Source organism: Novosphingobium resinovorum, from assembly GCF_027922145.1.
GTDB classification, from domain to species: domain Bacteria; phylum Pseudomonadota; class Alphaproteobacteria; order Sphingomonadales; family Sphingomonadaceae; genus Novosphingobium; species Novosphingobium resinovorum.
The window spans coordinates 1-57,671 of record NZ_BSFC01000015.1; the positions used below are offsets into that span (position 1 = coordinate 1).

47 protein-coding genes and 1 pseudogene (1 of these 48 running past the window's edge) are annotated in these 57,671 nt (G+C 64.6%); 30 read left to right on the forward strand and 18 right to left on the reverse strand.

Going from position 1 to position 57,671, the window contains the following annotated elements:
• The 13 genes from PKE80_RS09190 to PKE80_RS09250 form a co-directional block, all read left to right on the forward strand.
• Positions 1–896, forward strand: an 896-nt coding sequence (locus PKE80_RS09190) for an LLM class flavin-dependent oxidoreductase (RefSeq protein WP_271182232.1), incomplete at its 5' end; no start/stop codon positions are given.
• Positions 896–1,846, forward strand: a complete 951-nt coding sequence (locus tag PKE80_RS09195) for an MBL fold metallo-hydrolase (protein WP_271182233.1) — start codon at positions 896–898, stop codon at positions 1,844–1,846. The genes PKE80_RS09190 and PKE80_RS09195, both read left to right, overlap by 1 nt.
• A 61-nt stretch (positions 1,847–1,907) precedes the next feature.
• Complete coding sequence (locus tag PKE80_RS09200; protein WP_271182234.1) at positions 1,908–2,285, forward strand: c-type cytochrome; 378 nt, start codon at positions 1,908–1,910, stop codon at positions 2,283–2,285.
• Positions 2,282–3,184, forward strand: coding sequence for a 3-keto-disaccharide hydrolase (locus tag PKE80_RS09205; protein WP_271182235.1), 903 nt, complete (start codon positions 2,282–2,284; stop codon positions 3,182–3,184). Before PKE80_RS09200 ends, PKE80_RS09205 begins: the two co-directional genes overlap by 4 nt.
• Position 3,185: 1 nt before the next feature.
• A complete protein-coding gene (locus PKE80_RS09210) occupies positions 3,186–3,776 on the forward strand; it encodes a gluconate 2-dehydrogenase subunit 3 family protein (RefSeq protein WP_008828082.1) in 591 nt (196 codons plus the stop codon).
• A complete protein-coding gene (locus tag PKE80_RS09215) occupies positions 3,773–5,497 on the forward strand; it encodes an FAD-dependent oxidoreductase (RefSeq protein WP_271182236.1) in 1,725 nt (574 codons plus the stop codon). The genes PKE80_RS09210 and PKE80_RS09215 overlap by 4 nt, the downstream gene beginning before the upstream one ends.
• 763 nt (positions 5,498–6,260) lie before the next feature.
• Positions 6,261–6,710 (forward strand): transposase, encoded by a 450-nt coding sequence (locus tag PKE80_RS09220; protein ID WP_271182237.1) that lies wholly within the window; start codon positions 6,261–6,263, stop codon positions 6,708–6,710.
• Complete coding sequence (locus PKE80_RS09225; RefSeq protein ID WP_271182238.1) at positions 6,697–6,885, forward strand: hypothetical protein; 189 nt, start codon at positions 6,697–6,699, stop codon at positions 6,883–6,885. Before PKE80_RS09220 ends, PKE80_RS09225 begins: the two co-directional genes overlap by 14 nt.
• A 409-nt stretch (positions 6,886–7,294) precedes the next feature.
• Positions 7,295–10,066 (forward strand): TonB-dependent receptor plug domain-containing protein, encoded by a 2,772-nt coding sequence (locus PKE80_RS09230; RefSeq protein WP_271182239.1) that lies wholly within the window; start codon positions 7,295–7,297, stop codon positions 10,064–10,066.
• 8 nt (positions 10,067–10,074) lie between these two features.
• Positions 10,075–11,475: an alpha/beta hydrolase family protein gene (locus tag PKE80_RS09235; RefSeq protein WP_271182240.1), complete on the forward strand. Its 1,401-nt coding sequence runs from the start codon at positions 10,075–10,077 to the stop codon at positions 11,473–11,475.
• 46 nt (positions 11,476–11,521) lie between these two features.
• Complete coding sequence (locus PKE80_RS09240) at positions 11,522–13,765, forward strand: carboxylesterase family protein (RefSeq protein ID WP_271182241.1); 2,244 nt, start codon at positions 11,522–11,524, stop codon at positions 13,763–13,765.
• Between the two features lie 103 nt (positions 13,766–13,868).
• A complete protein-coding gene (locus PKE80_RS09245) occupies positions 13,869–15,551 on the forward strand; it encodes a thiamine pyrophosphate-binding protein (RefSeq protein ID WP_271182242.1) in 1,683 nt (560 codons plus the stop codon).
• A 2-nt stretch (positions 15,552–15,553) separates the two neighbouring features.
• Positions 15,554–16,858 (forward strand): MFS transporter, encoded by a 1,305-nt coding sequence (locus PKE80_RS09250; protein ID WP_271182243.1) that lies wholly within the window; start codon positions 15,554–15,556, stop codon positions 16,856–16,858.
• A gap of 258 nt (positions 16,859–17,116) precedes the next feature.
• Here PKE80_RS09250 and PKE80_RS09255 read toward each other — a convergent pair whose 3' ends face one another.
• Positions 17,117–17,308 (reverse strand): hypothetical protein, encoded by a 192-nt coding sequence (locus tag PKE80_RS09255; RefSeq protein WP_271182244.1) that lies wholly within the window; start codon positions 17,306–17,308, stop codon positions 17,117–17,119.
• Between the two features lie 304 nt (positions 17,309–17,612).
• On the opposite strand from PKE80_RS09255, the gene PKE80_RS09260 reads away from it, so the two are divergent.
• From PKE80_RS09260 to PKE80_RS09270, 3 genes are all read left to right on the forward strand, one after another.
• The gene (locus PKE80_RS09260) at positions 17,613–19,718 is read left to right on the forward strand and encodes a TonB-dependent siderophore receptor (protein ID WP_271182245.1); all 2,106 of its coding nucleotides are present in this window, start codon (positions 17,613–17,615) and stop codon (positions 19,716–19,718) included.
• Positions 19,719–20,116: 398 nt separating this feature from the next.
• Complete coding sequence (gene budC, locus PKE80_RS09265; protein ID WP_271182246.1) at positions 20,117–20,929, forward strand: meso-2,3-butanediol dehydrogenase; 813 nt, start codon at positions 20,117–20,119, stop codon at positions 20,927–20,929.
• A 78-nt stretch (positions 20,930–21,007) separates the two neighbouring features.
• Positions 21,008–23,335: a TonB-dependent receptor gene (locus PKE80_RS09270; protein WP_271182247.1), complete on the forward strand. Its 2,328-nt coding sequence runs from the start codon at positions 21,008–21,010 to the stop codon at positions 23,333–23,335.
• A gap of 53 nt (positions 23,336–23,388) precedes the next feature.
• Here the strand turns inward: PKE80_RS09270 and PKE80_RS09275 are convergent, their stop codons facing one another.
• Positions 23,389–24,183: a helix-turn-helix transcriptional regulator gene (locus PKE80_RS09275; RefSeq protein ID WP_271182248.1), complete on the reverse strand. Its 795-nt coding sequence runs from the start codon at positions 24,181–24,183 to the stop codon at positions 23,389–23,391.
• 170 nt (positions 24,184–24,353) lie between these two features.
• On the opposite strand from PKE80_RS09275, the gene PKE80_RS09280 reads away from it, so the two are divergent.
• From PKE80_RS09280 to PKE80_RS09295, 4 genes are read left to right on the forward strand one after another with little or no spacing between them, the layout of a single operon-like run.
• Positions 24,354–26,063, forward strand: coding sequence for a thiamine pyrophosphate-binding protein (locus tag PKE80_RS09280; protein ID WP_271182249.1), 1,710 nt, complete (start codon positions 24,354–24,356; stop codon positions 26,061–26,063).
• A gap of 5 nt (positions 26,064–26,068) precedes the next feature.
• Complete coding sequence (locus PKE80_RS09285; protein ID WP_271182290.1) at positions 26,069–27,112, forward strand: zinc-binding dehydrogenase; 1,044 nt, start codon at positions 26,069–26,071, stop codon at positions 27,110–27,112.
• Positions 27,113–27,132: 20 nt separating this feature from the next.
• The gene (locus tag PKE80_RS09290) at positions 27,133–28,563 is read left to right on the forward strand and encodes an aldehyde dehydrogenase family protein (RefSeq protein WP_271182250.1); all 1,431 of its coding nucleotides are present in this window, start codon (positions 27,133–27,135) and stop codon (positions 28,561–28,563) included.
• On the forward strand, positions 28,556–30,031 hold the full coding sequence (locus tag PKE80_RS09295; RefSeq protein WP_271182251.1) for a class I adenylate-forming enzyme family protein: 1,476 nt from the start codon (positions 28,556–28,558) through the stop codon (positions 30,029–30,031). The genes PKE80_RS09290 and PKE80_RS09295 overlap by 8 nt, the downstream gene beginning before the upstream one ends.
• 262 nt (positions 30,032–30,293) lie before the next feature.
• Here the strand turns inward: PKE80_RS09295 and PKE80_RS09300 are convergent, their stop codons facing one another.
• Positions 30,294–30,929, reverse strand: coding sequence for a TetR/AcrR family transcriptional regulator (locus PKE80_RS09300; RefSeq protein ID WP_271182252.1), 636 nt, complete (start codon positions 30,927–30,929; stop codon positions 30,294–30,296).
• Between the two features lie 92 nt (positions 30,930–31,021).
• Here PKE80_RS09300 and PKE80_RS09305 point away from each other — a divergent pair, with 92 nt between their 5' ends.
• Positions 31,022–31,687: an O-methyltransferase gene (locus PKE80_RS09305; protein WP_271182253.1), complete on the forward strand. Its 666-nt coding sequence runs from the start codon at positions 31,022–31,024 to the stop codon at positions 31,685–31,687.
• 262 nt (positions 31,688–31,949) lie between these two features.
• Here PKE80_RS09305 and PKE80_RS09310 read toward each other — a convergent pair whose 3' ends face one another.
• From PKE80_RS09310 to PKE80_RS09345, 8 genes are all read right to left on the reverse strand, one after another.
• Positions 31,950–32,840 carry a type 2 periplasmic-binding domain-containing protein gene (locus PKE80_RS09310; RefSeq protein ID WP_271182254.1) on the reverse strand — a complete coding sequence of 297 codons (891 nt, stop codon included), beginning with the start codon at positions 32,838–32,840 and terminating at the stop codon, positions 31,950–31,952.
• A gap of 22 nt (positions 32,841–32,862) precedes the next feature.
• Positions 32,863–34,428, reverse strand: a complete 1,566-nt coding sequence (locus PKE80_RS09315) for an acetolactate synthase large subunit (protein WP_271182255.1) — start codon at positions 34,426–34,428, stop codon at positions 32,863–32,865.
• Between the two features lie 2 nt (positions 34,429–34,430).
• Positions 34,431–35,288, reverse strand: a complete 858-nt coding sequence (locus PKE80_RS09320; protein WP_271182256.1) for an HpcH/HpaI aldolase family protein — start codon at positions 35,286–35,288, stop codon at positions 34,431–34,433.
• 60 nt (positions 35,289–35,348) lie between these two features.
• A complete protein-coding gene (locus PKE80_RS09325) occupies positions 35,349–36,347 on the reverse strand; it encodes a DODA-type extradiol aromatic ring-opening family dioxygenase (protein ID WP_271182257.1) in 999 nt (332 codons plus the stop codon).
• A 109-nt stretch (positions 36,348–36,456) separates the two neighbouring features.
• Complete coding sequence (locus PKE80_RS09330) at positions 36,457–37,707, reverse strand: MFS transporter (RefSeq protein WP_271182258.1); 1,251 nt, start codon at positions 37,705–37,707, stop codon at positions 36,457–36,459.
• A 95-nt stretch (positions 37,708–37,802) separates the two neighbouring features.
• Positions 37,803–38,657, reverse strand: coding sequence for an amidohydrolase family protein (locus tag PKE80_RS09335; protein WP_271182259.1), 855 nt, complete (start codon positions 38,655–38,657; stop codon positions 37,803–37,805).
• A gap of 247 nt (positions 38,658–38,904) precedes the next feature.
• Entirely contained in the window at positions 38,905–39,930 is a 1,026-nt protein-coding gene (locus PKE80_RS09340) for an amidohydrolase family protein (RefSeq protein ID WP_271182260.1), read from the reverse strand.
• Between the two features lie 34 nt (positions 39,931–39,964).
• On the reverse strand, positions 39,965–40,954 hold the full coding sequence (locus PKE80_RS09345) for a PhnD/SsuA/transferrin family substrate-binding protein (protein WP_271182261.1): 990 nt from the start codon (positions 40,952–40,954) through the stop codon (positions 39,965–39,967).
• A gap of 455 nt (positions 40,955–41,409) precedes the next feature.
• Here PKE80_RS09345 and PKE80_RS09350 point away from each other — a divergent pair, with 455 nt between their 5' ends.
• Positions 41,410–42,642: a LysR family transcriptional regulator gene (locus PKE80_RS09350; protein WP_271182262.1), complete on the forward strand. Its 1,233-nt coding sequence runs from the start codon at positions 41,410–41,412 to the stop codon at positions 42,640–42,642.
• Positions 42,643–42,680: 38 nt separating this feature from the next.
• On the opposite strand, the pseudogene PKE80_RS25385 reads toward PKE80_RS09350, so the two are convergent.
• Positions 42,681–43,064: pseudogene (locus tag PKE80_RS25385) on the reverse strand (aldehyde dehydrogenase (NADP(+))); the annotation flags it as partial.
• A 388-nt stretch (positions 43,065–43,452) separates the two neighbouring features.
• On the opposite strand from PKE80_RS25385, the gene PKE80_RS09360 reads away from it, so the two are divergent.
• Positions 43,453–44,145 carry a dienelactone hydrolase family protein gene (locus PKE80_RS09360; protein ID WP_271182263.1) on the forward strand — a complete coding sequence of 231 codons (693 nt, stop codon included), beginning with the start codon at positions 43,453–43,455 and terminating at the stop codon, positions 44,143–44,145.
• 38 nt (positions 44,146–44,183) lie between these two features.
• Positions 44,184–44,366 (forward strand): hypothetical protein, encoded by a 183-nt coding sequence (locus PKE80_RS25315; protein ID WP_373877739.1) that lies wholly within the window; start codon positions 44,184–44,186, stop codon positions 44,364–44,366.
• Positions 44,367–44,431: 65 nt separating this feature from the next.
• On the opposite strand, the gene PKE80_RS09365 is transcribed toward PKE80_RS25315, so the two are convergent.
• A complete protein-coding gene (locus tag PKE80_RS09365; RefSeq protein WP_271182264.1) occupies positions 44,432–46,303 on the reverse strand; it encodes a beta-propeller domain-containing protein in 1,872 nt (623 codons plus the stop codon).
• 303 nt (positions 46,304–46,606) lie between these two features.
• Between PKE80_RS09365 and PKE80_RS09370 the strand changes: the two genes are divergently transcribed.
• Complete coding sequence (locus PKE80_RS09370; RefSeq protein WP_271182265.1) at positions 46,607–48,883, forward strand: TonB-dependent receptor; 2,277 nt, start codon at positions 46,607–46,609, stop codon at positions 48,881–48,883.
• A gap of 141 nt (positions 48,884–49,024) precedes the next feature.
• Here PKE80_RS09370 and PKE80_RS09375 read toward each other — a convergent pair whose 3' ends face one another.
• The 4 genes from PKE80_RS09375 to PKE80_RS09390 form a co-directional block, all read right to left on the reverse strand.
• Positions 49,025–49,393 carry a glutathione S-transferase N-terminal domain-containing protein gene (locus PKE80_RS09375; protein ID WP_271182266.1) on the reverse strand — a complete coding sequence of 123 codons (369 nt, stop codon included), beginning with the start codon at positions 49,391–49,393 and terminating at the stop codon, positions 49,025–49,027.
• Positions 49,394–49,410: 17 nt separating this feature from the next.
• Complete coding sequence (locus tag PKE80_RS09380; protein ID WP_271182267.1) at positions 49,411–50,532, reverse strand: lactonase family protein; 1,122 nt, start codon at positions 50,530–50,532, stop codon at positions 49,411–49,413.
• Between the two features lie 148 nt (positions 50,533–50,680).
• Positions 50,681–52,312, reverse strand: coding sequence for a tannase/feruloyl esterase family alpha/beta hydrolase (locus tag PKE80_RS09385; protein WP_271182268.1), 1,632 nt, complete (start codon positions 52,310–52,312; stop codon positions 50,681–50,683).
• Positions 52,309–52,809, reverse strand: coding sequence for a lactonase family protein (locus PKE80_RS09390; protein WP_271182269.1), 501 nt, complete (start codon positions 52,807–52,809; stop codon positions 52,309–52,311). Before PKE80_RS09390 ends, PKE80_RS09385 begins: the two co-directional genes overlap by 4 nt.
• Here PKE80_RS09390 and PKE80_RS09395 point away from each other — a divergent pair.
• The gene (locus PKE80_RS09395) at positions 52,724–53,911 is read left to right on the forward strand and encodes an FAD-dependent monooxygenase (protein WP_271182270.1); all 1,188 of its coding nucleotides are present in this window, start codon (positions 52,724–52,726) and stop codon (positions 53,909–53,911) included. The two genes, PKE80_RS09390 and PKE80_RS09395, sit on opposite strands and share 86 nt — an antisense overlap.
• Here PKE80_RS09395 and PKE80_RS09400 read toward each other — a convergent pair.
• A complete protein-coding gene (locus PKE80_RS09400) occupies positions 53,890–54,789 on the reverse strand; it encodes an SDR family oxidoreductase (protein ID WP_271182271.1) in 900 nt (299 codons plus the stop codon). The genes PKE80_RS09395 and PKE80_RS09400 overlap by 22 nt on opposite strands.
• A gap of 102 nt (positions 54,790–54,891) precedes the next feature.
• Here PKE80_RS09400 and PKE80_RS09405 point away from each other — a divergent pair, with 102 nt between their 5' ends.
• The 4 genes from PKE80_RS09405 to PKE80_RS09420 form a co-directional block, all read left to right on the forward strand.
• Positions 54,892–55,734: a helix-turn-helix transcriptional regulator gene (locus tag PKE80_RS09405; RefSeq protein ID WP_271182272.1), complete on the forward strand. Its 843-nt coding sequence runs from the start codon at positions 54,892–54,894 to the stop codon at positions 55,732–55,734.
• A gap of 210 nt (positions 55,735–55,944) precedes the next feature.
• The gene (locus PKE80_RS09410) at positions 55,945–56,982 is read left to right on the forward strand and encodes an extracellular catalytic domain type 1 short-chain-length polyhydroxyalkanoate depolymerase (RefSeq protein WP_271182273.1); all 1,038 of its coding nucleotides are present in this window, start codon (positions 55,945–55,947) and stop codon (positions 56,980–56,982) included.
• Positions 56,979–57,425 (forward strand): barstar family protein, encoded by a 447-nt coding sequence (locus PKE80_RS09415; RefSeq protein WP_271182274.1) that lies wholly within the window; start codon positions 56,979–56,981, stop codon positions 57,423–57,425. Before PKE80_RS09410 ends, PKE80_RS09415 begins: the two co-directional genes overlap by 4 nt.
• Before the next feature lie 119 nt (positions 57,426–57,544).
• A protein-coding gene (locus PKE80_RS09420) for a CYTH and CHAD domain-containing protein (protein ID WP_271182275.1) crosses the window boundary here: on the forward strand, positions 57,545–57,671 show its beginning. The gene runs 1,304 nt beyond the window's last position; 127 of the gene's 1,431 nt are visible here — the first part of the coding sequence; it begins with the start codon at positions 57,545–57,547; the stop codon falls past the right edge of the window.

Genomic DNA, 57,671 nt, shown 5'->3' on the forward strand with positions numbered 1-57,671 from the left:
GCAGCGGACCTATCCCGCCGCTACCGTGGCCGACTATTCCACCGCCGTTCTCACGCATCGCGCTGTTCAGCACCGTGCACGTGCCGCTCGTCCACCCGCTGTTCGCGGCCAAGGCGCTGGCCACGATCGACCACGTCTCGCACGGGCGCGCCGGTCTCAACATCGTGTGCGGCTGGAATCCGAGCGAGTTCGGCATGTTTGGCATGACGCTGGACGACGAAGGCTATGCCCGCGCCGCCGAATGGCTGGATGTGATCGAGAAGCTCTACGCCGCCGATGGTCCCATCGACTTCGAAGGCCGCTTCTACAAGCTGAAGCAGGCGATCACTCGCCCCGTCGCCCTGCAAAGGCCGCGCCCGGTGACGATGAACGCCGCCTTCAGCCCGCCGGGCCGCGACTTCGCCGCCAATGCCTGCGACCAGCTGTTCACGACCTTCACCACGATCGAGGAAGGCAAGCGCCACATCGCCGACATCGCCACGCGCGCCGCCGCTGCCGGGCGCGAGGTCGGCGTGAGCACCGTTTGCCACGTGGTGTGCCGCCCCACCGACGCTGAGGCCGAGGCCTATTACGAAGACTATGCCCTCACCAACGCCGACCACGATGGGGTCGAGCAGCATATGAGTTCAAAGCAGAAATTCTCCGGCTCGCACGATGACGAAAGCTATCGCCTCTACCGCCAGCGTTTCGCCGGCGGGGCCGGCAGTTTCCCGCTGGTAGGCTCGCCCGAGACGATCGCACGGCAGATGGCCGAGATATCGCAGGCCGGCTTCTCCGCCATCGCGCTGTCGTTCGTGAACTACCGCGAGGAGTTGCCTTACTTCTGCGAGAACGTCCTGCCGCTGCTGGTCGAGATGGGTTTGCGCGAAGATGTCATGGCCGTGGAAGCGGCCTGATGCGCAAGCAAGCCTTGATCGGTGGCGTGGCCCTGGTCGCCGCGATGATGGCAACGGCAATTGGCGCCGCGCCGGCACCGGCCTCGGCTCCTGACCCGAAGATGCGCAGCGCCGAAGCGGTGGCGGGCAAAGACCTCCGCGCACTTTACGATGTGCTCTGCCCCGTCGATGTCGTGCACCCGCCGGCGGAGAACGTGGCCGATCGGGCGAGCTGGTATTCGCCCCCGGCAAAGGCGTTCGACGATCTCTATTACGTCGGTCAGCAGGGCGTTTCCGCATGGGCGCTCAAGACCGACGAGGGCCTCATCCTGATCGACGCTCTGTTCGATTACTCGGTCGGTCCCGAGATCGTCGACGGGCTCAAGGCGCTCGGCCTCGATCCGGCGACGATCCGCTATGTCGTCGTCACTCATGGCCATGGTGATCACTACGGCGGCGCGCGCTACCTGCAGGACACTTACGACGCGCGGGTTGTGGCGAGCCGCAAGGACTGGGACGTGATCGCGCAGACCACCCGCTGGACCGATCCCAAACCTCGCCGCGACATCGTTGTCGATGGGGCGATGGACCTGGCCCTGGGCAGGACGGTAATCAGTCTGATCGAAACGCCCGGCCACACGCCCGGCACGCTGTCGCTGCTGTTCCCCGTCCACGACGGGGCTGAGCGCCATGTCGCCGCGCTGTGGGGCGGCACCGCGTTCAATACCCGGACGCGCGAGCAGTACGCGGGCATGGCCGCCTCGGCCGAGCGGTTCGCGGGGCTTGCGCGCCAGCGGGGTGCGGACGTCTGGCTGTCCAACCATCCGGTGTTCGACGATACGTTCGCGAAGATCGCCGCGGAGCGGAAAGGGGCAACCTCTCCCTTCGTGACGGGCCAGGCGACGGTGCAACGGGCCTTGAAAGTGGCCGCGCAGTGCAGCCGGGTCGCCCTTGCACGCGACTACCCATAGACCTCGAACCGGGTGGGCCATGACCTGCCGGACGGGCCGCAAGAACAGAAACGGAGCTTCCATGACTTATACGAGAACTCTCATTCGCGCGGCCGTCGTAGCCGCAGGCGCCACCTTGCTGCCGAGCGCAGCATCGGCGCAAAGCGCCCCGCCGCCGCAGTTCGCCATGTGCAAGGTCTGCCACAAGACCACCGACAAGGCTCCTTCCGCCATCGGCCCGACCCTTTGGCGCGTTGGCGGCCGCAAGGCCGGGACGCTGCCGGGCTATGCCTACTCGCCGGCGATGAAGCAGTCGGACCTGGTGTGGGATCGCAAGACGCTGATGGCCTTCCTCGCCAAGCCGCGCACCGTCGTGCCGGGGACCAAGATGGCCTATGCCGGGACCTCCGACCCCAAGGCGGCCGCCGCGCTTGCGGACTACCTGCTGGGGCTCAAGTGACCGTGCGCCGGATCGCCACCCTGCTGGTCGGCCATGCTACCCTAGCAGCCATGCCGGCGCTCGCCGCTCCCGATAAGGACGGGGTCGAGATGCGCGAGATATCGCCGGGTCTCACCTTGCCGTTCCGCGCGCTCGCGCCCGGATTGCCGCCGGTGCCGGACTACGGCAAAGCCAAGGCACCGCCGCTGCCGGTCGCCATTCCCGAGGGCTTCACGCCAATTTTCAACGGTCGTGACCTCGCCGGATGGCACGTCAGCAAGACATCCCGCCACGGCACCGCACCCGTCTTCGAGGTGCGTCAGGGCATCCTCATGGGCATGCAGAGCGCCCCGGGCCAGGGCGGCCAGTTGGTCACCGATCGCAAGTACCGCAATTTCGAACTCTCTTTCGACTTCAAGCCGGACTGGAGTGCTGACAGCGGCGTATTCTTCCGCACCACCGAAGAAGGCGCTGGCTATCAAGTCACGCTCGACTACGTTTCGAGCGACCGCGCCTACACGGCCGGGCCGGGGTTGAACCTGGGCAGTTTCATCGGTGAAGGCGGCGTCCAGGTGGGTGAGGTCCCGGCGACCTCGCCCAAGCTCGATCCCGCGCAGGCGGCGGCGAAACCGCAACCCGACTATGCGCATCCGCCGATCGAGCCGGTTCCCGACTTCTGGAAGCGGGAGCAATGGAACCACGTCCGGATCCGCGTGGCCGGAGATGTCCCCCATGTAACGGTGTGGATCAACGGCACGCAAGTGAGCGACACCACCGACACCGCCAACCATGCGGTCGGGGGAATGGTGGCGGGACCGATCGCGCTGCAGGTCCATGGCGGCTGGCAGCGCTGGCGGCCGGGCGACGTGCTGCGCTGGCGCAACATCGCGATCCGCGAACTGCCCAAGGACGCGAAGTAACATGGACCGTCGGCTGTTCCTCGTCTCGGGCCTGTTCGCCGCCTCGCTTTCGCTGAGCGGTGCGCGGGCGGCATGGGCTGCACCCGCGCCTGCGGCAAGCGCCCTGACGGCGCCGCAGATGCGATTCCTGTCCGCCTTTTGCGACACCATCATCCCGGCCACGGATACCCCCGGGGCCCTGGCCGCCGGCGTGCCCGCCTTCATTGACCGTATTGCCGTGCGCGCCAGCGACGAAGCGCAGATCGCCGCCTTGCGCACCTCTATCGACGGGCTGGAGCGGGTGCTCGACACGGCTGCGGGTCGGCCCTTCGCGGCGGCCCCCGCGCCCGTGCGGCACACCGTCCTTGCACAAGTTGACGCCGCCTCGATGCTGGGCCGCAAGGATTGCCGCGTGCCCGCCACCAGCGCGGACGATGCCGATGGAGCAACCTACCGGCTGCTCAAGGCTATCACGGTCTGGGGCTTCTATACATCCGAAGCCGGTGGCTCGCAGGACCTGCGCTTCGAACTGGTGCCCGGCGGCTATGCGCCCGATATCGAGCTTGCCGCCGACTGGCGAAACTACTGCAACGAAACGGTGCTTGGCCAATGAGTATCTCGAAGGACTTCGATGCGATCGTGATCGGCTCGGGCATCACCGGTGGCTGGGCGGCCAAGGAACTGACCCAGCGCGGCCTCAAGGTCGCGATGATCGAGCGCGGCCGCGTGGTCGAGCACGGCACCGATTACGCAACCGAAACGCTGGCGCCCTGGGAGTTCGACTACCGCGCCCAGCGCGATCCCGCCGCCACTCATGAGGGCCTCGCCGGCTATGGCATGAGCAACGCCAACCTCAACGGTGCGTCCTCGCTCTACCCGCTGACCCAGGCGCCGGGCTTCTTCGTGGCACCGGAGGATCATCCCTACCAGACGCCGCAGGACGCACCGTTCAACTGGACCCGCGCCTATGTGATGGGTGGCCGCTCGCTGGTTTGGGGCCGCAAGTGCTTCCGCATGAGCGACCTCGACTTCACCGCCAACAAGCTGGACGGCCATGGCACCGACTGGCCGATCCGCTACGCCGACCTTGCACCGTGGTACGACCATGTCGAAAGCTTCATCGGCGTCTCGGGCAGCACCGAGGGGATCGCCCATCTGCCCGACGGCCAGTTCCAGCCGCCGATGGCGCTCAACCACGTCGAGCAGAAATTCAAGGAATGGATGGAGGCGCACTATCCCGGTCGCAAGTTCATTCCCAGCCGCCTCGCCAACATGACCGAGGCAAAGCCGGACGAAGGCCGCTCGAACTGCCAGTACCGTAACCTGTGCGCGCGTGGCTGTTCCTTCGGGGCCTATTTCAGCACGCAGAGTTCCACGCTCCCCGCCGCGCAGGCGACCGGGCTGCTGACGGTGCTGACCGACAGCCGCGTCGTGTCGATCGAACACGATCCCGCAACCCGGCGCGCCAGCGGCGTGCGCATGCGCAATACCACTACCGGCGCGACCACGACGGTGACCGGGCGCACGATCTTCCTGTGCGCATCGAGCTTCAACAGCACCGCGCTGCTGTTGCAATCCACCAGCGAGGCGTTCCCCACCGGCCTTGGCAATACCAGCGACGTGCTGGGCCGCTACATCATGGACCATGCCTCGGGCGTGCAGGTCGTCGCGCATGTGCCGGGCTATCAGGACCGCAACTACACGGGCTTCCGGCCGACCAACCATTTCATCCCGCGTTTCCGCAACGTCGGGGGCGACACCTCGCCCGCGTTCCTGCGCGGCTACGGCATCCAGCTCGACGCCGCGCGTGCCAACTGGGAAGCGGGGGCTTTCGGCGCGGGCATCGGTGACGACCTCAAGCGCAAGGCCCGCCAGCGCGGCGACTGGCGCCTGCGCTTCAACCTGTTCGCCGAGACTTTGCCCGATGCCGAAAACCGCCTGACGCTGGACCCCGCGGCTCGCGACAAGGACGGTATCGCGCAAATCCGCGTCGCCCTGCGCTTCGGCGCCAACGAGCGCAAGTTGCTGGACGACGCCATCGCGCAAAGCGTCGAGATGGCCGAGGGCTTCGGCGCCACGGTCGTCTCCCGTCCCGGCGAGGGTTATGCGATCAAGGGCGCCATCCACGAGATGGGCGGTGTGCGCATGGGCCGCGATCCGGCCACCTCGATGCTCAACGGCTTCAACCAGATGCATGCGGTCGAAAATGTATTCGTGACCGATGGATCGGCGATGGCGTCAAGCGCCTGGCAGAACCCTTCACTCACCTACATGGCGATGACCGCGCGGGCTGCCGCATATGCGGTCGACGAGATCAAGCAAGGGAAAATCTAGCTATTGTTTCAATGCATTAGGGTGATATTTTTGCTGTATATCTTACTTCTACGCCCCCCAAAAGCATACGTTTGGGTTGCCCACCAGCCCTTGCCTAACTTGAATCAGCAAACTCATCACTGACGCGATGCCTTATCAGGTACCGATCTTAGTCTGTTCATTCCTCACTCTAAGTTGCTCGCGAAGGTCAGGATTGTCCGAAACCGACCCAGGCTGTGCGGAAACGTCTTCGCTGTCGTGGTCGATGGATGTCGTCCCAGGCCGAGTTTACGCGACGTTGTCTTAGCTGGCGATTGGTCTCAGCAAATTGCGGGTCTCATGACGTTGAGAGCGCGAGTGAGGTTGTAGGCGAGGACGTGGAGGGCCATTCGCGACTTGAGGATGCCAAAGAGATGCCCGACAGTCTGGCACCGGATGCGCATAGCGTCCGGATTAGCATCGAGCCGGTGCTGCATCTGTGCATGACCATAAGGGCGAAGATGGTCCATACAGGACCGCCTTTTCCGGTATTCGATTTAGAATTAAGGCTTGATACCGATCCATAGATACCTCTGCGCGGGAACGATTAGGCAGAATGATGGCTATGTTTGAACAGAGCTCAGTATCGGAGCGGATCTGAGCGGGTACCGAAGTCCTGAAGACTATGTGCGGCAAGCGGCATGAATCCGGGGTGATACTGGTGAAACACTCTAGGCTCAGGGCCTATTAAATTGGTTGCGAGGATGGGATAGGTTGGTTCAATGGTTGCGTGAGAGACGTCGCCATGAGTGATCTGCTCTGGCTGTCGGAGGCGCAGAAGCGCCGGATCGAGCCGTATTTCCCGCTGTCGCACAGCGTGCCACGGGTCGATGATCGTCGGATCATCAGTGGTATTATCTTCGTGATCAGGAATAGCCCGGGATGGCGCGATGTGCCCGCTGATTATGGACCTCCCAAGACGATCTATAACCGCTTCATCCGGTGGAGCAGGCTTAGCGTATTCAACAAGATCTTCGCGGCTCTTTCGGCCAAAGCCGGCAAGCCCGACCAGTTGGTGATCGACGCGACCCATCTCAAGGCGCATCGTGCGGCAGCCAGCGTGCTCAAAAAGGGGCTGTTCCCGACGTATCGGAGGCACCAAAGGCAGTCTGAACTCGGAGCTCCATGCCGTCTGCGACGGTCAGGGAAGACCGCTGGTCATGCTGCTGAGCGAAGGATAGATGAGCGACTATGAAGGCGCTGCCCTGATGCTCGACGCCTTGCCCAAAGCCGATGCACTGCTCGGCAATCGAGGCTACGATGCCGACTGGTTTCGCAAGGCGCTCGCGGAGCGCGGCATCACCGCCTGCATCCCGTCAAAGAGAAACCGGAAACCGACTCTTCAGACCCTGTCGTTCACAGACGGGTAGAGGAATGGTTAGTAAGTCGCACATCGTCTAGCAGGTGTTCGATCGCAGTGCGCTGCGCATCGGTGCCACCAATCCTGACGTCCCCATTGCAATGAGGTAAGTCATCGTGTCTCGCACGATAACCTTACCAAGCGCCCGCCGCCGTATCTGCAAGATATAGCGCGTCCAAGAGACAAACTTATTTGAAACCGTCCAGAACTGATACCCCTTCCTCGAAAGGCGTGTGCCATCAGCACCGGGAACACTCACGGGCAATAGCCGGGCGCCTTGCGCCTGACGCCGTGAGAGACACCTGGGAAGGAAGACAATGAGTTCCAGAGCTCTAGTATGCACCCTCATGTTAGGCGTGAGCACTCTCGGACTGACACGCCCCGTGCTAGCACAGGATCAAAGTTCAACGGGGCTGGACGTGCCAGCGGAGAAAGCACCAGCCGCAGAAGACGATGTTGCCGCAACGCCTCAAGACATCATCGTCACGGGTTCGCGTGTCATCAGGGACGGCTCGGCCAGCCCGACACCGCTCACAACCGTATCGACCGAAGCGCTGCTGGCGGCCTCCCCTTCGGGCACGATCTCGGATGCGTTGAATAATCTTCCGGTGTTCTCGGGCTCGCGTAATTCGTTCAGCAACCCTGGTTCCAACGCCACCGGCGTGCAGGGCGGCAACGGTGCCGCCAACGTCCTAAACTTGCGCAACCTGGGCACATACCGGACCCTCGTACTGTTCGACGGGCACCGTATTCCGCCCACGCTCTACAACTCGACCGTCGACGTCGATCTGATCCCGCAGGAACTGATCCAGAGCGTCGATGTCGTCACCGGCGGCGTTTCGGCAGTCTACGGCTCCGACGCTGTCTCGGGCGTGGTCAACTACGTGCTGAACAAGAAGTTCAACGGCTTCCGCGCCCATGCCGAGGCCGGCCTCTCGCAGTACGGAGATGCAGCGACCCGCAACATGGGCGGCGCAGCGGGCTTCGACGTCGGCGATCGCGGACACTTCGAGGCCAGCGTGCAGCACCGAGAGGCCGATGGCATCCTCCACCGCGTCGGTTCGCGCAGCTGGGACAACCTGGCCGCGCTGCAGGGCACGGGCTCGGCGACCAATCCTTATGTGCTGGACCAGGACGTGCGACTGGCTGCCTACAGCTTCGGCGGCAAGATCGCCTCGGGCGTGCTGGCCAACAAGACGTTCAACGCCAACGGCGTCCTCAGCGCCTTCGACGCCGGCACCTCGACCAACACCTCGTGCTGCCAGATCGGCGGCGACGGCGCCTACCAGGACGCCTCGATGATCTCTCCCTCGCGCGCGACGCAGCTGTTCGCCCGCTTCGACTATGACCTGACCGACGACGTCCACGTCTATGTGCAAGGCGCCGCCAACCTCAAGAAGAATAAGTCGTACACCGGCTGGAACGTCCTCAACGGCCTGACCATCAGCGCCGACAACGCTTTCCTGTCGCAGGACATCCAGGACCAGCTCGACGCCGCCGGGCAGACCACCTTCAAGATGAACGAAATCTGGTCGGGCGCCCCGCGCATCGAGGCGATGTCGAAGACCCGCCAGATCTACGTGAATGCGGGGATAGACGGCAAGCTGGGCGACTGGAACTGGGACGCGACGTACACGCACGGGTCCTCGCGCCTGAAGACAGTTATCAGCAACATCCCCAACCAGCAGCGCCTTGCCGCCGCGCTGGACGCCGTGGTCGATCCGGCGACCGGCAATGTCGTGTGCGCGGCCTCGCTGGTCAACTCGGCCTATGCCAACTGCGTCCCGCTGAACCTCTTTGGCCCCACCGCGTCGAGCCAGGCCGCGCAGGACTATGTGCTGGGCAGCGTCGGCTTCCTGACGCACACCAACATGGACGCCGCCGATGCCGCGATCAGCGGCACCCCGTTCGACACCTGGGCCGGCCCGGTCAACCTCGCGGTCTCGGCCGAATGGCGCCGGGTCTCGTTCGACGCATCGAGCACCGCGACCGCCACCGACTATGCGGACTGCACCAACCTCACCTACAACTGCAGCGTCACCACCGCGACCACTTCGGCGACGGCACTCTATCCCACCACCTTCCCCAACAGCGACACCGTCTCGCAGAGCGTCAAGGAAGCCGCACTCGAAGTCGAGGTGCCGCTGCTCAAGGACGTTCCCCTCTTCCGCTCGCTCAAACTGAACGCGGCGGCGCGCTATACTGACTACAGCACCAGTGGTGACTACTGGACGTGGAAGATTGGCGGTGTGTGGGAGGTCAACAACGACCTCAAGCTGCGCGGTACCATGTCGCGCGACATCCGGGCGCCCACGCTCTACGACCTGTTCCAGCCGACCACCGTCGTCGTGGGCACCTACACCGACGTCGCAGGCAACAAGTCTGTCTATGTGCCGTCGATCAACAACGGCAACCCGGATCTGACCGCGGAAGTCGGCCGTACCTACACGGCAGGGGCCGTCTACAAGCCAAGCTTCCTGCCCAGCACGACCTTCACCGTGGACTATTACCACACCGTCGTTTCTGACGCGATCACCACGGTACAGGGCTTCAACGCCGCCACACAGCAGGCCTGCATCAACACCGGCCTGTACTGCAACCTGATCGAACGCAACGCCGACGGCGACGTGACCGCATTCTACATCCGGCCGGAAAACATCGCCAAGGTAAAGACCTGGGGCATCGACGTCGAAGCCTCCTACGCCGGCCGCCTGTTCGACAAGGCGCTCAGCCTGCGCGTGCTGATGAACTACCAGCCGCACATCTACTACGAGCAGCCGGGCATCGCGACGATCGACCAGGGCGGCGCGGGCTGGGGCCAGAACGGTCTGATGCCCAGCCCGAGTGTGCAGGTTTCCGCGTTCCTGGGCTACCAGCTGACGGATTCGATCAAGCTCGACCTGTTCGAGAAGTTCCGCAACAAGTTCCGCCGCAGCGGTGTCGAGGCGCAGGTGTTCGCGGACGAATACGTCAGCAGCTATGCGACCACCAACCTGACGCTCACCTTCGATACCGGTTCGGCATGGAAGCTCCAGGACGGCGCGTTCTACGTCAGCGTGAGCAACCTGTTCAACGCCAAGCCCCCGCTCAGCGGCTACTATTCGGGCCAGAGCTCGGCCGGGCAGTCTTATTCGTTCTCCGACGATCCGACCGGCCGCGCCTTCCTCGTGGGCTTCCGTGTCAAGGGCTGAGGCGGGAGATGAACAGCAAGGCGCTCCCGATAACCGCAGCGATAAAGGCAACCGTGGGCGCGGCGCTCCTCCTGCTGGGCAGCCAGCAGACGGCGGCTAAATCGCCAGTTCAGGCCGCTCCGGCGGTCAAGACCACTTTCGTGCCGCTCGCGCGCGGGGTGCCGGGGGTGCTATACGAACCGACAGTGCCCGGGCCCAAGGCCGCGACCGCCGTGTTCGCGATGCATTCCTCGGCGGACTACCTGAGCTTTTCCGCTTGCACCGAACTGGCGCAGCGCGGCTACCGGGTCCTGTGCGCCAACAACAGCACCAGCAAGTCCGGCGCCGCCAACGACGGCATGCTCGACCAGGTGCTGGTCGAGGCCAAGGCGGCGGTCTCATGGCTGCGGCGGCAGCCGGGCGTGCGGCACGTCGTGCTGCTGGGCCACAGCGGCGGCGGTACGGTGATGAGCGCCTACCAGTTCATCGCGGAGGGTGGCCTCGGCGCCTGCCGCTCGGCCGAAAAAATCTGGAAGTGCCCCGGCAGCCTGGCGGATCTGCCCCCCGCCGATGGCGTGATGCTGATTGATTCCAACTGGGGCCTTGGCGCGATGACGCTGTTCAGCATCGACCCAGCCGTGAAGACCGAGGACAGCGGCACCGCGCTTGACCCGGCGCTGGACATGTACAATCCCGCCAACGGCTTCAGGGCAAGTGGCTCGCATTACCCGGCCGCCTTTACCCGCGCCTTCCTCAAGGCCGAAGGCGCCCGCAGCAACGCCCTGATCGCCAGCGCCGAAGCGCAGCTGGCCGCGATCGAGGCAGGCAAAGGCCCCTACTCGGACGATGCGCCCTTCGTGGTGCCCGGCGCGATCCTGCTCGGCAGCAACAACAAGTTGTTCTCGCAGGACGTCACGCTAATGGCGCACACGCGCAAGCCCTGGCCGCTGCTCCACGCCGATGGGAGCATGACTAACGGGATCATTCCCACCGTACGCGTGCCGGAGAACCAGCATAGCCAGACCCCCTCGCTGATGAAGGGCGCGCTCAAGACGACGGTGCGCAATTACCTCAGTTCCTACGCGATCCGCACTGGCCCAAACTTCGCCTACGACGCGAGTTCAGTGCACGGCGTGGAGTGGACCTCGACGTATGCCAGCCCTCCCGGCAACGTGCAGGGCATCACCGCCCCGCTGCTGGTGATGGGTATGACCGGGCACTGGGAATACCTCGCCAGCGAAACGATCTACGAACTCGCGAAAAGCCGGGACAAGTCGATCGCCTTCGTCGAAGGCGCGACGCATCTCTACGACACCTGCAAGGCCTGCGAACACACGCCTGGGCAGTTCGGCGATACGCTGACGACAACCTACGACCATATCGACGGCTGGCTGAGCAAGCCGGGACGCTTTACCGATCGTCCCCATTGAGGCTGCCGGCCCGAGAGGCGTCGTAACAATACAAAAAGGAATGAAGATGCGCAGCAAGCTGGGCCACTCGGCTCTCGTCGCCTCGGGCCTTGCCGCCCTGGCATTCGCCGGTGCCGGCCATTCGCAGACGGCGGCTCAGGCGATGCCGACGACCATCGGCCATGACGCGCAATTGCTGATCACCGCAGTTCCCGCGCGAGGCAAGGCCGCGCTGTCGGTGACGAGCCCGGCCTTCGCCGCCGGCGCCGACATTCCGCTGGCGAGCACGCAGTACGGCGACAACCAATTCCCCGGCCTTGCGTGGACCCGTGGTCCGAAGGGGACGCGCTCCTACGTCGTCGTGATCCAGGGCATGCTCGGCAAGGACGGCGCGCTGGAGGCCCGCACCAGCATCCATTTCGTCGCCTACGACATCCCGGCAGGGACCACCTCACTAACGCAAGGGATGACCACGCTGCCCGCAGGCGCCGCCTATGGCCCGAACGTTCACGGCCCTGCCGCCGCCTATGCCGGGCCGCATACCCACGACGCCAGCCGTCACCCCTATCACGCGCAGGTGTTCGCGCTGGACTCCGCTCTGGATGCCCGCGCCGGGGCCAGCTTTGCGGCGCTCAGGGCGGCGATGGCGGGCCATGTCCTCGCCTCGGGCGAACTGGTGGGCTTCGCCGCGAAGCCCGCGTCGGCGCTGGGCGCAGGCGAACTCGCCGCATCCGTGCCGGTCAGGATCGAGACCGGGCAGATCACCGGCGGTCCCGGCCGCGATACGTCGGTCGCGGTCTACAAGGGCATCCCCTATGCCGCGCCGCCGGTGGGCGATTTGCGCTGGCGCGCACCTGCCCCGGCCCTGCCCTGGACCGGCACGCGCAAGACCGAGACCTTCGGCCACGCGTGCCCGCAGCCCGGCGGCGAGATGGCGCGCGGCATGGCGCAAAGCGAGGACTGCCTTACGCTCAACGTGTGGTCGGGCGCCAAACCGGGCAGCGGCGAGAAGCGGCCGGTCTACGTGTGGATCTATGGCGGCGGGTTCATCGGCGGCACCGGCGCCAGCCCGGAGTTCGACGGCGAGGGCCTGGCGAAGAAGGGCGTGGTCGTCGTGACCTTCAATTACCGCGTCGGGGCGCTCGGGTTCCTTGCAACGCCAGAACTGAGCAAGGAGTCCCGCCACGGTGCCTCGGGCAATTACGGATTGCTCGACGATATCGCGGCGCTCCAGTGGGTCCAGCGCAACATCGAGGCCTTCGGCGGGGACCCGGCGCAAGTGACAATCGGCGGGCAGTCCGCCGGGGCCGGCTCGGTCGGTTTCCTGTCGATGTCCCCGCTCGCCAGGGGGCTGTTCCGCGCCGGGATCGCCGAAAGCCACGCGCGCTATCCGCGTGATACCGAACTGCGCTACCTTTCGGTCTCGTGGCGCCCGCTCGCATCGGCCGAGAAGCAGGGCGCGAAGTACGCCGCCGATCATGGCGCGAAAACCCTGGCCGAGCTGCGCGCGATGCCGTGGCAGCAGGTGATCGAGGGCAGCGCCACGATCGACGCCGGGGTCGAGACCGGCAGCGACGGTAAACCGCCGCTGTTCCGTCCGGTGGTGGACGGCTGGGTGATCCCTAAATCGTACTGGGACACCTACCAGTCGGGCACCCAGAACCGGATCGCCTACGTCGCGGGCAACAACAAGGACGAGACCGGCGCCGTCCCCGAAACCGCCTTCGCGGCGCTGCGCGCCAGCAAGACCCCGCCCCGCGCGGGCATGCCGCAGACCAGCGTCACCGTTGCTCAGTTCGAAGCCTCCGCCCGGCGCAAGTTCGGCAAGCTGGCCAGCGAGTTCCTCAAGCTCTACCCGGCCCGCACTGACGACGAAGCGGCCCTGCAGAACAACGCCTCGGTCCGCGACAATTCCCGCGTATCGACGTGGTTGTGGGGCACGCTGTGGACCAGGGCGAACCCGCAGCCGCTGCACACCTACTTCTGGACCCACGCCATCCCGGGACCCAGCCACGATACCCGAGGTGCGTTTCACGGCTCGGAGATTCCTTACGCTTTCAACAGCCTCGACGCCCTGCCGCAACCGTGGACGGCGCAGGACCGCGCGATCGCGGAAACGATGTCGTCCTACTGGGCCAACATTATCAAGACCGGCAATCCGAACGGGCCCGGCCTGCCCGAATGGCCGGCCTACTCCGCCCAAGTGCCGCAGGTGATGGAACTGGGCGACAACTTCGGCCCAATCCCGGCAGCGAGCTCGGAAAAAGTCGATTTCTGGAAGCGTTTCTACGCCACACAGCCAGCCTGGTGAAGCGCGGCGAACCTATCTCTGCGCTATCGCCTTCGATACATCGTTGTCAGCAAGCAGGCATAGGGAAGGGCGTCCGGGACCGAGGAGATAGCGGAAGATGCCAATGCTGAACGGCGCCGAAGCAACAGTACGAATGCTTCAACTTTATGGAGTCCGCCATATTTTCGGACTGTGCGGTGACACCAGCCTTCCGTTCTATGACGCACTCGCCCGGCTCGACCACGGCATCGACCATGTCCTGACCCGCGACGAGCGCAGCGCCGGCTACATGGCCGATGCCTATGCCCGCCTCACCGGTCGCCCGGGTGTCTGCGAAGGTCCAAGCGGAGGGGGGGCAACCTACATCCTGCCAGGGGTAGTGGAAGCGAACGAAAGCGGTATCGCCCTCCTCGCGATCACCTCGGACATACCGGTATCCGGCCGCGGCCATTTCGCCCTTACCGAACTCGACCAGAAGGCGCTGTACGCTCCGCTGACCAAGTGGAATGCGGTGGTCGACCGGGCCGATCAGATTCCGCATCTGCTGCGTACCGCTTTTCGTGCGATGACTACGGGCCGCACCGGCGCGGCGCACATCGGATTGCCCTACGACCTCCAGAAGCACGAGATCGACGCGGATCTGCTCTGGGCCCAAAGCGAAAACGCCCGTTTCCCCGCCCTGCGCTGTGGCCCCGACCCCGACGCGGTGGAGCAAGCGGCCGAGGTTATCCTCGCGGCCCGAGCGCCGGCATTCATCGTGGGCGGCGGTGTCGCGATATCCGGGGCAGAAGCATCCCTGCGCGCGCTGGCCGAACTGCTCGAGGCACCCGTCGCCATGTCCGTCAGTGGGCACGGCGCCCTGGCCGATCGCCATCCCCTCGCTGTCGGGGTCGTCGGCACCAACGGTGGCACCCAGGAAACCCGCGAGGCCATCGCCGACGCGGACACGGTGATCTTCGTCGGCTGCCGCGCGGGATCGACCACGACCGAACACCGCACCGTCCCTGGCAGGGACGTGCGCATCGTGCACATTGACGTCGATCCGATGGCGATTGGCACCAACTATCGGACCGACGCAATTCTGCTCGGCGACGCGCGTCTGTGCCTCGACGCATTGCGCAGCGCGATTGCCCGCCGCCTCAAGGGCCGGCAACGCAGCACCGGTGCAAGCGAACGGCTGGCCTTGCTCAAGATCCGCAAGCGCGAGTCCTTCGCTCGCCTGGCCGCATCGACACAAGCGCCAATCCGCCCCGAGCGCGTCGTCGCTGCGCTTCAGGCGGCGCTTCCGCGCGAGAGCGTAATCGTTGCCGATCCCGGCACACCCTGCCCTTACTTCTCCGGCCATTTCGCGCTGGACGAAGGAAGCCGCATCATCACCAACCGCGCGCAGGGCGCGCTGGGCTTCGCCTTGCCTGCCGCGATCGGCGCCTGCTACGCCGCTCCGTCGTCCAAGGTAGTGGCAGTCATGGGGGACGGTAGCTTCGGCTTTGCCGTGGGGGAGATGGAAACAGTGGTGCGCAAGCAACTGCCGTTGACGATGGTCGTCCTCTCCAACTCTTCCTACGGCTGGATCAAGGCCAGCCAGAAGACCGGCTACGGCGAGCGATACTTCTCCGTGGATTTCAACCGTACTGACCATACCCGTATCGCCGAGGCCTATGGCGTCAAAGCTTGGACAGTGAGCGACCCGGGCGAACTCGATGCGGTAGTCCGCGCCGCGATCGCACACGATGGCCCCACACTGATCGACGTCATTTCGCAGCCGCTGGAACAATCGAACGTGCCTGTCAGCCAGTGGATGGGATGACCATGACTGACGGCGTACCACTCCGCGGCGGACCATTCGCCTATCGCGACTTCCGCTTGTTCTGGATAGCGCGGATGGCATCGATGCTATCCCAGAGCAGCCTGGTAATTGCGCTGGGCTGGCTGGTTTACGATGTCGCCCGCAGGACGATGGACGTGCGCGAGGCCGCGCTCCAGCTCGGCCTCATCGGTCTGGTCCAGTTCGTGCCGATGTTCGTGCTGACGCCGCTGACGGGCTGGATGGCCGATCGCTACGACCGCCGCCACATGGCCGGATGGTCGTGCATCGCGCAACTGGCCGGCGCGGTGGTGCTGGCCTGGATGGTCCATGACGGGCGCGGATCCCTGCTCACGTACTTCCTGATCGCGGCTCTGACCGGTATCACCCGTGCCGTCTACCGTCCGCCGATCAACGCCCTCGCACCCAACACCGTGCCGCGCCCGCTGCTCCCGCGCGCGGTCGCTGCGAACGCCGTCGCCGGGCGGGTCGGTGCGATCCTCGGCCCGGTGGTGGGCGGCTACGCCTATGCCATCGCGCCCTACTTCGCCTTCGCGCTGAGTGCGGCGCTGCTGGCGCTGTCTTCGGGCGCGCTGTTCGCGATCAGCGCGATCGAGCGGCAGGAACTCGACCGTAACCGCCATCCGCTGCGCCAGATGGTCGACGGGCTGACGTACGTGCTGCGTCACAAGCTGGTGCTCGGCGCGATCAGCCTCGACCTCGTCGCTGTGCTGCTGGGCGGGGCGACCGCGCTGCTTCCGGTCTACGCGCGAGACATCCTCCACGTCGGCCCGGCGGGCCTCGGCAACTTGCGTGCCGCGCCCGCGATCGGCGCGTTGGCTTCGGGGCTATGGCTGTCATGGAAACCGCTGGACGGCAGGGTCGGCATCAAAATGCTTGTCTCGGTCGTCATCTTCGGCATCGCCACGATCGTCTTTGGCCTGTCACGCTCGCTGCCGCTGTCGCTGGTGTGCATGGCGGTGCTGGGCGGTGCGGACATGATCTCTGTCTACGTGCGCCAGTCGCTGGTGCAGATCGCCACCCCCGATGCCATGCGCGGCCGGGTCGGCGCGATCTCCTCGCTGTTCGTCTCCGCATCCAACGAGCTGGGCGAAGCCGAGAGCGGTTTCCTCGCCGCCGCCATAGGCCCGGTTCTGGCAGTGGTGCTGGGCGGCGCCGGGACCATTGCCGTAGTTGTACTATGGGCCCGCTGGTTCCCGGCGCTGCGCAAGGCCGACAGCTTCGAGCACCACATCGAGGAAGTGGTGTCCGCTGCAGCGCCAGGAGAGCGCGGTAGCCGAATTCCTTAGGTGGCGTGAACAAATTTGGGAATGGCTATATCCCCCCAGCGCCGGTCAGCCACGCTCCGGGATGGATCCCGGCCGTAAACGGAACGGCAGGTTGCAGGGAGCAGCATCAGTATAGCTGATGCTTTGGCTACGCGAGGTTAGCACTGGAGGGTCACCATATTGCTACTTGGCGCTTCAGTTGAATTCGCGGCTCCCGAACGGTCGGAAAGCGCGAGGTCGAGGCGTGCGTCAACGCTCCAACCCCAATCACTATCACAGTCACCAGAACAAGGAGCGCTGCGGGCGCCAGTAACCAAATGAGCTGAGGCATTGACCCCCTCGGCAAGGATAGCCAACCAGCGCGATGGCGCGCAAATACAGATGGATAGGGCACGACATCAGGTGCGTGGGCCCGTCATAGAAAACGGATAAGAACATCTCGAAGATGGCGGTCACGAATTCCGCCAGCATCAGGCCGGGTGGCAATAGGTCTGTCTGCCCGATCAACTAGCGCGGCAACACCCGCAATCCCAGCACCACGAGCGCCGGTGCATGATCCTGCTATTGGGCAATGGTGGAATATGTAAAGCCAGCAAAGGTCCATCATGGCGTTGGTAAAGGCCATCGCGCGGATCAGGCCTGGGGCGAACACACGGCCGGCGTGGCGGATCATTGCAACAAAGTAGAAATCTAAGGGGAATCCGCGAAATCCGTTGCAATTGCGGATCGATCGCAATAGCGGCCCTGCCAAATTGTATAAAGGGACGCTTACCGCATGATCCGACTTGTATCTCGTGGGCTGTTGTTGGGCACCATGCTGACCTCGGCAACGACAGCGTTCGCTGACGATGAGGGCAGCAAGGACACCAGCGTCATCGTCGTGACCGGTGAACGTGAACGCACCATCTCGTCCGCCGGCACCAAGAGCGCGATGCCGATCGCCGAGATTCCGCAGTCGATCAGCGTGGTAAACTCGGAACAGATTGCGCGTCTGGGGTTGCAGAACCTCAGCCAGGCACTGCGTTTCGTGCCGGGCGTCACCGGCGAACTGCGCGGCTCTAGCGCCGAAGTCTACGACCTGTTCACGCTGCGCGGTTTCGACGCCTATCAGTACCTTGACGGCCTGCGCGTGTTCTCCAGCCCGACCGGCTACGCGCAGGCGCAAGTCGATATGTCGCGTCTGGAACGTGTCGAAGTGGTGAAGGGGCCGGCATCAGCACTTTACGGCGCCAGCGGCCCGGGCGGCCTTGTCGCCATGACCAGCAAGCTGCCGCTCGACAAGGACCTGTATGGCGCTGTCAGCGCCAGCCTTGGCAATTACGATCTCTATCGTCTCGATGCCGATATGGGCGGCAAAGTAGGCGAAAATATCGGCTATCGCCTCTACGCCAGCGCCAATGGCGCGCATACGCAGCAGACCTGGGGCAAGCGTGAACGCCAGACCGTTTCGGGTGCGGTGACGCTGGGTCTTGGCGGTCCGACAAGTCTGACCCTGCTCGGCAACTACTCGCATGACCCTTATAATGGCACGTATGGCGGCTTCCCGGCCGTCGGCACGCTGTACGACAATCCCAACGGTCAGGTGTCGACGCATTTCGATGCGGGCGAGAAGGACAACCGCATCAAGCGCAACCAGGCCGCCGGAACCTTTATCTTCACGCATGATTTCGGCAGCGGCTGGAATTTCCGCTCGTCGGGCCGTTATCAGTACCTCAGCTCGAACTTTGCGCTGGTCTATTCGTCGGGCACCCTGGATGACACCCAGACCCAGCTAAGCCGTGGCTCCTACGTCGCCGACGAGTCGATGAAAAGCTGGACGTTCGACAACCAGCTGAACGGCACGGTCCAGACCGGCCCTGTCGAGCATCACGTAATGTTCGGCTTCGACAGCCAGGTGCTGCATTCGCGCGAGGAAGCCGCGTTCGGCACCGCGGATTCGATCGATATCTACAACCCGGTCTACGGCCTGACCGCCGTGCCGAAGACGGTGGACGAAGTGGTCGGCGGTGTGCCCAGCTCCTATCCGTATAACAACCGCCAGCGCGGCCTTTATGTGCAGGACGAAATGGCATTGGGTGGCCTGCGCGTGACCTTGAGCGGTCGCCAGGACTGGACCCGCGTTCACCCGATCGGTTCCGATGCGATCGAGAAGAACAAGTTCACCTATCGCATTGGCGGGCTCTACAAGCTGCCCTTCGGCCTTGCACCCTATGTTTCCTACTCGACGTCCTTCCAGCCCCAAGGCAACACGGTGGTCGACGAGAACGGCAACATCAATGGCTATGCCGACCCGTCCGTGGGCAAGCAGCTGGAGATCGGCGCCAAGTATCAGGTGCCCGGCACCCAGATCCTGGTGACCGGGGCGTGGTTCGACATCAAGCAGAGCAATGTGCTGGTCTATGTCGCGAATCTGGGCGGCTACCAGCTCAATGGTTCGCAGCGCTCAAGGGGCGTCGAGGTCGAGGCGACGGCGCCGCTGCCGCACGGTTTCCAGGCCAAGGTGGCCTTCAACCGCCAGTCGGTGCGTGATCAGGACGGCGCTCGCGTTGTCATGGCCGGTCGCGGCGGCATCACCGGCGATCTCGAATGGGCGCCCAAGGATGGCGCGCTGCAGGGCTTCGCGCTCGGCGGCACGCTGCGTCATGTCGGCCCGGTCGCAACCGGCGTGGTGGGGCTCAATACCCCCAGCTATACGCTGGTCGATGCGCTGGCCCGGCTGGACGTTGGCACGCTTTTCCCGCGCCTTGGCGGGATGACGCTGTCGGTCAATGCACAGAACCTGTTCGACAAGAAGTACCTGACGGGCTGCTATGCCGCCTATAGCTGGTGCTGGTACGGCAATCGTCGCACGGTGGTAGCCACGATCGGCTATCACTTCTGATCGGGTATCAACGGAATTACGACGTAACGAAATGGTCTGCGCCGCGCCTTTAAGGCGGGGCGCAGACCATTTCTGATTTTGGCCGACTGCGGAACGACCCGTCTTGATCCATCGACAGGTGACAACTGCCATTCCCCGACCAGTTCCCGGTGGGCTTCATTCTCGCTTAGGAGTGCGGGAAGTGTCGAAACGCTAAAGTTGCCCGCTACGTACAGCGCTTCGAGCCTGATTATAACGGTGAGCGTCTCGTTGATCCGCAACACAAGTCATGTTCTGCTCTTCGCGCTGCTTTGGGCTGTCTCAGCATGCGGAGGAGGTCTTAGCGGAATTCCGTCAATCGCCACCTGCCGTCGAACGCGCAATCTCCCATGAGTACTAAGGACGCTGGGAGATTTTTGATGCGTTTTCGGAACAAGACAGTGGTGGTGACGGGTGGCGGCTCAGGTATTGGCGAGGCGGCGGTGCGCCGTTTCGCGGCTGAAGGTGCCCGGGTGGTGGTCGCCGATATCCGGCCCGAGGCGATGGAGCGGGTGCTTGCTGCGATCGGCCCGCAGCGTCACCTCGGCCTTGTCGTCGACATGGAGGACATGGCCGCGATCGAGCGCATGATCGCCGTTACGCTCACGCGGTTCAGGCGGCTCGACGTGCTGGTAAACAACGCCGGGATGGGCTCGTTCGGGCGCGTGACCGAGATCGACATGGACCACTGGCGGCAAGTGCAGCGGGTGGACGTGGAATCGGTGTTCTGGGCCAGCCGCCTGGCGATCCCGCATCTGGAGAAAGTCGGCGGATCGATCGTCAACGTCGCCTCGGCCTCGGGCATGGCGGCGGATTACGGGTTCGCGGCCTATAATGCAGCCAAGGCCGCCGTTCTCAATCTTACGCGCGCGATGGCGATCGACCATGCGCCCGCGATCCGCGTCAACGCCGTCAGCCCCGGCCTCACCGCGACCCCGCTTGCCACCGGACTGACCGGCAATGCCGAAATGATGGCCGCCTACGAGCCGGTGCTGGCGATGGGCCGCCCGGCCGATCCGGGCGAAGTGGCTGCGGCAATTGTCTTCCTCGCCTCGGCCGATGCGTCCTATGTCAACGGCCACAATCTCGTCGTCGACGGAGGCATGACCGCACACACGGGGCAACCCAACTTCACCAGGCTGCTTGGCGAAAACAGCCATCTGGTCGAGGCGGAAAGCGCCGTGAAGCGCTGACGGATTTCCGTCCATCGCCTCCGCCGCAAGGCGGAGGCACAAGGCTAAACAAGTCAAAAAACACTCAGGAGGGGATTTATGAAACGAGTCTATCGTTGCTCTGCGGCCGTGCTCGCGCTGGTCGTTCCGGTCTTGGCGCATGCCCAGACTTCTCCGACGCCCGCTTCAGCGCCGGAAGCCGAGCAGGCCGGCATTGCCGATATCGTCGTTACCGCCAACCGCCGCAGCGAGCGGTTGCAAGACGTCGGCGCCTCGATCAGCGCCATCTCGGGCGATGAACTGAAGTCGCTCGGCGTCAACACCGCGCTCGACGTGGCGAACTTCACGCCCAACATCGAAATCATCCGCAGCTATGCCTCGCCGGGTTTCAACACCCAGATCACCATCCGCGGCGTCGGCCAGCCCGATTTCCAAGACACCACCGAGGCGACCGCAACCGCCTACGTCGACGAATTCTACATGATCGGCGCCGGGCAGGCGGACTTCCTGAGCTTCGACATCGCCCGCACCGAAGTCGCGCGTGGGCCACAGGGCACGGTGCAGGGGCGCAACGCCACGGCGGGCAGTATCAACTACTACACCAACCGGCCCAACTTCGACGGCACTTCGGGCCGGGTTTCCGCCACTATCGCGCAGTACGGCACCTTCCGCAGCGACGGCTATCTGAACCTGCCAGTCAGCAACACGCTGGCGCTGCGCGGCGCGTTTTCCACCGACACCAGCAACGGCTACTTGCGCAACATCAATCCCAATTCGAACTGGCGCAAGGGCGCGGCGGGCAAGTTTTACGCCGGGCGTCTCCAGGCGCTGTACCAGCCCAATGATCGGCTCTCGCTGTTGCTCAAGGCGGAACTGGGCAGGATGGGGCCGGTGGCGGGCGGCAATGAAAAGGCCTATCCGGTCGGCCAGATCGCCGGACTGCCGGGTACGTATCCAATCGCGACCGACGCCTATGGGCAGAACCAGCAGAACATCGGCGCGGGCGCGACCGACGTGACCAATTCGGACGGAGGCAACGAACTGCAAAGCAAGATGCAGCACTATCTTGCCACGCTGAACTACGATGAGGGCGACGGGCTTAGCTTCACCGCGCTGGGCGGCTGGTTGCAGACGAAAAAGTACAGCATCGAGGACTGCGACCACACGCCGCTGCCGATCTGCAACTTTTCCAACAAGGCGCGTTCACGCCACTGGATGACCGAAGGGCGCGTCAACTGGGACCGTGACGCGCTACGCCTGACGGTGGGGGCGAACTACCTGCGCCATTCCATCGTAACCACCTCCGCCTCGCCGCTGTTCTTCGGGGCAAGCGTTACTCCCTTCGGCGACACGCTTTACGGTCAGGCCTTCCGTGACCAGCAGACGCTGAAAAGCTGGGCGCTTTTCGGGCAGGCGGAATACGACCTTACCAGTCAGCTGACGGTGATCGCGGGCGTGCGTTATACGCATGACGACAAGGTGCTAAACAGCATCAACGCGGTGACCAACAGCCTGCCGCTGGACACGCCGCTGCCGATGTCGATCGAGGCGTATGAAGCGCTTCGGCGCCAAATCTTCGCATCACCCGATGCCAGCTTCACCGAGCTTTCGGTGGCCGCCAACGGCGATCTGGCGCACTTCCGCAAGGGTTTAGTCAACGCCAACGTGCAGTTGAACTACAAGCTGGTGGACGATGTGCTGCTCTATGCCAGCTACAAGCGCGGGCAGAAGAGCGGCGGCTTCATCACCGGCAACGTGGCGGGCACCGCGCCAGAGCTGCGCCCGTTTAAGGAAGAGACGAACAACGCCTTCGAACTGGGCTGGAAGGCGGACCTGATGGGCCGCCAACTGCGCGTCAACGGCGCGGTGTTCTACTATGACTACCGGAATATGCAGAACACCAGCCTGATCGGCATCACCAACGTCATCACCAACAACGACGCCAAAGTCTGGGGCGGCGAGATCGAACTGACCGTAAATCCGATGGGCGGCCTCAGCATTTCGGCCTCGGGCGGCTATGTGCATACGAAGGTGGATGGGATCTACAACCCGACCGGCGCCGTGGCGGTGCTTTCCGACAACCGCCTGCCGCTCGCCCCGCGCCTGACCGGGAACATCCGCGCGCGGTACGAGTGGGACCAGTTTGACGGCAAGCTGTTCGTGCAGGGCGCGGCGCGGGCGCGGACCTGGATGTTCCGCGACAGCCTGAACAACCCCTCGACCAAAATCCCGGGGCTGTTCGTCGCCGATGCGCAGGCGGGTTACACATCCGGCGATGGCGGCTGGTCGCTGAGCCTTTACGTGAATAACGTGTTCAATACGCGCAGGGCGATCAACCTGTTCGACATCTCGACGGTCGGCAATGGCGGCGAGGTGGTCTACCAAATGCCGCGTTGGTTCGGCGGGACGGCGACGGTCAACTTCTGATACGGAAAGGGCGGCCGGCGAGCCGCCCTTTTTGATTGCAGGATCGGGATCCTCTACCGCCGCATCAGTGCCACCAGCGACGAACGGTTGTGGATCGACAGCTTGGCGTAGATGCGCCGCAGGTGGTTCTCCACGGTATACTCCGAAAGCCCGGTGATGAAGGCGATTTCCTTGTTCAGCTTGCCCTCGCACACGAGGTCGGTCACTTCCTGCTCGCGTTTGGAGAGCGGGGTGGCGCTCGCCGCGTCGGTGCGGCGGAAATAGCTGCTGCGGAAGGTGCTGAGGCCGTTGGCGCGGTCCAGCAGGTCGCGCAACATGTGGCTCGCCACCATGTCCTGAAGGCGCGGGGCAAGCTGATCCAGCTGCGCCATCGGCACCGAACCGCGATGCTTGGTCGCACGCTTGCGGTGGAAGCCGATCGTCGAATAGACCCCCGGCATCAGCCGCCGGGTCGAGGCGCCGACAACGTCGATGCCGTAGTGGTACATGAACTGCCAGTACCGCCCGGATACTTGCGCGATGTTCCCGACCCGCATGTCCGATCCCGCCAGCACGCCATCGTCGTCCACCCGGTCCGGGCGTTCCTGAAGGCGCGGGTCGGTGAAGGGATCGTCGTGGAACACTGCATTGCTGTGATAGATGTGCTTCACCTCTTCCGAGATGCCGGTGTGGTAGAGGTAGGACAGCTGCGGCTTGTCTCCCATCCGGTCGCACAGGAATATTGATGCGCTGTCCAGCGCGCATGCCTTCACCACGTGCTGCGTGAATTCGCAAATATCGCCTGAAAGCCTGGCTTCCATCTCCACGTCGCTCTCCCAGTTCGGTTCCGGTTGTTCGGATACCTGCATGCCGTCTGCACATTGCGGCGCGGCCTGGGCGGCGCAGCTTGGGCAGTGTCTTCCATATAGGGAGAACGGCAGGGTTATGAAATAACGGGTTTCCGTCAATCCCCTCCGCGCGCCGCACCGCCTAGTCTCCTCCCACACAACGATGAAATGAGGATTCGAGGATGGCGAACGTGCGGGCAAGCAAAGTCGACGGCGGAGCGCTGGTGGCCCGAACGCTGAAGGAGGCGGGCGTCTCCACGGTCTTCGCGCTGCATGGCGGGCACCTGGACGCGGCCTTCAAGGGCTTTCTCGACGAGGACATCGAGCTGGTCGATGCGCGCCACGAGGCCTGCTCGGGCCACGCGGCCGAAGGCTGGGCGCGGGTGACCGGGGAGCTTGGCGCGTGCATGATAACTGCCGGGCCGGGCTTCACCAACGCGCTGACCTGTATGGCCAACGCGCGGCTGGACGGGACGCCGGTGCTGTTCATGGCAGGCGCGCCGCCGCTGCGCGAAGAGGCGCTCAACGTGCTGCAGGGCGGCGTCGACCAGATCGCGATGGCGACCCCGGTGGTCAAGCACGCGATTCGTATCACCGATCCCGATCGCATCCCCGATCTTCTGGCCAATGCGATCACCATTGCCCGCAATGGTCGTCCCGGCCCTGTCTTCGTGGAACTGCCGATCGACGTGATGGCGCGACCCGGCCGCATGCCATCCCCGGTACCACGTCCGGTCGAGCCGGTCGGCACCGCGCCGCTGCCTGCGCAAGTGGACGAGATCGTCGCGCTGCTGCGCAAGGCGAAGCGTCCGGTCGCGATCTTCGGCAGCCTGGCGCGCTATCAGGCAAGCGGAGAGCAGGTGCGCCGCTTCGTCGATGCGCTGGGTATTCCCGCCGTGTTCAGCAGCCGCGCGCTTGGCCTCCTGGACCCCGCGCATCCCGGCTATGCCCATGATCCCAGCGCCATCGCCGTGGCCACCGCACAGGGCGAACCGGCGGACCTGATCCTGATGATGGGCTCGCGCTTCGGGTTGTTCCTGGGCGGACGGACCCGCGTTTTCTTCCCCGAGGACGCGCCGATCGTGCAGGTCCATGCCGATGCCGCCGAGTTCGGCCGCATCCACCAGCCTGCCGTCGCCACCACGGCATCGGTCGGCGCCGTGCTTGATGCCGTGACTGCGGCCTGGACCGATGGCCCCTCCCGCTTCGAAAGCTGGCAGGGCACCATGTGCAAGGCCGCCGCCGCCGTTGGACAGGAGTTCACGCCCGAAACGCACTCGGGCCAGATCAATCCCTATTTCGCTGCGAAGGCCTCCGTCGAAGGTTCGCCCGAGGGCACCACTTACGTGCTCGAAGGCGGCGAGGCGGGGTTGTGGGCGGGTTATCACGCGCGGGTTTCCCACCCCGGCGGGGTGCTGACGTTCGGCCAGCTGGGGGCGCTTGGCGTTGGGTTCGGGCTCGCCATCGGCGCGGCCTATGCGCGGCCCGGCAAGCCGGTGGTGCAGATATCGGGAGACGGCGCGATCGGCTTCCACCTTCAGGAATTCGAGACGATGGTGCGCCAGAAGCTGCCGATCGTCACCGTGGTCCTCAACAACTCGTGCTGGGGCCAGTCGCTTCACGGCCAGCAGATCCTGTACGGCGAGAACTACAGCTGCATCTCGGTGCTGGGCGATATCCGCTACCATGAGATCGCGCAGGGCTTCGGCTGCTATGGCGAACGGGTGACGACGCTGGAGGAGATCGGCCCGGCCATCGCGCGCGCCTTCGCCTCGGGCAAGCCAGGGTGCATCGACGTGACGGTTGCCGCCGAAGTCGTCCTGCCGATGACCGCCGCGATGCTGGGCGAGGCGCGTGACGACGAGGTGATGGTGCCGTATTACGAGAACATCCAGCTGTGAAGGCGATGGTGCTCCATCGCGGGGCGATGACGCTGGAGGACGTGCCCGAGCCCGAACCGGCCAAGGGGCAAGTCCTCGTCGCTCCGCTTGCCTGCGGGGTTTGCGGCAGCGACCTGCATGCGCGCGATCATGCCGATCACTTATGCGCACTGCTTCACCGGGCAGGCTTTCGCGGCTTCATGGACCCTGCGCGGCCGGTGGTTATGGGGCACGAGTTCTGCGCAGAGCTGCTCGAATCAGCGTCGGGCTTGCCGGCAGGCGCGCGGGTAGTGGCGCAGCCGTTCCTGGTCGATGACGGCGGGCTGACGTTGATCGGCTATTCCAACCGCTACAACGGCGCCTTCGCGGAACGGATGCTGTTGCAAGCCGACGCGCTGCTGGCCGTGCCGGACAATGTGGATACGGATGTAGCAGCGATGACCGAGCCGCTGGCGGTGGCGGTCCATGCGGTGAACCAGTCGGGCGCCGACGGGACTTGCGCCTTTGCCGTCCACGGCTGCGGGCCGGTGGGTCTGTTCATCATCGCCCGGCTCAAGGCGCTGCGCCTTGGCCCGGTGCTGGCGGTGGAGCCCAACCCCGCTCGCCGCGCCATGGCCGAGCGTATGGGAGCCGATCAGGTCATCGCTCCCAATCCCGCTGCGGGCGCGGCATGGTGGCGGGAGAGCGACTTGCACATCGGTCTGTCCGATACGATGGCGGCGGCGTCGGGGGGCAAGCGCGCGGTGTTGTTCGAGTGCGTGGGCAAGCCCGGCATGCTTGCCGCGCTTGCAGAACATGCGCCCGTTGCCGCGACGATCGTGGTTGCGGGCGTGTGCATGGAGCCCGATGCCATCGAACCCTCGCTGCTGATCCAGAAGTCGATCCAGCTGCGTTTCGTCTTTGCCTACACCCCCGCTGAGTTCGCCCAGGCATTTGCGATGATCTGCGCCCGGCCCGACGCCCTGGCACCGCTGGTCACCGGCGAGACGACGTTGGCGCAGGCCGGACTGGCATTTGCATCACTTGCCGGTGGCGGCGACCAGATCAAGATGATGGTCAAGGCAACCTGAAGGAACAGAAGGAGAGGACCATGTACGAAGCCCTGCAATTCTATATCAATGGCCGCTGGGTCGCCCCATCGACCGATACCGTGATCGACGTGGTGAACCCCGCTGACGCGGGTGTCTCGGGCACGGTGGCGCTGGGCGGCGCGGCCGATGTCGATGCCGCCGTCAGCGCCGCGCGCCGCGCGTTCGACAGCTTTTCCCGAACCAGTGTGCGCGAGCGCGCCGAACTGCTCGACGCGGTAATTGCCGCTTACCAGCGCCGGGCCGAGGATCTGGCGAAAGCCATCACCGCCGAAATGGGAGCGCCCAACTGGCTGGCCAGCGCCGCGCAGGTGCCGATCGGTATCGGCCACCTAACGATCGCGCGGCAGATGCTGGACGGCTACGCCTTCCAGGAAAGCACCGGCACGACGCTGCTGGTTAAGGAGCCGGTCGGCGTCTGCGGCTTCATCACGCCATGGAACTGGCCGCTCAACCAGATCGCCTGCAAGGTCGCCCCGGCGCTGGCGGTGGGCTGTACGATGGTGCTCAAGCCTTCTGAAGTCGCGCCGTTTTCCGGCCATATCTTCGCCGAGATCATGGCCGAGGCGGGCGTGCCGGCAGGTGTGTTCAACCTTATCCACGGTGACGGGCCGGGCGTGGGCGCGGCGCTTTCCGCGCATCCGCAGGTGGACATGATGTCGTTCACCGGCTCCACTCGCGCCGGGGTGGAAGTGGCCCGCGCGGCGGCCCCCACCGTCAAGCGTGTGCATCAGGAACTGGGCGGAAAGTCGGCCAACATCGTCCTGCCCTCGGCCGATCTGAAGGCGGCGGTTGCGGGCGGCGTGGCGGCGATGATGGTCAACAGCGGCCAGTCCTGCAACGCGCCCTCGCGCATGCTGGTCCCGCACGCGCGCATGGAGGAAGCCAAGGCGATCGCCGCGCAAGCCGCCTCCGAACAGACCGTGGGCACGCCTGACAGCAACGCTAAGCTCGGCCCCGTGGTCAGCGAAGTGCAGTGGAACAAGATCCAGCGCCTGATCGAACAGGGCAGCGCCGAAGGCGCGACACTGGTGGCGGGCGGTCCGGGCCGCCCCGAAGGGCTGGGTAACGGCTACTACGTCAAGCCGACCGTGTTCGCTGATGTCACCAACGACATGACCATCGCTCGCGAGGAAATCTTCGGCCCTGTTCTCACCATCCTCGGCTACGATGACGAAGAACAGGCGATCGCCATCGCCAACGACACTGAATACGGCCTTGCCGCTTACGTGCAGGGGCCGCAAGCGGAGGCGCAGGCTATCGCCGCGCGGTTGCGGGCGGGGCAGGTGTCCCTGAACTACGCCGAACTGGACCTGACCGCGCCGTTCGGCGGTTACAAGCAGTCGGGCAACGGCCGTGAATGGGGCGCGCATGCCTTCGGGGAATTTCTTGAGGTCAAGGCGGTTATGGGAACGGCGCCCGCCGATGCCTGAACCCTCTATCCTCGCCCTGCTCGATGCCGCGCTCGCCGCGGATGCAGAGGCGACTGCGGTCATCTATCGCGGCGTGCACCGCAGCTTCTGCTGGCTGGATCGACGCAGCAACGGCTTCGCGGCGGCCTTGGTCGCCGCGGGCCTCGTGCCGGGCGAGCGGATGCTGCTGTGCCTCCAGAACGTGCCGGAGTTCCTGGTCGCACTGCTCGGCGCAGCCAAAGCGGGGGTGGTGACGGTGCCGGTCAATCCGATGTACCGCCGCCCCGAGATCGAGCGCATCGTTGCCGATTGCGAACCGGCGGCGGTCGTTTGCGAACTTGCGCATGCCGATGCGTTCGACACGTCGGTGCGCTTTACCGTAGGCGACGGCGGCAGCTTCCCGCAGACAGAGATCACCGAGCGCCCCGTGAAGGGCCCTGCCGATCCGCTGATGCTCGTCTACACCTCGGGCACCACCGGCAGGCCCAAGGGGGCAGTCATCAGCCACGCCAACCTGCTGGCGGGTGCGGAGTTCTACCGCAGCCAGGCCGACCTTCAGGCGGGCGAGCCGATCCTCGCAGCCGCGCCGCTGTTTCACGTTACAGGCCTCAGCGGCCACATCGGCGCGGCACTGGCCGCAGGGGCGCCGCTGATCCTCTCCTACCGCTTCCAGGCCGATGAGATGCTCGACCTTATCGAGCGTGAGCGTCCGGTGTTCTGCGTCGCCGCCATAACCGCGCTCGGCGCGCTGATCGATGCACCTACCTTCAACCCGGCGCGCGTCACAAGTCTGCGCACCGTGTTCTCCGGCGGTGCGCCTGTTGCGCCAGCGATGCGCGATCGCTTCCGCATGGCGACCGGCCTTACCTTGCGCAACGTCTATGGCCTGACCGAAACGGTCGCCCCGGTCATCGCCTGCCCATCCGCGCCCGATGCGCCGGTCGATCCGGCCACGGGCGCGCTGGCGGTGGGCAGAGCGGTGCGTGGCGTCACCGTCGCGGTGATCGGCGAGGAGGGCGCGGTCTGCCCAGTCGGCGAGGCGGGTGAGATCGTCGTCACTGGCCCCAGCGTCGTCAGCGCCTACTGGCGTAGCCCCCAGGCCACGCAAGAGGCCATGGGCGCGCTGGGCTTTCGCACCGGCGACATAGGCGTACGCGACGCTGACGGCTGGATCTACCTGATCGACCGCAAGAAAGATATGATCGTCGCCTCCGGCTTCAAGGTCTGGCCGCGCGAGGTGGAGGACACGCTCTACCAGCACCCCGCCGTGCGTGAAGCTGCCGTCGTCGGCGTGCCGGACAGCTACCGTGGTGAGACGGTCAAGGCGGTGGTGGTCCTTAGCGCTGGCGCTGCCTTGAGTGCTGACGATCTTGAGCAATTCTGTCGAAAACGGCTCGCAGCCTACAAAGTGCCTCGGATCATCGAGTTTCGCGACGGCCTGCCGAAGACAGCCACGGGCAAGATACTGCGCCGCGAATTGCGGAGCTGATTATTCCTCCGAGGTTTGCAACTGCGCGCAGACCTTTGGCATCCGCTCCGCTTCGCGCGGGCGTCAGTTCAATGGCAAGCGGTTCGTGGCAATTGTCCAAAAGGGGGCTGATTACGGAGTGAGTTATCCCGGGATTTGGCTAGGTCGTGCCGGTGGCGGACCGTCTGTTTTTAGGATGCTGCCGGATTAGTGACTATGGCCTCTAAGGGCGCGTAGTTGTCAGGCGCGACTGCGACGAGCGGGACAGTTTCGCCCGAGCGGCTCAGCTGTTGGCCGAGAGGCGATCGAGATAGGCGCAGAACATATCCGCGACCGCATCGGCATACACCTCGCTCCGCTCCAACAGATGGCGCTCCTCCGATATGCGCTTACCCGTTTCCGACATGGTCATCTTAATGGTCTCCATCGCGACCTCACGGCGATCCACAGCCAAGTCAGGGAGCACCTCCGCTATGAAGTCGCGCATGACCCCGGTCGCCCTTTCGCGGGGATCGTCTGCGAGCTCGGCATCGCGATAGTAAGGGGCGGCATCCGCAAGGGCGACGCGCATCTGCGCCTCCTCGCGCTCGGACCGGACAAAGGCGCGGACGAGATTGCGCATGCGCTCGAACGGTGGCTTCGATCGGTCCTCAAGGAGGCCGCAAAGCAACTCGACATTCTGCCGCCACTCGTCGGTCTGCAGGCGGAAGAGGATCGACGCCTTGTTCGGAAAATATTGGTAGAGCGAGCCCACGCTCACCCCCGCCCGCTCCGCGACTCGCGCCGTGGTGAACCGGTGTGCGCCCTGCTCGGCCAGAACGCGAGCGGCAGCTGTCAGAATGTCCTTGACCAGTTGGTTGGAGCGGGCCTGACGCGGCGCTTTGCGCGCACAAATCCCGGGTTTTTCACGGCCTGCCAAGGGTACATTCCCAAACGCGAATAACTAATGCGACGAATTAATCGTATTTTCGGGGTGGGCGCAAGATCGCCCAGACCCTCACGGAGAACAACATGACCACCCTGAATTCCGAGCCGGTCGCGCCCCTGCTCGACCGCCTCTTCACCGAGGCCGATGCGAGCCGGGCCGACATCCCCGCAGCCTTCGCCGGCATGACCGATGATCAGGCCCACGCCATGCTCGGAAGCCGGACCGAGTATCTCGACCTCTACACGCGGATGAAGGATCTACCCCTCCCTGTATCCCGCGAAGCCGGCTCCCTACTTTATATGCTAGCGCGCTTTGGCAACGCCCGCTCAATCGTTGAATTTGGCACCTCATTCGGCATCTCCACGCTGCATCTGGCAGCCGCAATCCGGGACAATGGCGGCGGTCGGGTCATCACCACCGAGTTCGAACCGTCGAAGATCGCGCGCGCCCGGAGTAATCTCGAGGCCGGGGGCCTGCTCGACCTTGTCGAAATCCGTGAGGGCGACGCTTTGATGACGCTTGGCCGCGATCTGCCTAAAAGCATTGATCTCGTTCTGCTCGATGGCGCCAAGGGTCTCTACAACGACGTCCTCGACCTGCTGGAGAGCCGTTTACGCCCCGGCGCCCTCCTCCTCGGCGACAATGCCGATATGTGCCCCGATTATCTGGAACGGGTTCGTGCTATCGGCAGCGGATATCTTTCGATCCCGTTCGCCGACGACGTCGAACTCTCTATGAAGATCGGCTGATCGACCAAAAAGAACTCCGAATTGGGCGATCGACCAAGCCGCTACCGGACAGATGAACTAGCGGCCGCTCTCAGCATCTGTGAAAGCGGCCAGGAACGGAAAAAATGGTCACTGAACAGACATCGTGCGACGCGTGCTCGGTTGGCCATTCCCCACCCAATACAGACTATGCAACTTATCCGCTTGCCCTAGCTCAATGGAAAAAGGACCGCACCGCCAGAAGGGATGGCGGTGCAGCCTTCGTCAGACCTGAACGGGCGGATCAGCCCAGCGCGATGGTGGTCTCATCAAAGAGCGAATCCACGCTCATCCGCTCGGGGATTATCTTTTGTTCCCATGCCCACTGGATCGCCATTTCCAGGCCCTTGCGATTTGCCTCCATCCCCATGGGCGGGAACGGATCGGGCAGACCACCCTCGGTAAGGTCACGGCTTTCGCCAATCATGCGATAGAGTTCGCGGACCACGTCGGGGCGGTTAAGGGCGATGTCCTCATGCACCACGAACACGTGGTTGATCGGCACCACGCCTTCGCGCGCAAACCAGTCCTTCGCGGCATTGAAGGGATCGGAAACCAGCCTCTCGACGCGCGGGTCCTTGGGCAGGTCCACGCCCTGGAGCGTCGCGGCCAGTTCGCCGTCCAGCATCATCTGGCCGATATCCGAGCCCTTGGGCAGGCGCACGCAGTTGTCAGGGTCAGCATATTCGAGCAGGTGCCCCTCGCCCACCGTCATCCATGTCACCTTGTCGAGATCGACGCCGTATTCATGCTGGAGGATGCCGCGCACCCACAGGCCCGTGGTTTGCGCATAAGTGCGCACGCCGACCTGCTTGCCCTCGATGTCCTTGGGGTCGATGTGCCCGAGGTCACGGTTGAAGCCCGCGCAGTGGTGCTGGAACCGGCCCGAGACCGGCGCCGGCAGCATCACGTAAGGCTTACCGTACGTTCGCGCCTGAAGATAGGTCACGATCGCCAGTTCCCCGCAGTCGAAGGCGTCCTCGCGCAGCATCGGCTTGAAGCCGTTCTGCGCCAGCGGCGGCCCGCAGAAGTCGAGCTTGACGATGTCCGAGGACACCCGCCCGTCCTTGAGCGCCGCGGTCTGCGGATAGTCCTGCACGTTCGCGCGCAGGGTGAGCACGTCTGTAGTGGTCATGGGGCCTTGCATCCTTCCCGGATCAGTAGAGCTTGACTTCGATCAGGCAGGGGCCGTCCGTCTGCGCGGAACGGACCATCTCCTTGTGGAAATCCTCGGCGCTGGAAACCTGTACGCCGGGCACGCCCATCGACTTGGCCATCGCCACCCAGTCGATGGTAGGGCGGTCGATGTCGATCATCGCCATGGCCTGCGGGCCGGGGGTCACCCCTGCCCCCATGTTGGTGTATTCGGCCTTGAGGATGGCGTACTGGTTGTTGGCGAAGATGATCGTGGTGACCGGCAGGCCCTCGCGCGCCTGGGTCCACAGCGACTGGATCGTGTACATCGCGCTGCCGTCGCCGACCATGCAGAAGGTCCGCCGGTCGGGGCAGGCAAGCGCCGCGCCGGTGGCGACGGGGGTGCCATAGCCGATCGAACCGCCCATGTTGTTGATCAGGTCATGCGGGCGGGCGCCCATCGTCAGTCCCATGGTCTGGCGGCCGGTGGTGAGCGATTCATCGACGAGGATGGCGTTCTCTGGCAGCGCCGCCGAAAGGGCCTGGGCGATCGTCTCGGGCGTCAGCGCCCCGGACGGGGCCGAGGCTTCGATGCGCTCCTGCACAAAGCCCGGCGTGTCCCTGAGGCCCAGAGCCTCCACCAGCATTTCGAGGCCCAGCGCGCTGTCCTCGTCCACATCGACCAGCGGGTGGACCGTGGTGCCCGGCGCCTTGAGCAGGCTGGGCTGGTCGGGATAAGCGAAGAACGCCACTGGCTCACGCGTTTCGAGCGTGACGATGTGCTTGAAGTCCTTGAGGAACGCCTGTCCCAGCGGCACCGCATAAGGGATGCGCTCCAGGGGCGTGCGACCGGCGCCGCGCTCGATGCGGGCGGTGAAGAACTGCGAGCCGAGGCGGCAGCCGGTCCCGGCGGCGATCTTGCCGGCCAGTTCCAGCGCGCGGCCCCGCGTCGCCTTGTTGCCCAGGATCAGCAGCGTCGGCTCGCCCGAGCGCAGCACCTTGGCGACCTGCTCGACCCGCGCGGCATCGGGCGCGGAGCGGCGAGACGCGCCCTGAACCGGCACGCGGCCCTCGCCCGCATCCTTCCAGGCCGTGTCGCCGGGCAGGATCAGCGTGGCTATCTGGCCGGGGTGCTCGCTTGCCTTCGCGACGGCGCTGGCGGTGTCCCAGGCGATCGTGGCGGAGCTTTCGGCGCGGCGCACCCAGTGGCTGAGCGGGCGAGCCAGCCCCTCGATGTCCGAGGTGAGCGGCGGGTCGTACTTGAGGTGCGAGGCGGAATGTTCGCCGACGATGTTGACCATGCCCGAACTGGCGCGCTTGGCGTTGTGAATGTTCGACAGGCCGTTGGCGAGGCCGGGGCCCAGATGCAGCAGCGTCGAGGCCGGGGTGTCCTTCATGCGATACCAGCCGTCCGCCGCGCCGGTGCACACGCCTTCGTAGAGGCACAGCACGCTCTTCATCCGCGGATTGTCGAGCGCCGCCAGAAAGTGCATCTCGGACGTGCCGGGATTGGCGAAGCAGATGTCTACGCCATTGTCCACGAGCGTGTTGACGAGCGACTGCGCGCCGGTTCGGTTGGTATCGCTCATGTTCAATACCCCGCCAGTTCACGGCCCTGGCCGACCACGCCGTAACTGCGGCTGGGGGCGGACATCAGGAATTTGTAGCCCTCCGCGATTAGGCGCTCGACGTTCTTGGCATTGGTGTGGGGGTTGCCCACGACGACATTGTGCTTGTGGCAGGTCTCGACGATCTTCGACATCGCACCCATCACCTCTGGATGCTCGTACTGGCGCGCGTAACCCAGCGCCTGCGACAGGTCGCCCTCGCCGATCAGCACGAAGCCGATGCCCGGCACGTTGCCGAGGATATCGTCGAGGTTCTCGATCGCCTCGGGGCTTTCGCACATCATGCCGACCAGCAGTTCGCCGTGCGGCGCCAGCGGCCAGACATCGGCCCTGGCGTAGTATTCGGGCTGGCTGACGCCCCAGTAGCGCGCGGCGGTTGCCGGGCCGTCGCCGCGAATGCCCTTGGGCTCGTAGAGTGCGGCGCCGGTCGGCTTGGCATAGCGGGCCGAGGCGACCATGTTGTAGGCCTGCTCCACCGTCGAGACGTGCGGGGTGATGACGCCGTAGACGCCCCGGTCCAGCACCTGCTTGGCCTGGAACTGGTTCATCTCCGCCCCGTTCGCCGGGATGCGCGCAATCGGAGTGACCGAAGGCGCCACCGACCCGCTCTCGGCGATCTTCTTGCGGTTGAGCATGTATTGCAAGGCATCGCCCAGCCCCGCCACGTCGTAGGGGTTGTGCTCCATCTCGAACACCACGCCGTCATACGGCGCGTCGGTCATTTCCTGCGCGCTCAGCTTGTCCACCTTGGTGAAGCAGGTGAAGGCCGGCTTGCCGGATTCGAAGGCGCGGATGATGCCGTTGAGGCGCTGGTCGGTCATTATGTGGTCTTTCGTTCGGGAAGGACGGCCCGCCGCCTGCGGGCGGGCCGGGTCGTTGCATCAGTCCTCGGGCTGCCAGTACATGAAGCCCATGCCCTCGCCGGTGCCGGCCTCGGTGCGCCAGCACGGCACGTAATCCACCAGCGTCATCTGCGCGCCGGTCTGCTGCAGCGCCATCATGACGATCGAGTAGATCTTCACCTCCGACGTGCCTGACTGGTAATAGCCGTCGGGGATCGCCGCGAGGCCCTCGTAATCGTAGGCGGCGAGCTTCTCCATCACGTCGCGGTCGAACGCCTCGTCGTTGACGAAGTGCGAAAGCCCGCCCGACGCGATCACTGCGACGCGGATGTCGTCCGGCCACGCTTCGATCGACTCCCGCAACACGCGGCCGAACTCGATGCAGCGCGCCATCGAAGGCTGGGTCGGCGGGTAGAACAAGTTGAACAGCACCGGCACGTGCGGTGGCACATCGTCGCCCATGATCTGGTGATAGACGAAGCTGTAGGCGTGCGGGACCACCGGGTAGTCCGGCGCATAGCCCTGGCGCTTTTCCATCCAGGTATTCTGCGGCCAGGCCTGCAGATCGTTGAGGTCGAAGTTCTCTTCCTGGAACTTCTTGATCAGATAAGTCGCGAATTCAGGATAAGCCTTGTGCACGACATGGTGATCAGGCGCATAGACGGCACGCTGCGGCGGACCATTGTGGACTTCCGCGCCGGTGTAGATGGTGATCGAGGGCGACTGGTCGGGCCAGATTTCCTTCTGGTCCTTGCCCAGCACGATGCACACGTCGATCTCCGCGCGCTGGTAGGCGGCGGCCATCTCGTCGAGCGCGGCACGGCAGCGGGCGGCGCGGGTCGTGCGTTCTTCCAGCGTCAGGAAGGGCGCGAAGGCGGCGCGGCGCTCGGCCTCCAGCTCGGAATAGGTCCAGGTCCGACCCTGATACCACAGTTCGGGGTTGTTGCGATCCCGCTGCCCGTTGGTCAGCCAATCCTCCGGGGCCTGACCCAGCATCCCGCTGTGCGGAACCGCCATGCCGAATACGATCTGCGCCATTACATCCTTATCCCATCAAAATAGAGCGTGCGATCCTGCGCCAGGATCTAGAAGCGCGCGGGAGCCACCGCCAATCCAATGTGTGCCCCGGGTGATTGCATCGCTTGCCTTACTCGCCGATTTCGAGCGCGACCTTGGGCGCCCATTGCGGGCGCAACAGAATCCATGTCGCGGCGGCGCCGATGATCAGGAACACGAAGATCACCAGCATCGGCAGGTCGTAGCTGCCGCTCACATGGAGCAGCCAGCCCGACAAGCCCGCGGCGACACCGCCGGCAAGGCTGGTGGCGACCTGCTGCACGCCCGTCGCCAGGCCGATCGCCGGCTTGGGGATCAGAGTAAGGCGGCACAGCGCCAAATTGTTAGCGGTGGCGAGGCCCAGGAATGAAAGCGAGAAGACGTTCCAGAACAGCGCCGCGTTCAGGGAATCCGCATGGGCGCCCAGCAGCACCGTGCAGGCCCCCACGAAACCAGCGATGACGAAGGCCTTGCGCACGAAGACCGGGTCACCGCCGCGCGCGATCAGCCTGTCGGCGATCCAGCCAGCGATGACGGCGACGATCGCTATCCCTGCAAAGCTGAAGAAGGTGAACAGCCCCGAACGTTCCAGCGAGAGGCCGCGCTGCTCCACGAGGTAGGCCGGCATCCACGTCATGCAGAAGAACGTGAAGTAGCCGTAGCAGAAGTTCACGATCATCGTGCCCCAGATCAGCGGGCTGGCAAGGATGCTGGCGAACGTCACCGAGGAAGCCTTGCGGCGGATTTCCGCCATGTCCTCGCGGCGCGGCAGATCGCTCTTGACCAGGAACATCCACGGCAACAGCCAGACGAGGCCGACCGCGCCGGTCAGGATGAACATCACCCGCCAGTCGTAGGCGGTGATCAGCCAGGCCGCGATCGGCGCGCCTATAGCCGGGCCAAACTTGTTGCCCATCGCGAAGATCCCCACGGCGGTGCCGTTCTGGCCTTCCTTGAAGTTGTTGCGAATCCAGCGATAGCTGGCGGGCATCACCACTGCCTCGGCGGCGCCGACAATCACCCGCATCAACACCAGCGCGAACAGGGTGGAGATGAACCCGGTCAGCGCCGTCGCCGCGCACCACAGCACGAAGCAGGTTGTATAGGGCGTCTTCACCCCGTAGCGATCGACGATCCAGCCCGCCGGTATCTGGATCAGACCGTAGGACCAGAAGAAGGCCGAATTGACCAGTCCGCGATCCACGCTGGTCATCCCGAAGTGCTGCACGAACGGCGCATCCGCCAGCGCCGAGGAAATACTCGTGCGGTCGACGAAGGCGATCATCACGCCGAGCGCAAGGAGGAACAGCACGGCCCAAGGCGTAGCTGCGGGCAGTGCCACTCTCTGCGCCTCGGCAGGCGGCCTCGATTGTTCGATTGCCTTGGCCATTTCGGTCCTCTCCACGTTTTTCAACTTCGACTGCGCGCCGGCGATCGTCAATCTGCCAGGGCCGGGTAGAGCTTCTGCGCGGTCTTCGCGAATATCCATTCGCGGTCCTCGTCAGACAGGCAGGCGAGGCGCGCCTGGGCGGTTGCCTTGATCTCGCCCAGTGTGCCGGGCGAAGTCGGATAATTAGAGCCCCAGGCCAGGCGCTGCGCACCAAACGCATCGACGAACTTGGGAAACAGCGTCTCGGCTGTGGCGGACCCCTTGACGGAGTCGCCCATGATGCGCGGGGTCAGCTTGAAGAAAATGTTCTCCACGGGCGCGAGGTCGAAGAGGCTTTGCGCGGCGGCATAAGGCGGCCCGTCGCTCACGTCCGGACGGCCGAGGTGATCGAGGATGATCGGCACGTTCGGGAAGCGCCGGGCCAGCGCGGTCACGGCGGCGAGGCCGACCGGGCCGGTCTGGATGCACATGGTCAGACCCAGTTCGGCCAGCAGTTCCCACGCCGGGTAGGCGCGCGGATCGTCGAGTTCGCTGGGGTCGAAGTCCTTGGTCGAGCCGCCGGTGAAGACGCGCAGGCCTGCCAGCCCCTTATCCACCCAGCCACGGATGGTATCGACGGCATCTGGTGCAAGCACGTCCACCGATCCCACCGCGATCAGACGGCCCGGATAGCGGTTGCAGGCATCGACGACATAGCTGTTGTCGAACCCGTAGGTGGTCGAGGAGTGGACTACCGCCGCCTTGGCGACGCCGGCCTCGTCCATCGAGGCTATCAGCGTCTCGACCGTGCTTGGCCGCTCCTGCGACCAGTCCGAACGCAGGCCGAACAGCGGCGCGGGGGGATAGGCGGCCTCGTCGTCCGAAATGACGTGAGGATGGATATCGACGAATGGGGAAGTCATGCACCTGTCTCCTGCCAAGGGCGCTGCGCGCGCCTCGGGTGCCTTTGTTGTCGTCGGTGTTGTGGGGCCGGCATCGGACCGGCAGGGAGTTGATAGTCAGCCGCGAGGGATAACTTGTGGGCTTCGAGGGTGGGCTAGTGCCGTGCATCCCAAACATTGGAACACGCCAGCACCCCGAGCTTGTTTCTGCGTCACTGGGGTCGGCGTGCCGGGAGGAGGTTCACTTTCCCTCCCCCCGATCCACCTTTTAAAGCCCTTTCGCCTTCAGACGCGCGTCGAGACGCGGGTAGACACGGCGGGCGTTGTCTTCATAGATCGCCTTGCGATCGGAGTCGGAAAGTAGCTCGCAAGCATCGACGTAGCGCTTGGTGTCGTCGAAGTATTCGCCCGTATTCGGATCGCGCCCGCGCACCGCGCCGATCATCTCGGAACCGAACAGCACATTCGACGTCGGCACTACCTTGGTCAGCAGTTCCACACCGGGATGATGGTAGACGCAGGTATCGAAGTAGATGTTGTCGAGCAACCCTTCGAGGGGGCGGTCCATCATCTCCAGCGACATGCCGCGATAGCGGCCCCAGTGGTACGGCACCGCGCCGCCGCCGTGTGGAATAACCAGGCGCAGCGTCGGAAAGTCCTTGAACAGATCGCTCTGCAGGATCTGCATGAACACCGAGGTATCGGCGTTCAGGTAATGCGCGCCGGTGCCGTGGAAGTTGGGATTGCACGAGGCGGCGACGTGGACCATGCCCGGTACGTCGAGATCGCACAGCGCCTCGAACAGCGGATACCACTCGCGGTCAGTAAAGGGCTTGCCGGTCCAGTAACCGCCGGTCGGGTCCGGGTTGATGTTGACGCCCACGAAGCCCAGTTCCTCCACCACACGGCGCAGTTCCGGGATCGAGTTCTTCGGCGGCGCGGCAGGGCTCTGCGGCAGCATCGCGACGGGCACGAAGTTGTCCGGGTACATCTCGGTGACGCGGTAGACCAGGTCGTTGGAGATGGTCGCCCATTCCAGGCTGGTGCGCTCGTTGCCGAGGTGATGGCTCATCAGGCCTGCGATCGGCGAGAACAGCGTGAAATCGCTGCCACGCTCCTGCTGTAGCTTGAGCTGGCCGCCTTCGATGCCCTCGCGGATCTGCTCGTCGGTGACATGGGCGTCGGCGAGGGCGGGCGCGTTGGCCTCGTCGTCCGCGGCGGCGACCTGCGCGGCGCGCCAATCGCGGAAGTGCTTGGGCACGGTCGTGAAATGACCGTGGCAATCGATGATCATGGGATTCTCCGTGGGTTTCCTGAAAGACGCCGGCTCAGACGCGAACGGGCGCCTTGAGCGGATCGACGAAGAGTTCTTCCATCGACATACGGCGCGGGGTCAGGCCCTGCTTGAAGGCAGTCTGCTCCAGCGCCTCGATCGTCGCGCGGTTCTCCTCGATGCCGTAGGGCAGCGGGTCGGGACCGACGATCTTCTGTAGCGCGCGGTACTTGTCGGCACCGCCGCCGGTCGCCTCGCCGGAATCGAGCTTTGCCAGCCATTCCTCCTTGGCGCGGGTAAAGGCGTCGTTGAGCGAGCGGGCGATCCAGGGGTGCTCCGCCAGGATCGAATCTTTGATCACGATCGTGCCGTGCATCGGGTAGACGCCAGTGCGTGCGTAGTATTCGGCTTCGGCCTCGGCGGCATTGGGGATGAGATCGACGTAGGCGCTGGTATCGACTTCCTGCCAGCCGCCGGTCGGCGCGCCGGTGCGGCCGATGCCTGCCGCCGCCTCGACCCCGGCCTGGATCTCGTCTGCTGCCATCATGTCCGCCAGCGAGCGGCCTTCGGGCGCGTGCTGGACGTTGGCCGGTAGCTGGAGTTGGGTGACGTGCTCCTCGTCGTCGACGATCCAGGTGACCTTGGAATTGTCCATGCCGTATTCGTCGATGAAGACCTGGCGGATCCATACGCCGGTCGTCACCGAGTAGGCGCGCACGCCGACCTTCCGGCCTTCCAGGTCCTTGGGAGAGTTGATGCCGGAATCGGGCTTCACCAGCATGCCGCCGTGGTGGAAGCGGCGCACCACGAAGATCGGCAGGCCGACGAACGGCGCCCCGTAAGCGCGGGCAATGATGTAAGTGGTCGGCGCCAGCTCGCACACGTCGAACTCGACATCGCGCACCATCCGACGGAAGGCGCCGATCTGCGGCTTGACGGTGATGAACTCGGGCTCGACCCCTTCGATCTTGATGCTGCCGTCGCGGATAGCGGACGTGTGCGGATGTTCGGCAATCGCCAGCTTAAGGCGGACTTTCTGGCTCAAGGTCGCTCTCCTTGGGATGAGTTTAAGGACGACAACGGCGTGCTTGTGCAACGTCCGAAACGCTTGTCCGCGAAAAGCATCGCCTACCCCTCTTAAGTCAACGCGCACCGCTCCGGAACCAAGCGGCACCGGCGCACAATTTATAGTCCCGCCGGTTCCGCCGGACCGCGCAGGCGATAGGATTCACGCCGATCAGGATATAATTTTTGCGCATCCAGCAATAGGTTCATCGGTGCTGGAATCCGCTGATGGTGCACTGCGGAGTCAGGGTATCGCGGGCGAGACAGAGATCATAACATCCACAATCTAAAAGATCTTTTTACTTCTCTTCGTCGTTGTGCCGCTACCTTGCCTCGATGTCATGATGCAGCCGCGAAAGCCTTTCGACCCCCTGCCCTGGGTTGTCGAACCGATAAATTTCGCGCTACCGAGCACGTCGAGAGAGGATCATACAAATGACCAAGTCATCGAGCCAGGAACGGGCCCAGAGCCTCAGCTTCCGCCAGCTTCGTCTGTTCGAGGCCATCGGCGACCTCAAGAGCGTCCGCCGCGCCTCGGAGGCATGCAGCCTGTCGCAGCCCGCGGTCACGCAGGCCCTCGCCAAGATGGAGGTGCAGCTGGGCGCAACTCTCGTCGACCGGCGCGCCAGCGGCAGCTACCTTAACGAATACGGCCTCGTGTTCCATGCCCGCGTGAAGCGCTTCTTCGAACAGACCGAGCGCGCGATCATCGAGATCGGGGCAGCGATAAACGGCGAAGCAGCGCGTGCCATGACCAACCGCCTCTCACGCTCGCAGCTGCGCACGCTGGTTGGCGTTATGGAGCATGGCTCGTTCGAACAGGCGAGCGACAGCTTCGACATCTCCGCCGCCTCGCTCCAACGCGCCGCCCGGGATTTGCAGGGGAACCTCCACGTCTCGCTGTTCTATCGCACCGCCGCCGGCATGCTGGTCAGCCCGCAGGGCATGAAGCTGGGCCTGCTCGTCAAGCTGGCGCTCCAAGAGATCGAACTGGGCGTGATGGAAGTCGATTCTGCTCTCGACGGCAGCACGACGCCGGTGGTGATCGGCGCGATGCCGTTCGGCGGCACCGTGCTGCTGGCCTCGGTGCTGGACCGTTTCCTCGAACGTCACCCCTGTGCCGACGTGCGGATCACGAACGAAGGCGCAGTTGAAATGTACAAGTGCCTGCGCGCCGGGGACGTGGATTTCGTGGTGGGGCTCCTGCCCGAAGAGACACCTGCCGAGTTGGTGTGCGAACCGCTAGTCGCGACGCCTTATGCCGTCGTCGCCCGCCAGGGTCACCCCTTGGCCCGTGCCGGGAAAGTGACCATCGAGGAACTGATGGCGTACGATTGGATCACCGGCACGCCCGGATCCAGTCGCCGCGCATGCTTTGACCGCATCTTCGAGGGCACGCATGGCCCGCAGACCCATGTTGCTACCTGCGCCCTGCCGGTGATCCGCCATCTGCTAAAAGGCAGCGACCGGCTGACGCTGATGACGTCCTATGAGCTGACCCATGAAGAAGGTCTTCGCACACTGCACTGCAGCCCGATCGAACCCGTCCCCGCAATCGGCATCACCACCCGCGCCGACTGGCTTCCAACGCCGGTCCAGTCGGACTTCATCGAAGTGATCCGCGCCCATGCGAATGCCCCGGTGCCCAAGCTCCGGAAGGCGGGGTAGACGCCAAGGCCGTCGAGCCCCCAACCCTTGTCCAGCGTTCAATCGACGAACCGAGGCACACCCAGTGGGTTATCGCTACGAATGATCTGCGGCAGCAGCGCATCCGGCGGATCCTGGTAGCACACCGGCCGCAGGAAACGCTTGATCGCTGCCGTGCCCACTGAAGTCGTGCGCGTGTCTGAAGTCGCCGGAAATGGTCCGCCGTGCACCATTGCGCGGCTTACTTCGACACCGGTCGGCCAGCCGTTAGCGAGGATACGTCCGACCTTTCGTTCGAGGAGCGGCAGCATCGTTCGTGCGGCTTCAATATCGCCATCGTCCATCTGCAAGGTCGCGGTGAGTTGCCCCTCCATCGCGGCAAGAACCGTCCGCATTTCGCCGAGCGACGTGCACCGCACGATGATGGACGCCGCACCGAACACCGCCACCGGACCGATTGCGATGCGGCGCTGACGCAGGTTCGCACGAGGAGGATTGCGGTTGGGCAGAGCGCGCTCAATGACGACGCCGGCCCGCGCCTTCACGCAGCAATTTGGCAAGAGACGCAGTTGCCCGGTCGTGCGGCCACGCTCCCCGGTCAGGCGTGCGAGTGGCAATCCGGATTCGGCCATGGCCCGCTCGATCAGTGGCTCACCGATGCCCTCGACCCGCACTGAGACTTCTTCAAGAAAGTGCGCGCGGGCCTCTGGCACGATCTTGCGGAAGACATCGAAAGCCGCGTCGGCGAGCGCGCAGGCCCGGGCAACATTGTCCAAAGTAGCGATGCTGAAAAGGGGGTTCCATGGCCTCTGCACGGGCGGGGTCAACCGCGTGAAACTTCTCGCCGCGCGCGACCGCGCTGGCGCCGACCAGGAAAGTGCCGTCCATGTTTGTTTGCTATCCAATACCATTGAAATCGCGATCGAGGCGCACCTGAGGCATTTGTCGCCCCATCGCGCTTGCCTGCGCGGTATTCCGATTGCACCCCTGCCAAGACTTATCACCCATGCACGGCCGGCTCGGTCAAAGCGAAGCAGCTTACCGAGGAGATCACAATCATGCCCGCGACCCTCACCCCGCGAACTGACAATACCCACCACCGACGGCGCCTGCCCCGCGACGCTGCATTACCCCGAAACGCCAGGGGCTTTTCCGGCCGTGATTTTATTCATGGACGGGCCGGGCATCCGGCCGGCCATCCGGGAAATGGCCGATCGCCTCGCGGCATCCGGCTATGCAGTGCTGCTTCCTGATCTGTTTTACCGCGCAGGGCCTTATGCGCCGGTCGATCCCAAGATCGTATTCACCGACCCCGCCCTGCGCGCCGCCCACCGCCAAAACTACATGACCACCGCCACGCCGGGCAATGTGATGGCCGACACTGCCGCTGTGATCGCCGCGATCGATTGCCTTCCGGAAACGGCCAATGGGGCGATCGGGGTCGTCGGTTATTGCATGGGCGGACGGCTTGCCCTGATTGCGGCGGCCTGGCATCCGACGCGCCGTAGAGCCCTCACCGTCTAGCTGCGCAGATCAAGGCCTGTGTCTATGTCGGCAGCGCGATCGAGGACGACAATTTCACCGACGCGCAAAAGGCCACGCTGGTGGCGGCATTAGAAGCCGCCGGGGTCGATCACAAAGTCGAGACCTACCCGGCCAGGCACGGCTGGGGTCCGCGCGACACCGCGGCTCACAGCCGTGCGCCACTGGCAGACGCTGGTCCCGTTCCTCGACGCGGCGCTTAAACCGGAGGCCTGAACAGTGGCAGGAGGGCGTAACGGCAACGCTCCTCCCTTCCTCCGGCACAATTTCAGAGCAGCGACCTGTCGATATAGAGCGGCATCGAATCCTCCCACTTGCTGTCCGTGAGGATCCGCTTGTTGCGCCCGTCTGCGTCCATAACGTAAATCTGGCCATACTGCTGGAAGGTATTGTCGTAGAGCGCCGCTTCATCGCGGAATCCATGCGCCGACCCGCTCCACATGATGCGACCGTCCGGCGCCCATACCGCGTGGCCATCGCTCTCCTTGCCGGTTGTGAGTTCCTTATACCCGGACCCATCGGGTCTGATCGTCGCGATCTGGAACGTGGTGCCATCGACCTTACGGGTGAAAACGATCCGTTTCCCATCGGGCGACCATCCCGGAAGATTGTCGAGCTCCTTGGTAAGGACGCGCACTTTTCGTGTCGTCAGGTTCAATATCCGCAGGCCCCGTTCGCCATCCTGACCCCACACCCGGTAGACCACTTCCTTGCCGTCCGCAGAATAGCTGGGGAAGCCGGAATGCACCAAGCCGTCGGTAAGCGGTTCGAGCCCGGTCCCGTCCTTGCGGATGCGCATCACCGTCGCCTTGGCATGGTCGCGCTCGCCGAACCAGGCGCCGACGCCAAACACGATCCACTCGCCATCAGGGGACCAACTGGGCTGGAATGCACCGGCGAGGCCCTTCTTCACCAGAACGGGATCGAGGCCCGCCTTGGTGTTGTCGAAGACGACCCTGCGCTCAGAGCCATTGGGTCTGCACGTCACGATGGAGGAGAACCCGGTCTGCTTTTCCGTAAAGGCCAGTACCCCCTGCCGCGAGAGGGTGGGAAACACGTCCATGAAGCGATAGTCGTAGTTGGGATCCCAGCTATACAGTGGCTTGTCGAGCTTGCGGACGGGCCGAAACGTCTGGATCTCGTACATTACCGAGGCCCGATCAGCCGTCCAGAAAGGCGACCGAAGGCCCTCGCGCTTGAAGCCTGGACGCCCCGAAGTATAGGCGATCCCTTCCTCGGGACCGCCTTTGACCACATAGCCGATCTCGTCCTGCGTGACATAGCAGGGCGAAACTTTGAGGCCCGGTGTGCTGGTGTGCTCGATTCGTTCGCCGCTTTCAACGTCCACCGAAACAATCTGGGAGGTGACTCTCCCGATCCATTCGGGACGTCGTGCGCCCCAGGTGGCTTCCGTCGTCAGTTCGTAGAAGGCGATTCGCCTGCCGTCCGGCGACCATGTCGGCGAACCCTGGCACCAGTCCTTGCGAGCGCTGACTTTGACGAAACCCGTCCCGTCGGGACGAATTCGGTAGATGGCCAGTTCCTGCGTATGCTCCCAGCCATGACCTTCGTCATGGCCACGCCAACTGGTGTTGCGGTCACTGGAAAAGGCGATCCATTGGCCATCGGGCGACCATGCCGGGCGATAATAGCAGTCCGGGCTGTCCGCCTCGCCGACGAGATCGCCGACGCCGGTAAGCTGGAGGAGCTTGCCGCTCGATATTTCCATGACCCAGATGTTTGCCTTGTAGCCGTTGCGGGTCGAGACAAACGCCAGATGCTTACCGTCCGGCGAAAGCGCTGCGGCATCGTCCACGCTGGGACCGCCTTCCAGGGCCCTTACCCCGGTGCCGTCGCCACGTGCCGTAAACAGGCTGGAATTGCCGTCGCCCGACCGCTCCGAGGTGAAGACCACACGTGATCCGTCACGTGAGATGGACGCATTGTAGTCGTAGGCGCTCTCGGCCAGAACCTTGCGCTCATCCGTCCCGTCGAGAGCGGCGACGTAGAGTTCGGAAACCGAAGGCGCGATGCGGTTCATCAGCATCACGCCCTTCTTCGTTGGCAGCGGCTTGGCGATACCGACCTTGCTCAGCAGTATCGAGGTCGGGACGACTGCCAGGAAATCTCTACGCTTCACTTTGCTCTCCCCTGCTATAATCCAGGCAATCTCTCGATCCCGGCCCGAGCTGTCCGCCCATTTTCGGTGCAGATGCTCTTGCTACGACAGCGGGGGAGGCTTTGCACCAGCGCCATCATCGAAGTTATCAGCAAGGTTCGAGTGCCTATATCCGCTCCCTGCCTTTCCCGGATTACATCGATGCCGCGCCGCTGCCCTTTTGCAGTGTTGCACACATGGCCGGGCCCTTAAGCGGAGCCGGCGAAATATCGTAGCGGTAAAATTTACCAGCTCCCTGATGGGCTGGAGTCTGGGAGGACGACGATGAAGACCTGTACATCCGCCGCCATATCCTTGCGTCATGCCCTGATGGCGGGGGCGGCGCTCACGGCAGCGGTGCCGCAGTTCGCATCCGCGCAAGCTGGGCAATCGCAGACGGCGGACAGCAGCGGCGTCGAGGAGATCATCGTCACTGCGCAGAAGCGCATCGAATCCGCGCAGGACGTGCCGATCGCCATCACCGCGCTCGGCACCGACCAGCTCGCCAGCGCGGGCGTCACCAGCACGCTCGACCTCAAGGCGGCGGTGCCCGCGCTCAACATCACCACCGGCACCGGCGGCATCGGCCTGCCGCGCATTCGCGGCATCGGCGCCACCGGACAGGGACCGGGGATCGAGAACCCGGTCGCGGTCTATGTCGACGGGGTCTACTACGGTGCCTCGTTCGGCATCCTGCAGAACTTCTTCGATACCGACCAGGTCGCCGTGCTGAAGGGGCCGCAGGGCACCCTGTTCGGCCGCAACGCCACCGGCGGCCTGATCCAGATGTCGACGCTGGGGCCGGACTTCGACTGGAACGGCAAGGCGGAGATCGGCTACGGCAACTACGATACCGTCCATTCCGCCGCCTACGTCTCGGGCGGGCTGACCGACACGGTCGCGATCAGCCTTTCGGGCCAGTACGACAACCAGCAGGACGGCTTCGGCAAGAACCTGCTCACCGGCAACGACATCCAGACCAGCAAGTCGTGGGCCGGCCGCGCCAAGCTGCTGTGGAAGCCGAGCGAGCTTACCAAGGTCACCCTCTCGGGCGATTTCAACGGCCGCGACGCCGCCGCACCCGCCTTCCGCAACTTCAGCACCAACGCGCTGGGGCAGGACGTGGTGCAGCAGATCATCGCCGCCGGGGGCAACCCGGAGCGCGACATCATGGCCGACGTCGACCCGGTCATGCACACCCGCGCCTGGGGCACCAGCCTGACCTTGGAGCAGGATCTGGGCGGCGTCTCGCTCAAGAGCATCACCGCCTACCGCCACTCCACCTTCGACTACAACTTCGACCCCGACGGCACCACCGTGCGCCGGATCGTGGTGGACAACCACCTCTACGACAAGCAGTTCACGCAAGAAGTGAACCTCGTCTCCGAGGCGGGCGGGCCGTTCAAGTGGGTGCTCGGCGGGTTCTACATGCACGGCAACGCGGGCAACGACGGGTCGCGCACCACCGGCTTGTTCACGTACGGCAACAACGGCTACGTGGACGACTACAATTCGATCAAGCTCGACAGCTTCGCAGGCTTCGCCGAGGGCACCTACTCGCTGGGCGACAGCACCCATGTGATCGCCGGCATACGCTACACCAGCGACAAGCGCAGCCTTTCGGCCTACGACGTATCCTTCAACGGCAATGTCCCGCCCAGCGGGTTGCTGACCGTCAGCGACACCATCAACGAGGGCAAGACCTTCAAGAAGGTGACGTGGCGCCTGTCGATCGACCACCGCTTCTCGCCGGAACTGCTCGCCTATGCCAGCTACAACCGGGGCTTCCGCTCGGGCACCTTCATCACCCAGTCGGACCCGATCGTGCTGCTGCAGCCGGAACTGGTGGACGCCTACGAAGTGGGCATCAAGTCCGACCTGTTCGGCCGCAAGGTGCGCTTCAACCTCGCCGGGTACTACTACGACGAGAAGAACATCCAGGTCATGCAGGTGATCTCGGGCGCGCAGACCGTCTACAACGCCGACGGCGCGCATATCTACGGCATCGACGCCGACCTGACCTGGCGCGTGACCAGCGACCTGCGCCTGTTCGGCGGCCTCAACTGGATGCATGCGCGCTATACCGACTTCGACACCGCGATCATCTCGACGCCCTACCCGCTCCCGGCGGGCTTCACGATCCCGACCGGGCAGACGTGCCTCGGCACCAATGGCAGCCCTTATACGCAGCTCGGCGGCAACTGCCTGCTGATCGGCGACGCATCGGGCAACAAGCTGCAGAACACGCCGACGTTCACCGCCTCGGTCGGCGGTTCGTACGACCTGCATACCGGGATCGGCAAGTTCACCCTCGCGGGCAACTACTACTACAACTCCGGCTTCGTGGGCTCGCCGGACGAGCGGGTGAAGCAGAAGGCCTACAACACCCTGGATGCGTCGCTGACCTGGCGGTCGAGCGCCGACAACCTGTTCGTGCGGTTCTGGGGCAAGAACATCACCAACGAGTTCTACCGCACCCAGATCGGCGCCACCAACAGCGGCGACAACGGCACCTACGCCGCGCCGCGCACTTATGGCGTGACCGCAGGGTTCGATTTCTGAACCTCATTCCTCCCCGAGACAAGCTTGGGGAGGGGGACCGCCCGCGAAGCGGGTGGTGGAGGGGGGCGAGCCTCTCAATTCCCCCCTCCGTCACCGCCTTCGGCGGCGCCACCTCCCCGAGACAAGCTCGGGGAGGATTGGTCACGCGCTGCGTTTCAACGCGGCAAGCTCGCGCCGCACTTCCATGTACTTCGGCAGGACGCCGTGCGCGTAGGCAAGGAAGGTCGGCAGGCCCTGCGGGTCGATCCCGGCTTCCTGCGCATAATGCGCGATGATGGAGTCAGAGTCCTTCATGTATGCGCCCGGCGCATGCTGCACCGTCGGGAAGGTCACCTTGTCGAAGTGCGGCGCCAGTTCCGCGCGGATCGCGGCTTCGTTCGCATCGCCTTCGGAGAAGATCCGCTGCTCGAACCCGTCCAGCAGGCCCGCTTCCAGCAGGAACACGCGCAGCTTCAGACAATGCGGGCACGTCGCCTTGAGATAGAGGACGGGGCGAAAATCCTTAGTCATCGGGGGCTATGTCCTGTTCAGGGGCCGACGAACGCGACCGAAGTAGGCTTCGCGATGTCGAGATGTGCGGGCCTGAGGTCAAGACGCCCGCTCTTCGGATCGACCGCGAAGACCGCCAGGTTGCCCGATCCCTGATTGGCCACCACCAGCCACTTGCCGCTACCGTCCAGCGCGAAGCCCCATGGCACCTGCCCGCCGCAGTCCACGCCCTGCACCATCGTCAGCACGCCTCCCGCGCCGATCGCATAGACCTGAATGCGGTTCCCCGCGCGGTTTCCGGCGTATAGGAACCGTCCATCGCGCGAGACCGCCAGTTCCGACCCGCTCGGCGCGCCTGCGAAATCCGGGCCGTCGAGCGCGAGGTGCGACAATTCGGTCAGCCGCCCGTGCACCGCATCCCACGCGAAGCTGAAGATCGTGCCCGCCATCTCGGTCATCAGGAAGGCATGGCGCCCGTCCGGCGCGAAGACGATATGGCGCGGGCCGGACCCCGGCGGGAGCGTCGCGGAGGTCGCCGCGCCGCCGGCCACGGCATGAATATAGACCCGGTCCGTCCCCAGGTCGGGTGACAGCACCCAGCGGCCCGAGGGATCGACGGTCACGCCGTGCGCATGCGGCCCCTTCTGCCGCCGGTGCGGCCCGGAACCTTCGTGCGCCGCCACCCAGCCGGGCGACAGCGAACCGTCCGCCGCGACCGGGATCGCCGCGACCTGCCCGCTCCCGTAATTGGCGACGAAGACCTGCCGGCCCGCAGCGCCGAGCGCCAGATGCGTCGGCCCGCCGCCGCCCGACGCCGCACGCCCCTCGGCGGTCAGCGCGCCGCTTGCGGGATCGTATCCGAAGGCGAGCACCGCGCCTTGCGAGGCGCCGTCGTTGCCCACCTCGCTGACCGCGAACAGCCGCCGGTGGGCGGGGTCCGCCAGCACCCATGTCGGCCGCTCCACCGTCGCCGCCGTGCCGAGCGAAGTCAGCGCCCCGGTTCTGCGGTCGAGCCTGACGGCGACGATGCCCTGCCCCTGTCCCGCCTCCTGCGTACCGATGAACGCCAGTGTCCGGTCCGAGCTTACGCCAGACACCGTCTGGCAGCCGGCCAAAGTGAGACCCGCGATGCCGAGGGCGAGCGAGGTCTTGGGTATCATTGCACTTCTCCGCGCTTCCATGCCCCAGCGTAGGCGTTTTGCGCGTGGCGACGCCCCCTTGGCAATCAGATACAATCACCCCGACACCGGAACCTATCGGTACACGGTCTGGCGCGGCTCGTCCCTTATCGCATGCCGCCGCGGCAGTTTAATTCGCGTCGCCTGCCTGTTCACACGAGAAGCTCGACGCCTTGTCCATGGAGCCGGTCCCGCGATACCGGGCGACCAGCGGATAGGCACAGGTCAGTCGCTGCCTGACCAGTTTGCCGTTGTCGAATTTGCTGGCGACAAAGAATTCCGGTGCCTTCCGTCCGCTCGACCAGGCATCCATGATACCCAGCTTGTCGAACGTGTCGCAGCCGGGCCCGCCCTGGCAGTGGTCCATGCTTGGCAGAACGAACAGGCGCAGGCCGCTACGGGCATCGATGCCACCGGCTGTGCCCCTAGCCATCACGGCATCGTGCCAACCCATCAGGTCACCGGGGTGGTGGTAATCGTTCCAGCCGACGTAAAGGAGCAACTTGCCACCCCGCCGCAAGACGGCACCGAGATCGGGCGCGACGGCGAACTTTCCCTTGGTGCTAACTTCGGCTGCGATGACGTCTTTGGACCAATCCATCGTGAGCGGCGACCACTGGGCGGACTGGAATGCAGCGTAACGGAAGAAATCGGCGGCGTTGGTAAATTCCTTGCCGCTGGCGAACATACCGAGTTGCCCCTCGGAGCCGAGTGCGGGGCCCGCGAAGATCAGGTGCCCGCTCTTGGGATCGACCGGTCCGCGGTACATTAGGTCGAGGAACTCGATCTGCCTGGGGTTGAGGCACCCGGCGGTGGCACCGTCCCTGCAGAGAAGCTGGCTTGGACGGAAGGCGCAGGTCGCGGGATTGTCGATGAAGCCCTGCGCCTTGCCGACTGGCCCAGCGCATGCGGCGATCGCTGCAGCCGTGATCGAGGCATAATTTTCCTTCGGAATGAACCGCCCGGGATCCTGGGCGAGAAGCCATTGCGGCCAGATCTGTGCGGCGTTGAAGGCGGCCAGCGGGTTCGGCGGCGCCCCGGCGACTATGCCGTCGTAGTCTTCGGGATAGCGCTGCGCTTCGATGAGCGCCTGCAGGCCGCCAAGCGAACACCCGATGAAGTATGATCGGCTTGCTGCCCGGCCGAAATAGCGCGCGACGAGCCGCTTTGCCTGCACAGTCATCAGATGATTGGCGCGCCCCGCGTAGTCTTCAAGCTTTTCCGGCTGTCCCAGCGCGAAACGTCCGCCATGGCCGGTGGTTTCGTCGTGACCGGTATCGTTCGCAGCAACCGCATAGCCTTGCGCGAGACCAGTCATCATCGTCCCGAACGGGATGGAGCCGCCCCAACCGAAGTTGCCGAGGCCCAAGAAGTTGCCGAGGCCCAAGAAGTTGCCGAGGCCCAAGAACTTGCCGTTCCAGCCGTTCGCCGGCAGCCAGACCTCTGTGCGGATCGCCGATGCCGGGGTCGGCTTGAGCACGAAGGAGACCCGGCAGAAGAACGGGTTGGGAGCCTGGGTCGCAAGCCCGACAATGTTCATCCCGGGCGCGCGCTCCCAGTCCGTTCCCTTGAGCTGCAGCTCCGATGCCCCGACCAGCTTCGCCTGCGCACCTTCCGCCCGCGCGCTCAACGTTTGAAGAACACCGCCACAGTCCGAAGCCGAAGCGGCCTGCGCCGGGGCGGACGCCGCGGCTGCCATCACCGCGCCGGCCAGCGACAGGGCGATCGCGCATAGGCGCGTCATACCCGATGTCTTCGTCATGCGATCTCTCCAGCGAAGAGGATATGAACGGGCCGGGGCATGTCCAGACCGTTGCGGGTGGGAGCGACATGGCCGGTGGCGGCATCGATGCTGAAGACCTCGATGCGGTTGGACCGCTCGTTGGCGACCAGCATCCAGGAACCTGATGGGGCGATGGCGAAGTGCCAGGGAAATTCGCCGCCGCAGGCGATCCGCTGAAGGAAGGTCAGCTTGCCGGTCTCCGGGTCGATGGCGTGAACGACGATCGTGTTCTCGCCCCGGTCGGTGAGGTAGAGAATGGTTCCGTCGGCACTGATCGCAAGCTCGGACGCGCTCCTTTCTCCCGCGAAGCCGGACGACGAGGTCGAGCGTGCCGGCGCTGGCCCCGTCGGTCTCTTCCTGGCCTGCGAGCTACGGCTGGCCGGCTGTTCGGTGCTGGTGATCGAACAGGCGAGTGACTTGCCCACACCCTTGAAGCGCGCGCCCTTCGGACTGCGCGGTCTCTCCGTGCCGACCATCGACAGTTTCGACAGGAGAGGCCTGCTCGAGTCCCTGAAAGCGCGGATTCCCGGGCGGGAGATCGCAGCCGCGGCGCCCTGGATGAAGGAGGAGCGCAGACCTGGCGGACATTTTGCCGGAATCGACTTCCTTCTCGACCAGATCGACCAGACGCGATGGCCCTATCGCCTGCCACATTCGGCCACGCCCATGCCCGCCGATCTGGAGAGTATCGGCACCGTACTGACAGACCGCGCGGAGGAACTGGGGGTTGCGACCAAATATGGCCTGAGCGTTTGGGGCGTGGATGCGACGGATCACGACGTGACCGTCTGCGCCGGTGCGGAGACATTCCGGGGCGGCTGGCTCGTCGGGTGTGATGGTGGTCGCAGCGCCGTGCGCAAGGCGGCCGGTTTCGGCTTCACCGGCACCGATCCCGAATTCACGGGCTACTTTGCCCAGGTCCAGTTCGCCGACCCGTCCATGCTGGAGCCTGGCCACCACGATACGCCCGCCGGCGCTTACATCTTCGACCTTCCCGACATGGTCAGAATGGTCGAGTTCGATGGCGGCGCGCATCACCGCAGAGAGCCGGTTACCGGCGATCATCTCCAGGCGGTACTGCGCCGCATCTCCGGTGCCGACGTTGAATTGACGGCGATCGGACGTGCCACGACCTGGACGGATCGAGCCTATCTGGCGACCGAATATCGGCGCGGACGGGTACTGCTCGCAGGCGATGCCGCGCACATCCACTCGCCGCTCGGCGGTCAAGGCCTCAACCTCAACCTCGGTCTTGGCGATGCGATGAACCTTGGCTGGAAACTTGCCGCGACGGTCCGCGGCAACGCTGCCCCCGGGCTTCTGGACAGCTATCAGCATGAGCGCCGGCCGCTGGCCGAGCAGATCCTCGACTGGTCGCGCGCGCAAGTTGCGTTGATGCGGCCGTGTCAAAGCACGCGCGCACTCCGCGCCATCGTCTGCGACCTGATCGCGACACCGGACGGCGCGACCTATCTCGCCGAGCGCGTCTGGGGTGTGACGGTGGGCTATGATCTGGGCGGGAGCCTGCTGGTCCAGCTAGCCCCCCACCAAATTCATCAGGCCGGAATCGCGGCGTAATCCATCGCCTCCAGATCGGTAAGCATGTCGGGACCGACAGGATGCCAATCCAGCAGTTCACGCGTCTTCCTGCTCGACGCAGGCATGTCGAGGCCAGCGAACATGGCAAACCATCCGAAGTGCTCCGGCGCATCCTCCGGAGCCAGTGATATGACCGGCAGGCCGATGCCGACACCCACGACTTGCGCAATCGCACGGGCGGATATGCCTTCCTCAGCCACCGCATGGTACCGCGCGCCGGCCTGTGCCCGTTCGATCGCAAGCGCATAGAGTTTGGCCACGTCGAGGACATGCGCGGCAGGCCAGCGATTGCCGCCATCGCCGACATAGGCCACGCTCCCCTTCTCCCGCGCAATCTGGATATAGGGCGTGATGAGGCCCTGCTTCACCGTGTCATGCACCTGCGGCAGGCGCATCACCGCCACATTCACGCCGTCCTCCAACAGTGCCTGTCCAGCCATTTCCGAAGCGATGCGCGGGTTGGGGTGATGGAGGTTCAGCACATCTTCCACGGCAGGCGTGCCATCGCCCGGATCCCCGATGCCCGTGCCTGAGGTGATGAGAAGTGGACGCTCGCTTCCTTTCAGCACGGCCCCCAGCGCCGCAATCACACGGCGATCCTTCTCGCAATTTGCGACGAAGTTGGAAAAATCGTGATCGAACGCGGTGTGGATCACGGCATCGGCATTGACCGCCCCGGCGCGGATGCTGTCCAGATCCTCCAGCGTACCCCGATGCGCCTGCGCACCCGCCGCAACGAGGGAGGCTGCGCCGGCCTCGGATCGGGTCAGGCCGAGCACGTCATGGCCTGCGGCCAGCAGTTCGGGCACAATGCGCGACCCGATGAAGCCTGTCGCACCCGTGAGAAAAATACGCATCATCGATACTCCGATAGTGTTCGGAGAACCTATCCGCCTGCATACCTTCCTGTTAAAGTAGTGATCTTATCATGGTATAGATCTCAACAGTCTGGACTTCTGGTGGAAATCGACAACGCCCTCGGCCAGTTCCTGCGCGATCGCCGCATGCGGCTTGACCCGGCGACGTTCGGCTTCTCGACCGATCGCCGTCGGACGCCGGGACTTCGCCGCGAAGAAGTGGCGCAGCGCGCCAATATCAGCCCGACCTGGTACACTTGGCTCGAACAGGGCCGTGGTGGCGCGCCTTCCGCGGATGTGATCGAGCGCATCGCGGCCGGAATGATGCTGACCGAGCCGGAGCGCGAACATCTCCATATCCTTGCATTCGGCCATCCGCCGGAAGTGCGTTATAGCGAGCCGGCAGGCATATCGCCCCGGTTGCAGCGCGTGCTTGACGCCATTGCGACCAGTCCCGCGATCATCCGGACGGCGACCTGGGATGTCGTGGCATGGAACAGGGCTGCTGCGGTGGTCCTGACCGATTATTCACGCCTTTCACGCCAGGACCGCAACATCCTGCGCCTGATGTTCTCCGATTCCCGGGTGAAGGCGGCGCAGGAGGATTGGTACAGCGTGGCGCGCTTCGTGGTCGGAGCGTTCCGCGCGGATGCCGCAAGAGCGGGCGCTGGCGCGGAAATCCGCCAGCTTGTCGATGAGCTATCCGCCATGAGCCCCGAATTCTCAGCCCTGTGGCGGGATAATGAGGTGGTCGGGCATGGCGAAGGCGCGAAGCGCCTGCACCATCCTGAAATTGGACCCGTCGAGTTGGAATTCTCCACCTTCTCCGTCGAGGGACGGCAGGATCTGGTTATGATGATCTACAATCCGGCGACCCCCGAAACGGCCAGCCGCCTGAAGGCTTTTCTTGAAGCTGGCCGTGTTCCAGAGGGAGTTGGGTTTTAAGGGCAATGCTGAGGTCGACCCTTGCGGGTCGCTCCACTGCCGATTTTCCGTTTCTAGGTGCGGCCCGTCGGCTTTCTCTTTCTGGATACCCAAGAATGGCCATGCAGAGAATGGCGAGTTTATGGCCGGAGGGTGACATCCGGCACCGGGTCTGCGATGCTCGCCTCTTCTGTAGCTTCAATGCAAGCAAGGAAGCCTAACCAAGGCGCGATGGCCGATCTTTTCAAGACTCTTTCGAAAGCAGCGCGCCTCGTCCGCAAGGGCCGCCCGATGTCGGCGCTGATCGCCATGCAGGGCGGGTTGCAGCCCCCGGCACCCGCCAAGACCAGATCCCCGAAGGCACCCCGGCGTCCCGGCGCAAAGCCTGCGGCGGCCCGGCAGGTGCGCCCGGCGCCCGGGACTTTCGGCACCCACGAGTTCGATTGCGCGCACGGCAAGATCAGCTTCCGGCTATACACGCCGCGGGGGCCGAAGCGGCGGGGCCTCCCCCTCGTCGTCATGCTGCACGGCTGCTCGCAGACGGCATCCGACTTCGCGACCGGCACCGACATGAATGCGCTGGCCGACGAACTGGGTTGCGTGGTCCTCTATCCGCAGCAGTCGCAGCGGGCGAACCTGGCCCGGTGCTGGAACTGGCACCGGCCGAGGAACCAGGCGCGCGGCGAGGGAGAACCGGCGCTGATCGCCGCGCTGGTCCGCCATGTCCTCGCGATCGCTGCGGGCAACCCGAAACGGGTCTTCATCGCGGGCATCTCAGCAGGTGGTTCGGCCGCCGCGATCATCGGCAGCGCCTATCCGGACGTGTTCACGGCAGTCGGCGTCCATTCCGGTGTCGCGCGCGGGACGATCCGGACTTTGCCCTCAGCGCTCGCCGCCATGCGTGGGGAAGGACGGGCCAGATCGACCGGCAGAGCGGCGCGGCCGCTGCCCACCATCGTCTTCCACGGAGACGAGGACCGCGTCGTCCACCCTTCCAACGCCGCCGGTTTCCTCAACACGCTGGAGCGATCGCAGCCCGGCCCGCTGGTTTCGCGCACGTATTACGGGAAATCCGGCAAGGGCCGGGACTTCACTCGGAAGGTCTACCGCTCGTCAGGCGGCAACATCCTGCTCGAGGACTGGACCATCCACGGAAGCGGCCATGAATGGTCGGGCGGCAGCGCCTTTGCGTCCTACACCGACCCTCTGGGGCCTGACGCCTCGCGCGAAATGATGCGCTTCTTCCTGTCGCAAAGGAGGGCGAGTTGAAGTCGGAAACGACGCCGGCATCGCAGAACCGGGATGACGGACGCGCGATTGCGCCCAGGCAGTTCGAGATCGATGGCAGCACCATGACCGGCATAGCGTCGTTCTATGCGCAAATGAACCGGCTGCTCATGGTAGGGGAAGCCTGGCAACTGGCCGAAAGCCTCGATGCGCTGAACGACGTGCTCTACGGCGGTTACGGCGCCATCAAAGGCCGCGAGCCCGTCCGCATGGTCTGGAAGGACATCGCCGCCGCTCGCGCCGCGCTGGGCCGGGAAGCGACCTGCGCCTTCCTGCGCGAACGGCTGGGGACGAGAACGATGTTCAACGGCTCCCCCATCGTCGATCAACTGGCCGCGCTGGAGAGCGGCGGCGGGACCACCTATTTCGACATCGTGATGCAGATCTTCGCGGACCATCCCAATATAGAGATCGTGCCCGCATGAGCTGGAAAAGCGATCGATGGGCGCGCGCGCTGTCACGATTTGCCTGCTCACCCCTTAGTCACCGATAAGGCAGGACGAGAGGCGAACTGATGATCCCCAAGCCATCCGAAGGCATGGAAATGGAGCTCAAGCTGGAACTGGATGCAGCGAGCATGGCAGCGCTCGGTGCGTCGGAGCTGCTGGCTGACGCGCCGATCGCCGTTTCACAGCGTGCGATCTATTTCGACACGCCCGACCAGGCCCTGC

Excerpts from the sequence above, each read along its gene's own strand:
- PKE80_RS09195 (WP_271182233.1), top strand. The coding sequence starts at position 896 with ATGCGCAAGCAAGCCTTGATCGGTGGCGTGGCCCTGGTCGCCGCGATG.
- PKE80_RS09200 (WP_271182234.1), top strand. The coding sequence starts at position 1,908 with ATGACTTATACGAGAACTCTCATTCGCGCGGCCGTCGTAGCCGCAGGC.
- PKE80_RS09210 (WP_008828082.1), top strand. The coding sequence starts at position 3,186 with ATGGACCGTCGGCTGTTCCTCGTCTCGGGCCTGTTCGCCGCCTCGCTT.
- PKE80_RS09215 (WP_271182236.1), top strand. The coding sequence starts at position 3,773 with ATGAGTATCTCGAAGGACTTCGATGCGATCGTGATCGGCTCGGGCATC.
- PKE80_RS09220 (WP_271182237.1), top strand. The coding sequence starts at position 6,261 with ATGAGTGATCTGCTCTGGCTGTCGGAGGCGCAGAAGCGCCGGATCGAG.
- PKE80_RS09225 (WP_271182238.1), top strand. The coding sequence starts at position 6,697 with ATGAGCGACTATGAAGGCGCTGCCCTGATGCTCGACGCCTTGCCCAAA.
- PKE80_RS09235 (WP_271182240.1), top strand. The coding sequence starts at position 10,075 with ATGAACAGCAAGGCGCTCCCGATAACCGCAGCGATAAAGGCAACCGTG.
- PKE80_RS09240 (WP_271182241.1), top strand. The coding sequence starts at position 11,522 with ATGCGCAGCAAGCTGGGCCACTCGGCTCTCGTCGCCTCGGGCCTTGCC.
- PKE80_RS09245 (WP_271182242.1), top strand. The coding sequence starts at position 13,869 with ATGCTGAACGGCGCCGAAGCAACAGTACGAATGCTTCAACTTTATGGA.
- PKE80_RS09250 (WP_271182243.1), top strand. The coding sequence starts at position 15,554 with ATGACTGACGGCGTACCACTCCGCGGCGGACCATTCGCCTATCGCGAC.
- PKE80_RS09255 (WP_271182244.1), bottom strand. The coding sequence starts at position 17,308 with ATGCTGGCGGAATTCGTGACCGCCATCTTCGAGATGTTCTTATCCGTT.
- PKE80_RS09260 (WP_271182245.1), top strand. The coding sequence starts at position 17,613 with ATGATCCGACTTGTATCTCGTGGGCTGTTGTTGGGCACCATGCTGACC.
- budC (WP_271182246.1), top strand. The coding sequence starts at position 20,117 with ATGCGTTTTCGGAACAAGACAGTGGTGGTGACGGGTGGCGGCTCAGGT.
- PKE80_RS09270 (WP_271182247.1), top strand. The coding sequence starts at position 21,008 with ATGAAACGAGTCTATCGTTGCTCTGCGGCCGTGCTCGCGCTGGTCGTT.
- PKE80_RS09275 (WP_271182248.1), bottom strand. The coding sequence starts at position 24,183 with ATGCAGGTATCCGAACAACCGGAACCGAACTGGGAGAGCGACGTGGAG.
- PKE80_RS09285 (WP_271182290.1), top strand. The coding sequence starts at position 26,069 with ATGGTGCTCCATCGCGGGGCGATGACGCTGGAGGACGTGCCCGAGCCC.
- PKE80_RS09290 (WP_271182250.1), top strand. The coding sequence starts at position 27,133 with ATGTACGAAGCCCTGCAATTCTATATCAATGGCCGCTGGGTCGCCCCA.
- PKE80_RS09295 (WP_271182251.1), top strand. The coding sequence starts at position 28,556 with ATGCCTGAACCCTCTATCCTCGCCCTGCTCGATGCCGCGCTCGCCGCG.
- PKE80_RS09305 (WP_271182253.1), top strand. The coding sequence starts at position 31,022 with ATGACCACCCTGAATTCCGAGCCGGTCGCGCCCCTGCTCGACCGCCTC.
- PKE80_RS09310 (WP_271182254.1), bottom strand. The coding sequence starts at position 32,840 with ATGACCACTACAGACGTGCTCACCCTGCGCGCGAACGTGCAGGACTAT.
- PKE80_RS09315 (WP_271182255.1), bottom strand. The coding sequence starts at position 34,428 with ATGAGCGATACCAACCGAACCGGCGCGCAGTCGCTCGTCAACACGCTC.
- PKE80_RS09320 (WP_271182256.1), bottom strand. The coding sequence starts at position 35,288 with ATGACCGACCAGCGCCTCAACGGCATCATCCGCGCCTTCGAATCCGGC.
- PKE80_RS09325 (WP_271182257.1), bottom strand. The coding sequence starts at position 36,347 with ATGGCGCAGATCGTATTCGGCATGGCGGTTCCGCACAGCGGGATGCTG.
- PKE80_RS09335 (WP_271182259.1), bottom strand. The coding sequence starts at position 38,657 with ATGACTTCCCCATTCGTCGATATCCATCCTCACGTCATTTCGGACGAC.
- PKE80_RS09340 (WP_271182260.1), bottom strand. The coding sequence starts at position 39,930 with ATGATCATCGATTGCCACGGTCATTTCACGACCGTGCCCAAGCACTTC.
- PKE80_RS09350 (WP_271182262.1), top strand. The coding sequence starts at position 41,410 with ATGACCAAGTCATCGAGCCAGGAACGGGCCCAGAGCCTCAGCTTCCGC.
- PKE80_RS09370 (WP_271182265.1), top strand. The coding sequence starts at position 46,607 with ATGAAGACCTGTACATCCGCCGCCATATCCTTGCGTCATGCCCTGATG.
- PKE80_RS09375 (WP_271182266.1), bottom strand. The coding sequence starts at position 49,393 with ATGACTAAGGATTTTCGCCCCGTCCTCTATCTCAAGGCGACGTGCCCG.
- PKE80_RS09380 (WP_271182267.1), bottom strand. The coding sequence starts at position 50,532 with ATGATACCCAAGACCTCGCTCGCCCTCGGCATCGCGGGTCTCACTTTG.
- PKE80_RS09385 (WP_271182268.1), bottom strand. The coding sequence starts at position 52,312 with ATGACGAAGACATCGGGTATGACGCGCCTATGCGCGATCGCCCTGTCG.
- PKE80_RS09390 (WP_271182269.1), bottom strand. The coding sequence starts at position 52,809 with ATGGTCGGCACGGAGAGACCGCGCAGTCCGAAGGGCGCGCGCTTCAAG.
- PKE80_RS09400 (WP_271182271.1), bottom strand. The coding sequence starts at position 54,789 with ATGCGTATTTTTCTCACGGGTGCGACAGGCTTCATCGGGTCGCGCATT.
- PKE80_RS09410 (WP_271182273.1), top strand. The coding sequence starts at position 55,945 with ATGGCCGATCTTTTCAAGACTCTTTCGAAAGCAGCGCGCCTCGTCCGC.